Below are 57,671 nucleotides of genomic sequence, written 5' to 3'. Positions count from 1 at the left end.
TACGGATTTAACTTAAACGTAAAATTCTAACGCTTTATAGAATATGAAAAATTTAATCAGAATTATAGCCATCGCCATCTGGGTTACAGTAATTTCCAGTTGCAATAAAGGGTTTGATAAATTGAATATTAATCCAAATAATCCAACAGAACTCGACGCGGCATTCTTGTTTACCAGCGCACAATTTGGAACGCATGGAGCCACGATGGAAACTGAGCCAACCATTGTGCAGCAATTTGTAAATCCATTTTCGGGAGTCACTTCGGCATTTAATTTTAATCAGCTGAATCAAACCTATACTTCGCAAAATTGGAATGCTGAATATACGGGGACAAACAGTGGCGCAACAAGCTCTTCAGGCCCTGTTCAATTACTGGTTCAAATCTTAAGCCAACTCAAAGGCAATGCTACAAGAACAAATTTATATAACGAAGCCAGAATCTGGAAAGCCTATCAATTTATGATGCTGGTAGACACTTACGGGAACGTACCCTATAGTGAAGCCGGACAAGCCTATTTATCAAATGTGCTTACCCCTAAATACGACAATCAGGCAGCGATTTATACCGACCTGATTAAAGAAGTTACGGAGGCAACGGCAGCTTTAGATCCGGCAAAGGATATCGTAAAGGCTGATGTGTTTTACGGTGGCAATATCGCCCAATGGAAAAGATTGGGTTATTCTTTATTACTTCGATTAGGGATGAGGTATAGTAAAATTGACCCTACCAAAGCACAAGCTATTGTGCAAGCCGCCGTAGCTGGTGGTGTAATGACATCAAATGCCGACAACTGTTATCTGAAATACAATACCACTTACGTGAATCCCGTAAGCCAGACGATTACGGCGATAGCGAATACGTATTATTTAGCGGCTCCCTTTGTAGATCAACTAAAAAATAGTGGTGATCCGCGATTGAAGTTTATATCCGGCAAATACGCAAACCCCTTAGCGGCACCAACAAGCGTACCAGATACCACATCCGCCAATCAGTTCGGACTTCCGGTGGGATATAGTAACGCTACTTTACCAACTGCCCCGGGATTTAGAGGTGCTAACGGTTCGGGTTTTAATTATTCACAGGTTAATTATAGTATTTTTGGTAGTTTAACCGCACCGCAATTTTTCATCACCCATGCCCAAACACAATTGCTTTTGGCAGAGGCCGCTTTTAGAGGTTGGATAACTGGTGGCAGTACACCTGATGTTTATTATGCTAATGGTATACGGGCGGCGATGGACCAATGGACAACTTACAACCCGGCAGCCATCATTCCTTTAGCTACGCAAAATGCATTTATTAATCATCCTGTTAATGCTTATAATACGACAAATGCACTCAACCTGATTAATACGCAATACTGGGTGGCTTCCTGGGGCAATGGTACCGAGGCATTTGCTAACTTCAGGAGGAGCGGTTTTCCAGCTTTATCGCCCAATACCATCCCGGGACAAAATATAACTGGTGGTTTTGTTCGCCGGTTTGTTTATCCAACGCTTGAGCTTTCTGCCAATGCAGCAAATTACAAGGCAGCAGTTGCAGATAATGGCGGACCAGATAATATGGACACACGCATTTTTTGGGATAAATAGATAAATTCTCAATAGTCATCGATCGTTTAATCAAAAATTACCGGCGACTATTCAAAGTGCACTCAAATGTTGCCTATTTAAAGCTAACTCTTCAAATGGATCCTGTAAACTTGTTTTACAGGATCCATTTTTTTGAGGGTTTTTGGTGTCTAATAAGGAAGGCAGACCGTAAAATCCATCACTAAATTGTTTCCTGCCTGCTTTCCTAAGTATAAAAAGTTTACTTCGCTGTAACCAATCAGATAAAACTTCGTCTACTCTAATAATGACCATACTATACCTTCTCAAATGAAACTAATTTCTTTCGCCACCATTTTCCTTTTACTGCTAGGTTCGATCAATATATCCACCCAGGCACAGCAAATAACTGCTTCTGACAGTATCGATGTGTTTTTGAAAAATAAAATGCAGCAACGCCGCATTCCGGCATTACAGATAGCAGTTATCCGTGGTGGTAAAATCGTGAAAGACACCACCTTCGGAAAGGCCAATCTGGAATACAATATTAATGCAACCAACGAAACGGTATTTTCCATCAATTCTATTACAAAAGCTTTTGTCGGGATTGCCATTATGCAGCTTGCTGAAGAAGGAAAATTAAAAATTACCGATCCTCTTTCGCTCCATCTGGATAGCCTGCCCGATGCCTGGAGAAAGATTACGATACAACAGGTTTTGAGTCATATATCCGGACTGCCTGATATCATGGATGCCGATGAACAGGTGATGGGGCATAATGATGAGCAGGAAGCCATGCAAAAGGTAAAAGCCCTGCCCATTGAATTTCAACCCGGAGAAAAATTCAGTTATAACCAAACGGGTTATGTATTGCTCGGACAACTTATCACCAAACTGAGCGGGATGCATTTCACAAAATTCATTGAAGAACGACAATTTGAAGTATCCGGAATGAAATTAACCCGATTTGGTGATTCTTATGATGTGATTCCTAACTATGCAGGTGCTTATACCCTGACGAAACAAATGGGTAGTCGTTTCATCAGGAACAAAACACCAGGCCACGCTTATATGCAATTTCCAGTCTTTTTCAGAACTGCCGCCGGAATTCAGTCTACCGCAACTGACCTCGCCAACTGGATTATCGCTTTAAAAGGTGGAAAGCTTTTAAAGAAACCTGCTAGTGTGGATACGTTGTGGACACCTGCCAGACTTAATAATGGGAAAATTGGTGGATTCAATTTTTTAACGAATGGTTATGCGCTTGGTTGGCCAACGGTTACCCGTGAAGAACACCCTGCAGTCGGACCCGTAGGCGGAGGCAGATCTGCTTTATTTGTTTATTTAAAGGATGATCTTTCCATTGTGCTATTAACCAATTTAATGCAGGGCAACCCAGATCAGCTGATCGATGAAGTTGCGGGTTATTATATTCCGGATATGCATGAAGCCAATGGCTTTGGTTTACCTGCCAACCTGAAAAAATTAAGAGCCGAACTGTTAAAGCAGGGCTTTGATAAAAGCCTGGCTGTAGTAAAAAAATTAAAGAAAAAAGATTCAAACTTTCAGTTAAGTGAGGCTGAACTTAACGGCTGGGGATATCAGCTTATCAGCCAAAAGAATTTACCAGCCGCACTTTCTATCTTTAAATTGAATGTAGCCTTATATCCGGGAAGTGCAAATGCCTTCGACAGTTTGGCCGAAGCCGATGAAATAACGGATCACCAAGCAGAAGCACTGCTGAATTATAAGAAGTCGCTGGCTTTAAATCCTAAAAATAAAAATGCGGCAGAAAGGATCCTGGTGATTGAAAAAAGCATTCTGAAAAAAACGGCAGATAGAAGCTAATATTTAGCTTTTTTTGACAGGTTAACTTATAATTCATATAAAATGAAAAGCATTTTATATGAATCTAATGCATTTAAGCGATGATTAAACACCTAGTTCCAGTTGATTCCTGACCAGATTAAAATAGTCGCCCTGATTTAAAACCAACTGATGATGGTTACCGGAATCTACAATTCTGCCATTTTTCAACACAATAATATGGTCAGCATTTTTAACAGTTGATAAGCGATGCGCAATAATTACTACAGTTTTTCCCTGGAATACGTCCTGAAGATTTTGCATGATTATGCGCTCATTTTTTGCATCCAAACTACTGGTGGCCTCGTCAAACATAAGAAAGTGCGGATTGTTATATATGGCTCTGGCAATTAAAATTCTCTGTTTCTGACCTCCGCTTAAACTATTACCGATGTTGCCTATTTTGGTGTTGAAACCCATGGGAAGCTGCTGTACAAAATCATATATATTTGCAATTTTACATGCTCTGATCAATTTTTCTTCATCATCCGATTCTTCTTCCATAGATATATTATCTTTAATTGATCCACTAAAAATATATCCATCCTGCATTACTACGCCGCACTGATCACGCCACCAGTCATGGTTGAAAGAAAAAACATCCTTATCACCGATCGTAATACTCCCCATTGTTGCAGGGTAAAAACTCAATAAAAGCTTAAGTAAAGTTGTTTTACCACTGCCACTTTCACCAACAATTGCAGTAATCTTTCCGCTTGGAATAACAGCATTAATGTTTTGCAGCACAAAAGGCTGATTGCCACCGTAATATTTAAATGTTAAATCATCAATCACCATATCTTCACCAAGTACAGCACTGTTTCCATTCATGCATCCGGCATTTTCATCTCCGTTTTTATAAATTTCCTGTGTTCTGTTGTATACCAGCTGTGCATCCTGAAAAGACCTGATAAACATAATTATACTTTCAATCGGTCCAGAAAAAAGACCGATAATATAACCGATGCTGAGCATTTCACCTATGGAAATTTTACCATTTATTACCCAATATGAGCATAAAAAGGTAATAGAAAGAGTAAAAAGTTGCTTCAGAATGGTCATCGCATAATTCTGGTAGCTATCTAAAAACAAACTCCTTACTTTTAAGGAATAAATTTTGCCCTGTAAGGATTTCCATTTATTTACTTTAGCCTGCTGCGCATTTCTGATTTTTACGGAAACCATTCCAGTTACCATTTCGATCAGCTGGTTTCTGTTTTCTGATATTAACTTAAAGGAGTAATAATCAATTATTTTTCTTTTATTGTAAAATACAAACATCCAAAACACCGAAAAAGCAATCAGAAATATAAACCCAAAAGCCAGGTATGGATTGTAAATAAACAACCTCACCGTCAGGGCCAGAAACAGAAAAACTGAAAAAACAGTAGAAATCAGCTGCTTGGTTAGCAGTTGTTCTATTTTTGACTGTTCTTCTATTTTTTGAAGAATATCGGAGTATAATCTGTTTTCGAAAAAGTAAATGGGCAGCTTGATAATCTTTTCCAGAAGGTTTGTCAGCATTTTTATGCTTACCTGGGTACTAAAATGCACACCTATGAAGTTTTGAAGGAGATTTACAATGGTTTGTCCGAAAAACAAAAGCAGCTGGAAACCAAAAATAACCCAGATTACACCAGTATCCTTAGCACTGTAACCCTTATCAAAAAGATTTTTTATGGTTTGCGGAAAAATATAAGAAATAACCGTACTGGATGCGATAAGAAAGATTAACCAGAAAATTTTATGGTTTTGATGCTGAAGTGCGGACTTAATAAAAAGAAAAAGGTTTGAATAGCCACTTTTTTCCTGAGGAAGAACTAAAGTATCAAATGAAGTATTTGGTTTCAATTCAATTGCAATACCTCCATCTTTACTGGAATTGGCCCATAACTTATAAAATTCTTCTTCACTTAAGCTTAACTTTCCAAAACCAGGGTCAGAGAGGTAAAATTTATTATTTTTTATTTTGTAAAGAACAACGAAATGATCTTGTTCCCAGTGAAGAATACATGGAAGATGTACATGGTCTTTTAGCCCCTGAAGGTTTGCCTTCAGGGGGCGGGGCGAAAGCATTAACTTTTCTGAGGCGATGCTGATGTCCTGTAAAGAAACTCCTGAGCGCGTTACCTGGGTAAGCTCCCTTAAATAAACCAGGTTACAATTTTTACCATAGTATTTTAATATGATCTTTAAGCACGTTGCACCGCAATCAGTTTGTTCTACCTGGAAAAAATGTGGAAATCCTTTAAAGGCCATGCTGGATTTATATGATTGACAATCTTAATACCGACTTAATATCTTATTATTTACCTCACCGGATAAAGCTAGTCCCTGTACACTGCAAACCCTGATGAATTCATTAAATATAAACTGTTTGAGCGCCTTTGGACAAGTCTCAATATTGTTGAAATTTTGTACAAGCTGCTCCAGAAAATCTGCTTCTCCTTTGCTAACAGCGTTTATTACCTGGTAGGCATCTATAATCGGCTTTAGTTCCTGATGCACGGGTTCTGAGGTCGGAATTTCTTTAGATATGATGCTGTAGAAGTCTTCTTTCCCCTTAAATGATTTGCCCAACGCAGTATCAATACTGTTAATAACATGTGTAAGCATCAGCTTCCTATGCTCGGTTTCAACCGTTTCAATATTCGCAACTGCAGTCTGATCACTATGTTTTCCATAGAGGAGAAAATGATTTAGCAAAATGGTTTCTGATATCGTATCGCTTAAATTTCCTGTTTTAATGAGTACCCTTACTTTATTTAACCATTGTTCACCAATGGCAATTACAAAATATGGAAAGGTTTTGCTCTGCTCAATTGCCAGCAATTTGGCAGCATCGATTTCTGACATGGCTAACGGATAATTACTTTCAACATAATTTTTATAGGAGGAAAGCGAATAATGCAGACTCATCATACCACTCCGGATTTTATCAGAAAAAAAATCATCCAAAGGAAAAAGCTTTTTAAAACTTCCGTCTCCCTGATAAAATTCCCTGTTTCTGTAGTGGTTAAGTGCTTTTTCAGAATGACTCATATAATAATAAAGTGACATTTTCTCCTCCTTGCTCAGTTCTGATTTAAAATAACCGGACAAGTCATCAAAAATATGGCGGTTCTTAAATTTTGGCTGTGCAATAGAAATACGATCGTCTCCTTCGATCTTATTCAGTATATTATGGATTAATTCTTTCATAATGATCATGATTGATTGTTAATATATCTTTGTAACAATAGCCGATCTTCAATATTGAATTTAAAGGAAGGGCATGCCGGTGTTCCTTCATACCAATCTTTCGGACAGGCACCACCACACAGCGGTAAAAACTTACAGGATTTACACCAGGAATCATTGGTTGGGATTTCATTGAACCAATTCCTCATATGCGCATTATCTGTTGATATTTTTGCATCTTTCAGAAGATTGCCGGAGTAGTATTTGGTATCATCATAATAAGGAGTATATGGTACTTCCCAACAAGTGGAAATATTGCCAAAAGCATCAAATACTTCTGAAGTCTGGCTCACCACCATACATGGTTTTTTCACCCTTTCCGGAACAACGGTAGTGCTCTTTAACCGGTTGTGTTCCAAAAGCCTCATATACACTTCGATTTCAAAATCAGCAAATTCTTGTTTGGATACGCCTTTAATGGTGGCCTTATTATCTCCCCAATCGTGTATTGGGGCCACATAGAAACTAATATGTTGCAGAATACCCCTTTCCTGAAGGTAATCTATAAAATCCAATACTGTTTCTTTGTTTTCGGCATCTACGTTACACCTGAAATTGATATGTGCTTTTTCTTTGTATAGCGCTGAATGTACAACTGATTCAATGTTGTTCATTATCACATCAAAGCTTTCGGCTCCATTTTTCAACATTCGTCTTTTATCATGAAATTCTTTCATCCCATCAACAGTAATCTGGTATTGAGTAATTTGATTATCATTAACCAACTTTTCAAATAATGAATATTTCAGATTAAGCCCATTCGTAATAATGTCAGATGAATATTTGATTCCTTTTTCTTTTGCAAACTCAATCAGCCGGTAAGAAAGCTGAGCAAGGGCAGAAAGACCGGTTAATGGTTCACCGCCATACCATGTAATGTGCATTTCACGAATGGTATCACGCATTGCTGTATACTTTTCAATAATCCTCTGATAAGACAGGTCTAAAATTTCCTGACTCATCACCTTATTGGTATGAGATTGCCCGCAATAATGGCAACCCAGCTGACAATTTCCTGATGGTTGTATCACATAGGTTAGCAAGTATTTGTCGCTATCAGTTACACCAAGTTTATTGGATTCCAGAATTTCATGGAGTTCCTCCTGATTCTCGGGCACAAATACTTCCATCTGTATGATCTTAGCCATAATATCATCCGGAATCTGGTCAAAATTCATTGACATCACATGATCCAGTACCCGTTTAGACATCTCAATAGAAATACCTGTTCTGGTAGAGTAAATAATTGCGGTTGAATCCAGTATTTCAGGATCATCAATCACATGCATATATTTTGAAAGCTTAAATTTCATGATAAAGGGATTTGAATTTTTAAATAAGGCTATCCGATTGGATAGCCTTATGTAATTGTTGAAACTGGTTAGTAACTCCAGCATTCGTTTTTTGCACCGCATGTTGGGGAGCTAAATCCCCAGCAGCCGTTTTCACCTGGACATGTACTGATAGCTTCTTCAGAAATACCGGTACCGCCTGAGATTGTTTTAATTGCATCAAAGCTTAGTGAGGTAACTTGACCTTCTGAAACTTTTTTAGACAATCCTTTTAGTTTTTCATTTCTCATGGTTTGAATTATTAAGGTTAAACAATACTTGAACAGTTTTAATTCCACACAAGTCCCTACAGAATTTTGCTTTATTTTATATTTGAATTTCCATTTTCACTTCTCCCTTTATCCAACTTCTCCACATCTGCTTTTCTTGTTTTAGCGTTCCCAAAACTTCTGGTAAGTGAGAAACTAAGCCCCCTCTGGTTGTAGTCGGCATTTGTGATTAAAATACCCGTGGATGAACTCATCGTATATTGATTGATAATCAACTTAAAAGGATCAACCACACCAATTTTAAATTTATAGTCTTTAAAATTTTTAGATATATCAAAAGTATTGTACAGGAATGAATGCGTGTTTTTATTGACCAGGGTATATGATGAAGTATAACCCAGATATCCACTCAGGTTAATCCCTGCTTTAAAAAGATTGCTGGCATTAATCAATATTGCAGAACTGTTGTAAAGTGAATTTTTGCTATTGAGATATATTTCTGAGTTATCTACTTTATAAATTCCGGAAGAGATATTGGCTGTCATCCTATTTTTCAGTAACGATAAATTATAATTGATTCCAAAATAATACCGGCGTACTTTTCCGGCAAAATTTTCCGGTCTGGTTAAGCTTATTCCATTATTAATTTCGGTATTGTTTAAAATTGGATTATTAACCTGCTCCATACTTAGCATCATTACCAAACTGCTTCTGAATGAATAATTCAGTCGTAGCGCCTGAACCCTTGCGAGGTATAGATTGCTGTTTCCGGAAACCAGGTAATTTTCATTAAGTCTGAATATAAACGGGTTAAGTTCATTTGAATAAGGCCTCCATAGCATAGAACGATAGCCTAATGATAACCTGTGAGATTTATTAAAAACATAGTTTGCATTTAAAGAGGGAAGAAAGTCGTTAGCCTGGCTGCTGTTGTTCTCTTCACCTTCATTAAGTATGGTTTTTATGTCTGTATTTTCATATCTTATACCTATTAATACATCCATTTTTTTAAAAAATCTTCTCTGCAGTGTCAAATAAGCTGAATTAATGTTTTCTTTATAATCAAAATCATTGGAAAGAAGCGGATTATACGTAAATGCATTCCCATTCCATTCGCTAAATATGTACGGACTTTTCGTTCTAAGCAGATTAACCTTAAAACCTGTTTCCATTTTCATTCCTGATTTGCCCAACGCTTTTGAATAATCCACCTTGAAGGCATAGTTGTTTTTGTCGATATTATTATCGATATCTGTTAACTGACTAAAATTCATAGGATTACCGAAAGGAAAGGCAGAAAACTTATTGTTATTTTTTCTATTGTGACTGAAATAGTCTAGACTAAGATCAAAACTGCTTTTATCTTTCCCTTTTAAACTATAAAATATACTGCCACCCGCCATTTGTACATTTCCATCGTTTATATTCTCACTGCCATATGGATTTATTGCAGCATTAATAAAGCTGTTTATAGTGCTTTTAACATCATTTGGATTATAGTACTGAAACTCAAATACTGCCCCAATTATGCTATTTTCTGTTGCTTCATAATTAATTGCAGTTGTTGCACCTATTCGGAACTCATCTGCTTTATTAACAGAATTAATAAGTGCCTGTGATTGCTGCGCAAAATCTGTATTTTGCAAATCTTCTGTTGTTTTTGAATTGGTCTGACCCAGGTAAAACGAAGCATTTTGCGAATATTTGCGGTGATGGTAATTTAAATTGAAATTACCGCCGGGGCTGTTGCCACGCTTTTGTTCATCAGTTAGGGTTATAATACCTTTAAAACCATCAACATCTGTCTTTTTCAAAACAAGATTAATAATGGCACCATCGCTGGCATCATATTTTGCCGACGGACTGGTTATGATTTCAATACGTACAATGTTATCCGATGGCATAGATCTTAAATACTGATACAGATCCTTTCCGCGTAAAATTGATTTCCTATCATTAATATAAACTGTAGCATTCTGAGCACCAACAATGGAGAGCTTCTCTTGTTCAACCTGTAAAAGAGGGGTTTGCCTCAACACATCCCAGGTATTATTTCCTATGCTAAGTGAAGAATTTTCAATATTAAATACGAATCGATCAGCCCTTGATTCAAATAATGGTTTCTTTCCGGTAACAACTATTTCCTTAAGTGCCCGGGCATTTTCGATTGATATAGTGCCTAAATCAAGATGATCTGTTACCTGGAGCATTTGGCGATGCAGCATTTGGCCCAGTAATCTGATATTAAATAAATAATCGCCGTTTGCTACATTTAATTCAAACTTGCCATTTACATCTGACAGTTTGCTTACCAGTGCAACACTATCTTTTTTTAGCAATACCACCTCGGCCATTTCAACTGGCTGGCCATCACTTCCCATAATTTTCCCTTTAATCAAAAATTGTGCATCAACCTTTTGCGAGCAAAGCAAAATGAAAATGAACAGGCAGGAAAACGGTTTATAAAACCGCATGAGCGCGCAATGAGTTAGCATTAAGTTATTGTTAGTTTGGTTTATATAATAATCAGTTAATTATTATTTAACCTAATGTAGCAACTATGCGCATCAGCGTGAAAAACATTATACATAACCGCATTGTTGCAGGACGAAATCCGTATCCTGCTATAATAAAACAGATATATCCTGTTGATGCTGCACCTGACCTCCAGTCGTCATACTTACCAAATGCAGTGCAATAATAAGCCAATACAGGCACCTGTCTGCAAAAGCAGACAGCAGGTTCATCTTCTGCTGCCTAAAGAAAAGCTTGTTATGAGGACATTTCAGTTTGTTCCGGTTTCTGAAGATCGGTTTCCCGGATATAAGTATGAATATGGTGAAGTGGAATCACAATACTAACGATGTAATGCCCCTCCGGATTAAGCCCATAAGAAAAATCCACTGCATCACCATAGGCAGCAATGAGGCGTGAATGGATATTCTTAATACCATTGTGTGTACCATCTTTTTTACCTGAAGTATCTACCAGGTTATCACTATGAATATGCAGCTTATTTTCATCCATATATACCGCCAGTAAAGCCGGATGCTCTGCAACGGAAAGATGACCATGCTTAAAAATATTTTCCATAAGACTCAGCAATACCAGGGGAACAAATCTTACATCTACAGCATCTTCATCAATATAAATATCAATAAAATCTCTGAAATCCATTCTGGCCTGATGCAAATCACGCAGCTGCCTCACCTGATGCATCTCCTCCCCCAAGGCAATCAATTCATCCTCTCCTGAGTCAATTGCAAACCGCATAATATCTGATAAGGTTATCACCGCATCACGGGCTTGCTCAGGATTTCTGTTGATATTATTATAAACATAATTCAGGGTATTAAATAAGAAGTGAGGGTTAATCTGTGCCCGAAGAAAATCATTTTGAGCTTTAGCGAGCGTTTTTGCCATCTTTTCTTCTTTAATGAGGCCTAAAAGGCGTTGCTCTTCCAGAAAGCTGGTATGCTTCTTCTCATTAAAATAAGTTTTAAGGAAGTAATAGGCCGTGGCAAAGCCTGTAAAATATAAACTTCGGTATAGATCATCCAGGATAAAATTTCTATCCAGAACGACCTTCTTCAGGTGTTTAACGATTCCGTTTGCTACCAGAATGGTATCAACAGCATAGTTTAACAATACGTAAGCACAAAACAGCACCACCATGGCCAATGGCAACCTGATGATGATTAACCTCTTTGAAGCCAGCGACCATGGAAGTGCTTTATCTGATACCGCATAAAAATAGGCAATGATAATTCCATAATGAGCGGCATAGGTAAGCGGATGCCCAAATACCCCGTACCTCAATCCTATAAGTAGGACTTCATAAGTGATAAAAGCAGACCAGGCCAAAAGATGTATCCGGTATTTGCGCACTGATTTGATGATAAACTTTTTCATGTATTGTCAGGCTTTTAAATAGGATTGATATCGTTCTGTATAACAACTTTTTAAGGTCGGTTTCCAAGCCATAAGTTTCAAGAAAAAAACCATGAAACAGGCAATTAAACTATCTAAACGCAGAACAATTTTCATTTTTAAATCGGTAAAAGTTCAATCTTACAGTACAGATCCCACCACATTAACCTCCAGCATTACGGTAACTGGTATGTCAGGAATTTAAATTAATTATTCAGGTGTAGGCTTGTCTACCCTACGCCTGGGTTTAATTAAATACCGATTTATAAATTCGTTAAAATCTTTGCGGTAGTAATCTCCAACCGTTATCTTCTGCCCATTATCCATGATAATCGTATTTCCATCCACCGCATCTATTTTCTCCCGGTTTAAAATAAAACTTCTTTGAAACTGTATAAATCCTCTGGTCTCAACCAGCCATTTTGAAATTTCAGAGAGCGACATATAGGTGGTAACGTTTCTTCCGTTTTCTAAGCGCAGCTGAACATAATTCAGTTTACTTTCCACAGCGACCACTTCTTCAAACCTGATTTTCACAAGTTTCAGGCTATCCTCCTTACTTTTTACAAAAAAGAAATTTTCCAATACCTGCGGGGCAACAGGTTCTGCCTTTTTTATACTATCAGGAAAAACACGTTGCATGGTTTCAAGGAACTTTCCGAGTGAGTAAGGCTTGAGCAGATAGCCATCTGCCTTCACTTCAAATGCCTGATAACCATATTTGGTATGCGCCGTGGTTAAAATTAACTTGTTCGTTTTCTGCCTGATTATGGAGGCCAGTTCTATTCCGGATAAGTGTGGCATATCCACATCCATAAAGATCAATTCCACATCGCTTCCACAACTTAATTCTTTTAAGGCCAATACCGGATCAGTATAGGTAGCCATCAGATTAAAGTCCGGCAAATGTTCCATGTAAACTTTTAATCCTTCTATAGCGTGAGCTTCATCATCTACAATTACAAAACGGTACATATGCATATCAAAACTCCTAATATAGTTTAAATACTATATTTAACAAATGTATTTGTCATAATTATCAGAAGAATTTAGTAATTACCAGTTAAGTCAGAACATGTCAAATCTTAAATATAAACACTGCTCACTATATTTTTTAAGTGTGCTTGTCAGCTATTCAAATGATGAGACAATAGCACCATCATTAACCGGCTGATCTATAATCTTTAGCTTGTACTTAAATGCCATTTTACAAAAAAAGCTCCACGTGATGTGAAGCTTTTCATAACCCTTTAGGGATTTAAAATGAGTATTTAAATGAACTTTCAGGGATTTAAGTGAGTCAGAAGAAAGTATACTTTATAGAGATTAAAGCTTAAATGCGATACCTACATTCAGCAATGCCAGACTCTGATAACCAAGTTCTGTAAATACACTGGTTTTAGTAGAGAAATAGTATTTACCTCCTGCAAACAAACCAAAACCTATACCGCTGCCTGTAGTGCCGCCAAAACCCTGGTCATTGCTTGTGCTAACCACCACATAACCAAGACTGGCACCCCCATAAACATCAAACTTTGGATCCAGCTTAAACAGTTCATTAAAATGATATGAACCACGGGCACCGATATAAAAAGCATTTTGCTTAAAGCTATAATTTGAACCCGGAAAATCTGAATTATACTTAGAACTCGCATAAGCTACTTGTCCACCTACGCTGATTTCATCCGTAATACCTTTTTCGTAAGACACACTCGGATTAACCGGCAGTGATGAAGAGTAACCTGAGCCAAAAAACGGGCTCCCGATGCCAATACCTATATTTAACAGGTTATCTCCCTTGCCATAAGCCCTAAGAGAAGGGGTGTTGTTTCTGGAAGCCATCGTTTTGGTTTCAGTTTTCGCCTTCGGCGTAGCCTTACTTTTAGATTTAGACTGGGCTGATGCAATAACGCCAAGAGCCATAAAAAAGGACATCATTAATAATTGCTTTTTCATTGAGATCAATTGAATTACGGTTAAATAAAATGGATGTATGTGAATTATAATAGGCCTTTAAAAACCATTTAAAAGGTTGGTCAAAGATAAACCCGTGTCAATTACCCGTCCTATACCATTTTTTAGGTAATTTTTTATCATTAGAAATGGGATGCTTGGAGTCAGGCTGCTTATATTTAACAAACTTATCCAATAGGTCCGATTGTTCTTTTGCTACGGACTCACGCTTTAATGGTTAGTCCCTGCTTCTTATTAAAGGTTATGCCAACTTTTTGTAGTTCTGATATTATCAATCCGGAAGGGTTTTCTGGCTCAATGTCCAAGCTTATGGTAACAAACTTTTTTGCCTGGTTTATTCTTTGATTTATAAAATATCTCTTGCCAGCCGTGAATGAGATTGTTATTCGGCAATCCAGTGTCTGCGTCAATGGCCTCAAAATTGATTTAGAAAATCTTGTCCATAGGCGCCGCCTAAGTAGATTAAAAATAGAATGCTCAGAACAGGTCGTTTTTTATAAAATCACGAATTTAAATTCTTAAAAGCTAACAAACCATCAATTCATTGCAAATTATTCAGATAAAATTGAATAAATCCTAACTTTATCGCTTAAAGTTTGTTCTGTTGTTATCAGGCAAAAATAGTAGCGGTATTCTATTTATAAAATTTGAACCCTCCGTGAACAGCATTAAAAATCTTATATGAAAAAAGTTGTCATCATTGGCGGTGGCTTTGCAGGGCTTAACCTGGCTAAAAAGCTATCAAAAAGTACATCACATCAGGTTACCCTTGTAGATCAGCATAATTACCATTTCTTTCCACCACTATTATATCAGGTTGGGACTGCTTTTATTGAAGCATCCAACATTATTTATCCTTTCAGGAAAATGTTTCATAATCAAAACACCCGCTTTTTTATGGGGGTATTGAAAGAGCTAATTCCTGAACAGCATAAGGTGGTGACTGATAATGGTACACTTGATTATGATATTCTGGTACTGGCAATGGGGACGGAAACCAATTTTTTCGGAAATGATCGCATTAAGGAGCATGCTTTGCCCATGAAAAGTATTGACGATTCGCTCCGGATGCGCAATCATATCTTACTTCAGCTGGAAAAAGCAGTGCGGTCTGATCAGGATATTGACAAAAAGAGACTTTCCAGTATTGTCATTGCAGGTGGCGGACCAACAGGTGTTGAGCTTGCCGGCATGATGGCCGAAATGGGTAGTCATATCATTAAAAAAGATTATCCGGAAGCAAAATCCGGTTTGGGTAAAATCTATCTGGTTGACGGCTTGCAAACACTTCTGGCACCAATGAGTGATAAAAGCCAGGCAGAGGCCATTAAGGTGCTTAAAAACCTTGGTGTAGAAATTATGCTGGGTAAACTGGTGCAGAATTACGATGGACAGGTGGTATCACTTTCAGATGGTACGGAGATCGAAGCAGCAACCTTAATCTGGGCTTCAGGTGTAATCGCCCGCGAAGTTCCGGGGCTGCCAAAAGAGGCGATAGGAAAGGGGCGAAGGATTCTTGTGGATGCATTTAATCAGGTGGAAGGCTTGAAAGGCGTTTATGCCATTGGTGATCAGTGTATGCAGTTGAGTGATGCTGCCTTTACCAATGGACATCCTCAACTCGCGCAAGTGGCCATCCAGCAAGGTGATTTGCTGGGCGAAAATTTGTCGGCGGTTGATCATGGCAAACCAATGAAGGCCTTTAAATATAATGATAAGGGCTCAATGGCCATTATTGCCAAGTTTAAGGCAGTGGTCGATTTGCCAAAGGGATTTTTCCGGGGATTTTTTGCCTGGCTGGTTTGGTTATTTATCCACATTATTCCAATTGCTGGTTTCAGGAACAAAGCGAAGCTGGCTTTCAACTGGTTATGGAGTTTCATCACCAATGACCCAACTTTAAGGCTCATCATCCGGCCAGATGATGAGGTAGAGAAAAAATATTAATCATTAATGGCTATCGTGATGCACATCTCGCCCGGATGGTAGCTTTAGTGGGGCACGATAAAAACCACGCTGCAGTAATTTTCTGGTCTTTAGGAAATGAAGCCGGTAATGGAAAGGCATTTTTGATCTTTAAAACCGGGAAAAAACGAGATACAATTTGCCCGTACAATATGAAACAGGCTCACCAGAAAGATCAGAATACCGATCATTATTATTTATTTAACTTCCTTAATGCCTTAGATATCATGGTGCAAAAACGAGTCATAGCATTTCGCTACGACTCGTTTTCAGAAGTTTCTACCTTACCAAGGTTACCTGGTATCTGTATTTCTCATTAAAGCACTGCATTTTAGGTTTCTAACCGCAAATGTACCCATAATCAAGGTCCAGGTTAATAAAGGTAGAAGCCTGCTCCAGTTGTGAATCTTGGTTGGAATGAATTTTTTTAATCCAACGTTTTTAATATCTGTAGAGGCGATGTCTTTTTCCTGAAAGATACTGGGGTAGAAGTGCAGGCGAATTTTTTCATGATTATCTCTTACCTTTTGTTGAAATTCGAGGTGTGCACTCAAGTCAGATCCGGCCAGCTCATTTACCGCCAGCTGGGTTTGAATGGTCGGAAAAAAAAGTGCAGCTATGTTGGTGAAATGCTGACGGGATGCTAATTTACGAGCTACTGCCAACCGGCTTTTTATCGCCTGGTCATCACCCATTTGCTGCATGCCATAATACCAGAACCAGCTAAAAGTTTTATCGGCCGGAAAAGGATATTTCTTTAACTGCGGATAGTGTTCAAAAAAGGGTTTCATGGTAACTTCCTTTGGCATATCCCACTTTTCATGATAACCCTCGCGTTGGTTAATCACATTCTGTAGCGCTTCAGGCACGCCGTATTTTTTGGTTAGAAAAAGATTTAAAGATGCGGGGATTACAATGCAAATGGCTACCCAGATGGCTACCAGAGCGGATGCATTGTAGCTGGAAGAACGCCCTAATGAAACGATAAAGATTGAAACCGCAAACCAGAAAGCCAGGTATAGGATGATTAATCCCGTAACGGCTGCCAGGGTGGAGTCTACAGGTAAATGCAAGTAAATAACCGCTGCGGTAAGTAGTAAAAAGGCTACTGCAAAAACAGCTGCTATCCTAATCAGGAATTTTCGCCAGATCACTTTTGTCAGTGCATTGGTTTGCGATTTAAGTAAGGACCATATGCCACTTTCCTGCTGTTCTGAAATGAGGTTGTAAGTGAAAGCAATAATCACAAGGGGAAACAAAAACAGGTACACAAAGCTCAGGTCCATATTGCCTAAAAGCATGCTTACCGGATTGGTGATATCGGTATCATAAAGCTGTCCTTCTATGCCCAGCATCGTTACCGATATTAGATAAGGATTCACATCCCGCTGACCGTTTGCAAAGGCTGCCCATCGATCGGGTAAATTGGCAGTAGAGAATTTGTTATGGAAGAAAATTAACCCGATGTCCTTGTTAAAATGCCTGATATTTTCAAGCGTGTTTTTCTTTTGCAATACGGCTGCCTTTTCAATTACTGACTGCTGGTTGGCAATAAACGTTTTTCCAAAATATAATCCGGCAACGCCGGTTAGCAGCAATACCAAAATACCTATCCAGGCCGAACGATTTCTGAAGAAAAGTTTAAATTCTAAAATGGAGGTGCTTTTTTTCATAATGATGTTAGATGGTTTTAAGCCATTTAGATGAATATTGGAGAAAGAACAGAATGGCAATGAACCAAACGAACAAAGCCACCAGCGATAGCAGTTCATGGGTTAAAACATGACTCAAATGATCAAATTTATAATTGAAATCAGGTTGTTCTGCCCAGTTGGATTTACTGATAGACAATGGCTTTTCATGTTCACCAGGTGCATGGTTACTAATTTTATCGATTTGAAGTTTGTTCATTTTCTGCGCCAATCCATACCGGTAAGCCTCAGCCTGGTTCTGGAAATCAACATAAGTTTTAAAATCCGATGCCGTTAGGGCCATAGAAATTTGCTTCAGTGATAAATAAGGGTTGAACAAACCGGCAAATACGGTAAAGCTGTTTTGCTTATCGAAAGTATTATTCAGCTGCCGCTGATGATCGCTGTAAATGCCGGAAGTAATTCTTTCGCCTTCTGCCATAATATAACCGCCATAATTAAAGGGCAGTTTTTTCACATCATCAACCTGATACTTCTGCAATAACGAATCTTTAATGGCTGCAAAATGCGGATCATTCGGGTCATGGCTATCACCTTGTTTTTGAATATCCGAAGATATGGCATCCGCAAATTCAATTTTGGAAGGAGTGGGGTGAATTTTGGTACCAATGGCCTGAATGATTCTCGGCATTAAGATGACGAAAAATATCCAGCAGGATAGTAAGGTAATCAATGCGGTTTTAGAGCTTCGCTGAAAGGCAGAAACCAATATGGTCAGGGCAGAAACAATGAAAAAGTAAATGGAATAGCTTAAAATTAAAATCACCAGCCGAAGCGTTGCATCTAAACTGATTTGCCAGTTACTTAATGATGCCCAAAGCAAAATCGTCAACAGAATGAGCGGGATAAAAATGGTAAGGACTACGCCAATGATGCCCAGTGTTTTACCCCAAAGCAGTTTTTTCCAGCTGACGTTCTGACAAAGCAAAATTTTCAGGGTTCCCGATTCACGCTCGGCAGAAATACTATTGTAGCCCAGAAAAAAGATGAGTAGCGGAACCAGTAATTGCAATACCATCGCAATACTGATCTCTCCAAAGCGCAGCATTCCGTTCGAAAAACCGGCCTCACTGAAATTTACTGTATTTTGCTTATGTGCTTCCAGAAAAATAGAAACACCGGCAAAGCTTTCAATCCCAAAGTCGAAGAAACTCAGTTCATGTTTTTCACGAAAAGCAAGATAGCCATAATGTGCCATCCGGTGTGGATGTTTATCCGGTTTGGCCAGCCACTGTGCCCTGACCATATTTTTATAGTAGAGCCGTTGATTATTTTGTGTTTTAAAATTCTGCCAGCCTACATAGGTAGCCAGGCCAAGCGAAAGTCCCAGCAAAATGGTCAGCACTAATGTAGCTTTATTTCCAAAGGTTGATTTGTAGGTTTGTTTGGCAATGGTTAAAGTGATATTTGGCATTAGATTCTGTAGGTTACATTAAACATGACATTTCTTGGCGTACCAGGGAAAAGGCGCAGGTAATTCTGGGCACCCACCCAATAAGTTTTATTGAAGATGTTATTGATATTCATGGCCAACTGAACTCTTGATGCTGCCGGGCTGTAATAAATGGCGGCATCAGCTACGGTATAGGCGGGCAGCGTAAAATCTCTGATATACAGGGGAAGTTTATTACCGCTGTATTGTAATCCTGCGCCAATTCCTACTCCCTTTAAAAGTCTGTTTTCGAGGTTGTAACGCGTCCATAAGCTGGCACTGTGTTTAGGTGTATTTTGCACACGCTGGCCGATGATCAATGGATCAAGATCTTCGGTTACAATGGCATCAACATAACTATAGCCGATGTTAAATTGCCAGTTTGGCCTGATAAAGCCAGAAGATTCCACCTCAATTCCCCTGCTTCGCTGCGCACCCCGTTCAATTAAGCGATTTACATCAAAAGGATCATTGGCATTCATCAACAGGTTTTTCTGGTTAATTTCAAACAGGGAAACATTAACCATCAGATTGCCCCCAAGCCATTCAGATTTGGCACCCAATTCTTTCAGGTTACTTTCAAGGGGTTTAAAATTGGAACCAGCCGGCGGCGGAACAATAACCAGACTGGATGTGTTTCCTTGTGGCTGGTACCCCTGAAGATAGGTTCCGTAAATGTTGATGTGTGAATTTACCGCATAGGTAATGCCAAGCCTTGGCAACAACTTGTGCCGGCTGATTTTACTTTCATTTGAAAGCTGGTAATTGGCGTAATCTTCATACCATTCCTGTCTGAGTCCCAATGTTAAAGTTAACTGATCATATTTGATCTGATCCTGAAGATAAATGCCATTAATGAGGTAATAGGATGGGGCAATTTCTACTTTAGAGAAGACATAATCATTCAGGTTTTTCAGGGTATAAGATGGATTGGCGAGGTTAAAATGTTCCACATTAGGAACCGGTGCATTCACGCCATTTACCACCTTAAATTGATAAAGGTCTTTTTTAGTTACATCATACCGGGTTGCAATTGTACCGTCTTTCAAGCGATAGCCCTGAGCCGTATTGATCCCACCACCTCTTAATTTTTGATTCACAATGTGGTCGTAACCCCCTACAATCTTATGCGCTAACCCAAAAGTACGGGTATTGATAGCCAGATAAGTACTGAGATTATCGGTGGCAAATTTTTGCTGACGCTGAACGGCAATCATGCCGGCCAAACTGCGGATGGGCTGGTTATTTTCATCAACTGCAAAGGCATTGTTGGTACGGTGCTCCACTAAATCCTCGCTCCAGTTTTGTTTCATATAAGCCATGTTGAAAGAAATGTCTTTTGAAATTTTATGCGAGAAATTAGCCATCAGCATCAGGTCTTGCGTATTAAACTTATCATTACTGGCCCCCAGGTTAAAATGGATAGGAGTACTGTTCAGATCCGTTTTACCGGCTATTGCGCCAAAGATAGGCTGGCCGCGATCCAATCTCGAATTGCTGTTGTTCATCACTACTTCTACATTTAAACTGGTTTTATCGTTAGGAATGTAGGAGAAGGATGGTGCAATAATGTACCCCTTTCTAAATTGCAGGTCTCTAAAGCTTTTGCTATCTTCATAACCTAAATTCAGGCGGTAGAGCAAGGTTTTTTCAGCGTTTAAAGGACCGGTAAAATCCAGTGCGCCACGAACGGTACTGAAGCTTCCGCCAGAGATGCTGATTTCTTTCCGGTCTTCACTTAAAGGTTTTTTAGTAACCAGATTGATACTTCCACCCGGATCAACACTGGAGAATGTGGCACTTGCCGGGCCTTTAATGACCTCAATTCTTTCCAGGTTATTGGTTAGTGGCTGGTTAAAATAATTTTGGCGGGTGCGCATCCCGTTGATGATTGTTCCTTCTTCGTTCTGGTTAATACCACGAATAGAAAACTGATTGTAAAAACTACTTTGCGACACACTGGTTACATTTTTAACCGCATCAGAAAGCACGGCGGCCTGTCTGTCGGCAATCAATTCTTTTGATATGGATGAAATGGCCTGTGGAATATCCTTATTCAAGGTAGCCGTTTTAGTTGCCGAAAAGGAATAGTTACCGTAATACTTTTTGGCATTGGTACCTACCACTTCTACCGTTTGCAATTCTTCATTCGCTGGTGTTAAAACGATAGGGTCTAATTTTAAACCATCAGAACTATTGAGGAAATAATTCTGCGAAAAGCTACTGTAGCCTACTGCACTCACCGTAATCGTATAATTGGCTGGTTTTGGCAGGATAATGGAAAAAAATCCTGCTGAATCGCTGCTGAGATTTAACTGGTCTTTACCGCTTTTGAATCTGATGGTCGCTTTGTTGATTCCGTTACCTTGCAGGTCATTGACCTTCCCGATAACCTGAACCTGTGCGGTGGCAGCGAGGGTTATAATATTGAAAAATAAAAAAAAGGATATTAACCGCCATATCTGACGGGGTTTATTGATTTGATCCATTAAAACGTTGTTATTAAATGGTTTGTAAGTATAATTCCTGAAGATCTGAAGCTGAAATTTCACTGGCTTTTAAGGTGTGAATCAGTTCGCCTTGTTTCATAATGCCAATATGTGTGCCTAAGCTTACCGCATTGAAAATATCATGCGTGGCCATCAGGATGGATTTACCTTCCGATGCAAGTTTTTTAACCAGTTCGGTAAATTCTGCTGTAGCTTTAGGATCGAGTCCGCTGGTGGGTTCATCCATGAGAATGATCTTTGCATTTTTAGCCACGGCAATGGCAATGCCCACTTTCTGGCGCATGCCCTTGCTAAATCCTGCCAGGTGTTTGTGGTGGGCGGTAGATTGCAAACCACAATTGGTTAAAAACTGAATCAATTCCTGCTCACGATAATCGAAACCCGCCAGTTTAGAAAAGTAATCCAGGTTTTCTATGGCAGAGAGATTTCCGTAAAGCATCACTACTTCCGGGATATAGGCAAGGTGTTTTCGACGTTGATGATCATCCACAGAAACCTCTTCATTGTCAATTAAAATTTTTCCGTTACTCGGCGCTATAAAGCCCAGAAATAAGTTTATGGTGGTCGTTTTACCGGCACCATTCTGCCCCAGCAGGCAGTATACCTCACCCTGATTAACAGTAAGGTTTAATTGATTAAGGGCTTGATATGATCCGTAATTTTTGGATAATGCAATGGCTTGAAGCATAAAAATCAAATATAAATGAGTACTGTAGGCCCTTGCAGGCTTACAATGGATAGAAAATTAATGATATTAAAGTATACTCCTGAACAGGTGTATTAAGCGATAAAGCTGGGCGGACCCTTATTGGCCGCTGAAAGAATATAAGTAACAGGATGTCTCCTGGAATACCTAAAATGAAAATCTGAAGCCATTTCCTGCTTCACAACAGTAACATCAGGTTGTGTTAAAGTGCAGTCATGCCCCTGCTGCTTCAGTACCTCACAAAGTTTACAGTTGATTTTATAGGCTTTGAATTGAGTGGATGACTGTGTCTGTTCGTAAGCCGAATGGCGGTAATTAGCGGCATCCGGTTCATGATGGTGAAGTGCCTGGATCAGCAGGGCACTGGCAAATAATATCAATAACAGAAATGCCCTGATCTGGGTAAACTCTTTTTTACGATATAATTTTATTGCCTTTTCCAATTGCAACAAAGATACATTTATGCCAAAACTTTTAGTATGTTTTTTTATTTTTTTGTTAAAGCCTGAATGACAAGGTTTCAATCCGCATGTATGTGGGGGAAAAAACTTGAGCCTTGATTAATTCAATGACCTGAAATTGAATAAATGGCGTCACGTTTCTGGTGCATGAAATTTGGAAACTGACCAATTAACAACCTTAAATTTATGGTTATACCTGATTGAAAAACCTTTTCTGTTTCCGCACTGTTTTAAAGTTTTCTAATCACCATCCACTATTGCGGAATAGTGGGAACATTTATAAATACATGCCTCATGGGACTGAAACAATACGAAGCCAAGCGCAATTTCAATAAAACGGCAGAGCCTAAATCAGGGAAAAGCACAGATAAAAATAAATTACAGTTTGTGATTCAAAAACATGATGCTACCCGTTTACATTATGATTTCCGTTTAGAAATGGATGGGGTATTAAAAAGCTGGGCTGTGCCGAAAGGTCCGTCAACCGATCCTAAAAACAAGCGGTTAGCCATGATGGTTGAAGATCATCCTTTTGATTATAAAGATTTTGAAGGCATCATTCCGAAAGGCGAATATGGCGGCGGAACAGTAATTGTATGGGATGAAGGAACCTATGAACCGATAGAAACAATCAAAGGAAAAAAAGCGCAGGAAAAGCATCTTTTAGAACAACTGGAAGCGGGTTCCGTTAAAATCAAACTTAACGGACAAAAACTCAAAGGCGAATTTGCCTTGGTGAAAACAAAAGGCATGGGTGAAAACGGCTGGCTCCTGATTAAGCATAAAGACGGCTTTGCCAGTACCAAAGATATTACCAGGCAGGATAAATCGGTACTGTCCGGAAAAACCATCCATGCGATGGAAAAATCATCAGAAAAGGTTTGGAAGGACGGCAAAGAACAGGAGGTAAAGGTTAAGAAGAAAGCCCCGGCAGAACAAATCAGTGCTAAAGCAGAAACCATTGGTGATCAGGAAGTGGTTGACGTAAAGAAACTTTTGAAAAAAATACCAAAAACAGCCATTCCAACTGCTATAAAACCTATGCTGGCTACATTGGTTGATGAACCTTTTGATGATGAGGGTTGGCAATACGAAGTAAAGTGGGATGGATACAGGGCGCTGGCCGCTATAAATAAAGGGAAAGTGGAACTGTTTTCCAGAAACAACAAGTCTTTCAATGATAAATTTTATCCCATTTATGATTTACTCGGCAAATGGAAAATCAATGCCTTAATTGACGGAGAAATACTCGTGTTAAATGAAAAGGGCATCTCGAAGTTTGGATCTTTGCAAAACTGGCGTAGTGAAGCAGATGGTGAACTCATTTTTTATGTGTTTGATCTATTGTGGTATGATGGTAAGAACCTGATGGAGCTTCCCTTGTTTCAGCGGCAGGCCATTTTAAATGAAGTGCTGCCTGCTAACGATGATCGGGTACGTTTGGGCAAAGTGTTTAAGGCCAGTGGAATTGATTTTTTTGCAGCGGCAACAAAGATGGGACTGGAAGGTATCATCGCAAAAAAAACAAACAGTACCTATGTTTCTGACCGGAGATCGAAAGAATGGTTAAAGATTAAGGTCAGCAAAAGGCAGGAAGTGATTATTGCCGGATTTACCAAAAATGAAGATACTTCAAAAGCATTTAGTTCCCTGTTGCTCGGTGTGTATGACAAGGGGAAACTGCAATATGTTGGGAAGGTTGGAACGGGTTTTTCTGATCAGCAACAAAAAGACATGATCAGGCAGTTTGAACCCTTAATCATCACTAAAAGTCCTTTTGATGAATTGCCTGATGTAAATAAACCTTCACGTTTCAGGCCAAATCCGCCAAAGGCAAAGGCCACCTGGCTAAAACCAGAGCTGGTATGTGAGGTGGCTTTTACCGAAGTGACGGATGATGGCGTATTCAGGCATCCATCTTTCCGGGGTATGCGTGAAGATAAAAAAGCGAAAGATATTATTCGCGAAGAAGAGATCGCTACAGAAAAGATTATTGGCGGTAAAGCCCCTGAAATTGAAAAGCATAGCGCAGCCATCAAAGCACCTCAACACAGCGGGCGCAAAACATTACTCAATCCGAAAGAACAAACACAGGTTCGAAAAATAAAAGGTCATGAATTAAAGTTTACCAACCTGAGCAAAGTTTACTGGCCTGATGATCAGGTAACCAAAAGGGATATGTTCAACTATTATTATCAGGTAGCAGATTACATTTTACCTTATCTGAAAGACCGCCCACAATCCTTAAACCGTTTTCCAGGGGGCATAAACGGGAAGAGTTTTTACCAGAAGGATGTGAAAGGGAAGGCACCTGAATGGGCCAAAACTTTCCCATATGAAAATGGCGAAGGTGAGAAAAAGGAATATCTGGTGGGTACTGATGAAGCTTCCCTGCTGTGGATGGCAGGTTTAGGCTGTATTGAAATGAACCCCTGGTTCAGCAGGGTTCAGAAACCCGATCATCCTGATTACTGTGTGATTGATCTTGATCCGGATCAGCATTCATTTGATCAGGTGGTGGAAGCCGCGCAGGTAACGAAAGAAATCCTCGATGCCATAGATGTTCCTTCTTATTGTAAAACATCAGGGTCTACCGGAATGCACATTTACATTCCCCTAAATGCCAAATATAATTACGATCAAAGCCAGATGTTTGCGAAAATGGTAGTCAGCCTGGTTCAAAAGCAGATCCCAGACTATACTTCGCTGGAAAGAATGATTCCGGCCAGGAAGGGAAAAATGTACCTGGACTTTCTTCAGAATCGTCCGGGTGCCACCATTGCCGGACCATATTCCCTTCGGCCAAAACCCGGTGCCACTGTTTCAATGCCTTTACACTGGGAAGAAGTGAAAAAAGGTTTAAAAATGAAAGATTTCAATATTTTTAATGCGATGGATCGTTTAAAAGATGAAGGAGATTTGTTTAAAGGTGTTTTAGGAAAGGGAATTGATTTAAAAAAGGCTGTAAATAAAGCAAAGACTGTCTTCGGATAGAAAAGAATACCCATACATTTCTATATTTGAAAAAAAATTGAATAAATGATTGCACACCATGTTTTATTTTGGCTTAAAGCCGATATGACCGAAACGGAGAAAGCCGCTTTCCGTAAGAGTTTAGAAACCCTTGAACAAATTGAAGAAGTAAAAACTTTTCATTTGGGTACGCCGGCACCTATTGAACGTGCCGTAGTAGATAGCAGTTATACATTTAGTTTACTGCTGCTCTTTGAAGATCTGGCCGGCCATGATGTTTATCAGGTCCATCCGCTGCACAAAGCCTTTCTGGATGAATTTAAAGTTTATTTTGAAAAGGTGATCATTTACGATGCTAACTAAATCATATTAGAATTAAATGCCGGCACGATCCGGCATTTTTTATGAACAGGGATGAGTGGAATTTGACCTTAAATTTATGACATTTTATTTGGAATTATTCTAAATAGTGTGATATTTGCTTGCAATCATAATTTAATTTGAAAATTGATGTGTAAAACAACTATCCTCGCTCATAATGAAAATATCACGATTGCTCAATGCAATAATTGTAAGGTGCTTAATATCTGGCGTGCGGGTGTACTGATGAATTTTTCATTTGAACAGTTTAATGCCTTTTGCACGGCTACCAAAAAATTATGCTTCGATGATTATCTCGAAAGTCGCTCCGATGGCAAAGAAGTCGTCATTCTGTCAACACCTTTTCCTGATATCAGCCTGGTGTTTACCCGGGAAGAATGGCAGGAATTTTTTATTAAAATTGATGAAGCCTTGTATATGAAAAGGATTTATGAATTGGTATATTATTAAATCATTTTGCCAGAAAACGCACTGCTGGTATATTTTTTTCAGTTGAAATCCGGATGCATTTACTTTCCGTAAGTTAAAAAAAACGCGATCATGGAAAAATATGCTACACAAATTAAAAGGGCATCTGTCAGCAGGCATCAGCTGGAAAAGATAAAGGTAGGTGATTTTGTAGCGGATGAGTTCGGCAAATCAGGAAAGGTTTGTGAAATTGAAAAAATCCACTATAGTTACGAATTGCATTACTATTTTCATTTAGGCAAATCCGGAACCATCCTGGTGATCATTTAAATCATAAACATTTTTGGTTTAATTGCGCTACAAACATCTGCTTTAGCTATATTGTAGCATCATTATCAGTTTTTATGCCTTCAAAACAGGATCATTTCTATTCCAATCTGGTCATTAATAAGTTAAATTTAAGCAGGTTACTGCTGAGGAGAAAGTTGTTTAAGGATATTCCCGAGGATTGGTGTGTGATCATAACGGATATAAAAAGCTCTACACAAGCCGTAAATTCCGGTTTGCATGAAGAGGTGAACCTTGTGGCAACCGGCAGCATTGTAACCGTACTCAACATCGCATATAAAGCCGGTATTTTAATTCCATTCTTTTTTGGTGGTGACGGCGCTACCTTCATTGTGCCATCCAGTATTATAGAAAAGTGCATGAAAGCCTTATTAAAGTACCGTGCCAGTACAATGGATAATTTCAGACTGGAGTTAAGGGTGGGTATGATCAGGGTTAAGGAAATTTACCATCAGGGCCATTCGCTTAAAATCAGCAGGCTGAACAGTGGTGAAACATTTTCCATTCCGATTATCTTAGGTGATGGACTGGAGTATGCCGAGAAAATGATCAAAGGTGATGATTATTTGTTTTCAGATCACGACAGTAGCGATGAAGAAATTGATTTAACGGGTATGCAGTGCCGCTGGGACAAAATCCTTCCCCCGGAACATAGTGATGAAGTGGTCACACTGATTGCCGTTGCACGTGACATGAATAAACAAGCTGAAGTGTTTAGTAAGGTTATTCATCGCCTGGATCAGATTTACGGTTCTCCCGAAAAGCGCAAACCCATATCTATTCCCAAACTGGTATTCAAAACCTCTTTCAATAATCTGGGGAGGGAAATGCGGCATCGTTTAGGTAAAATAAAATGGCTGGAACTGGTTAAAAACTGGTTCGTAAATATGTATGCCTTTGTGTATTTCAGAACGGACAGCGGAAAAAAATACCTGCAGCAACTGGTTGAAATGTCTGATACACTGGTAATAGACGGCCGGATCAATACTGTAATTACCGGGACAGAAAAACAGCGTTTGGCCTTGCAGAAGGCCCTTCAGCATTTAGAAGATACCGGAGAAATATCTTTTGGTATCTATGTCAGCGGCGAATCTGTCATGTCTTGTTATGTGCGTGATTTTGAAGATGAGCATATTCATTTTGTGGATGGGGCAGACGGTGGTTATACCAAAGCCGCCGGAATCTTAAAGCAGAAATTAAGGGAAAAACAGGTTTAAGAATCCCTGTTCTGTAATTTAAGATTCATGAAATCAAATTACAGCACACAAAATTCAGAGATGAAGTGTTCATTTACCATGAGTATTTCATCCATCAACCCCGTTAATGGGCAGGTCATAAAAACATATCAGGAAGATACTCCTGAAATCATCAATAAAAAAATTGAACAGGTTCATGAATCCTGGACTGCTTATCGGCAGACGGATTTTGAATACAGGGCAAATTTTTTGCTTAAAATAGCCGGCCTGTTAAAAGAACGGCAGGATGAACTCGCCACGCTGATGGCTTTGGAAATGGGTAAACCATTAAAGGCTGGTTTGGCTGAAGTGCTTAAGTGTGCATCAGTTTGTGAATACTATGCAACAAATGGTGCCAGCTTTCTGGCCGATCGGCACGTTGAAACCAGTGCCAGTAAAAGCTTCATTAGTTTTCAACCTATTGGAATCGTTTTGGCTGTCATGCCCTGGAATTTTCCTTTCTGGCAGGTTTTCAGGTTTCTGTCTCCGGCCTTGATGGCCGGCAATTGTGGCGTTTTAAAGCATGCTTCAAGTGTAACGGGCTGCGCGTTAGCCATTGAAAAACTGGTGGAAGATGCCGGCTTTCATACCCATGTATTTAAAACTTTAATATGTGGAAGTAAAGCTGTTTCAGGGGTGATTGCCCATCCGCTGGTTAAGGCCGTTACCTTAACCGGAAGTACAGAAGCTGGTCAAAAGGTGGCAGAACAGGCTGGAAGCTTAATCAAAAAAACAGTTCTGGAACTTGGCGGAAGCGATCCTTACCTCATTCTGGCTGATGCCGATTTAAAAGAAGCCGCAAAAGTTTGTGCCGAGGCCCGTTTAATTAATAATGGCCAAAGCTGTATTGCGGCTAAGCGCTTTATTGTGGTAAAGGAAGTGGAAACTGAATTTATAGCACATTTAAAAGCAGCTATGGCGGCTAAAAAAACTGGTGATCCCCTTCATGAAACAACTGAACTTGGTCCGATGGCAAAAGTGTCGCTCCGGGATGAGCTGCATGAGCAGGTGTTAAAAACCATTGCCCAGGGGGCAACTTGTATCCTGGGTGGTGAAATTCCTGCATCTAAAGGTGATCACGCCTTCTATCAACCTACCATTTTAACCGGTGTAAAAAAAGGAATGCTGGCTTATGATGAGGAAATCTTCGGTCCCGTTGCGGCAATAATTTCTGCGGAAGATGTGGCCGATGCCGTTCGCATTGCCAATGATACACCCTTTGGCTTAGGGGCTGCTGTTTTTACATCGGATCTTGTGTTGGCTGAAGATATTGCTAAAAACCAGCTACAGGCGGGATCTTGTTTTGTAAATGAAGGTGTAAAATCAGACCCTGCATTGCCTTTCGGAGGGATCAATCAATCCGGGTATGGCCGCGAACTGGGCCTGTTCGGAATTCATGAATTTGTAAATGTTAAAACCGTATATATTAAATAATTGCCTATGAAAGCGATCAGAATCCACGAATTCGGTGGTCCGGATGTATTGTCAATTGATGAAATTCCGGTACCACAGCCGGAAAAAGATGAAGTGTTAATCAGGGTACACGCCACCAGTGTAAATCCTGTCGACTGGAAAATAAGAGAAGGATACCGTAAGGAAAAATTTCCTTCAAAACTACCTTTAACCCTGGGTTGGGATGTTTCAGGTGTAATTGAAGCTCTTGGAGACAAAGTGGGCCATTTCAGAAAGGGAGATGAGGTTTATGGCCGGCCGGATCCAACAAAAAATGGGGCTTATGCCGAATATATTGTGGTAAAAGCAAATCTGCTGAGTATTAAGCCGATCAGTATTGGCCATACCGAAGCGGCAGCTGTTCCTCTGGCAGGTTTAACGGCCTGGCAGGGTTTATTTGACCACGGACTTTTAAAAGAAGGACAAAAGGTTTTGATTCATGCAGCTGCTGGAGGCGTTGGAACTTATGCCGTGCAGTTTGCGAAGAATAAAGGTGCTTATGTAATTGGAACAGCTTCTGATCAGAACATCGATTTTCTGAAAAGGCTGGGTGCAGATGAAGTGATCGACTATAACATGGAAAGCTTTGAAAATATCCTTCATGATATAGATTTGGTATTGGATACCATCGGTGGTGATACACAACTTAAATCTATTGATGTCTTAAAGCCTGGTGGCCGGCTCATAACTACACTAGCCCCCGAATTTGTAAATGAAGCAAAAGCAAAGAATATTCATTTGAGCAGTTATATGGCCCAATCCATTCCGAAACAACTGGAAGAAATTGCGCAATTAATTGATGCCGGTAAGGTTAAGCCTGTTATTGACCAGGTACTGCCATTTACGGAGGCACGAAAAGCACACCTCAGCAATGAACAGGGGCATACCCGCGGTAAAATCGTACTGCAGGTGATTTAATGTTGAACAGGCCGCATTTATAAATTGCCGATTAAGCAATTTCTTCAGTGGTGATGTTTACCGATTGAGGCTGAATAATGACGAATTTAACAAGTTCATATTCAGCCTTAATTCTTTCCCTTATTCTATCTATTGCCCCGGTTAAATCTTCAGTATCCAGTTCAGGCCTGAAAGTTAAAACCAATACCAGTAAAACTTCTTTTGGAGACTGATAAGTAGACAAAATACTTTTTACTGCCATAACATCAGGATCACTTTCTGTTAAATCTTTTAGTTTTTGCTGAGTTTCCGGACTTAATCCTTCACCCATTAATAAACTTCTGTTTTCCCTGGCTAAAATAAAGGAGACAAAGATCAGTAGAAGGCCAACTAAAACAGATGCCAGGCCATCTAAAAAAGGCATGTTGAGGTGATGGCTTAATACCATCATCACAAAAACAATCAACAGTCCCAATACAGCTGCACCATCTTCAAAAAGTACCAGAAATCCGGAAGGATCTTTACTTTTGATGATAGCTTTCCACCAGGGCAAACCTTTACGGGTTTGGTTAAATTCTTTAATGGCAACGAGGAGTGAGGCACCCTCAAATACAAATGATAGGGCCAGGACAGCATAATTCCAGCCGGGATTCACAAGCGTTTCCGGATAGCGGATATGGGTAATGCCCTGCGAAACTGATAATACACCTCCCAGGCCAAAAATCATGATGGAGACGATAAAGGACCAGAAATAAAGTTCTTTTCCGTAGCCAAAGGGCCGGTACTGATCTGCTGGTTTTATACTGCGCTTTAAACCGTAGAGCAGCAGCAGCTGATTGCTGGTATCAACCGTGGAGTGAATGCCTTCCGCAATCATAGAAGAACTATTGGTAAATGCGCCTGCAATAAATTTGGTAACGGCAATTAATAAGTTGGCTGCAAGTGCACTGTATATCGATTTATTGGCTTTGGCCATAGTCAGAATTTGTAAATGATATACCTTTAACCAAATCCGCCGTTTTTAGTTTGCTCAGGCAATAATAAACACCAGGATCATCATAAACTGACATGAACCTGGTTTATTTTTGAAATCTTAAGCCAGCAGTTGATCAATAAGATTAAGCTCTTCAGCACTGAAACGCGTAAAGTCTAAAGCCGGGAGTGCATCTGTAATCTGTTCAGGCTTGCTGGCGCCGATTAAAACAGTGGTAATCCGCTGGTCTTTTAAAATCCACGAAAGTGCCATTTGCGATAATTTTTGTCCGCGTGAGCGGGCAACTTCATTCAGCTGGCTGATCACTTCAATTTTTTCTGGCGTGATCTGACTTTCTTTTAAAAATATACCACTGGTCGCCACCCTTGAGTCTGCAGGGATTCCATGCAGGTATTTATCCGTGAGTAAACCCTGTGCCAGGGGAGAAAATGGAATGCAACCTACACCGTTTTCTTCCAGCACATCCAGTAAACCACCTTCTACCCACCGTTCAAACATCGAATATTTTGGCTGATGGATTAAGCAGGGCGTACCATTTTCTTTCAGTATTTTGATGGCTTTCTCTGCTTCATGTGCCTTGTAATTGGAAATCCCTACATATAATGCTTTTCCCTGCTGCACCATTAAGCTCAGGGTATCCATCGTTTCTTCAAGTGGTGTCTCCGGATCAGGTCGATGGTGGTAAAAGATATCTACATAATCCAGTTTCATGCGTTTCAAACTTTGATCCAGGCTGGAAACCAGATACTTTTTTGAGCCCCAATCGCCGTAAGGACCATCCCACATGGTGTAACCAGCCTTGCTCGAGATGATCATTTCATCGCGGTAACCCTGAAAGTTTTCCTGCAGTATTTTTCCGAAAACTTCTTCGGCAGAGCCAGGGGGCGGACCATAATTGTTGGCAAGGTCGAAATGGGTGATGCCATGATTGAAAGCTGTAAAGATCAGGTTCCGGCTGTTTTCAAAATCGTTAACATGGCCGAAATTATGCCAGAGCCCAAGTGATATGGCCGGTAATTTTAAACCGCTATGGCCACAGCGGTTATATTTCATTTTGTTATACCGGTCGGGAGAGATGCTATGGTTCATGTAATAGAGTGGTTGATGTATTTAAGTATGGATTGATAAACCACCGGGATTAAAATAACTGATTTAATGCAGGATCATGATAATCCTCAATAAATGCAATGATATTCTGGTAGGCCGAAAACTCTTCTGCACCATGCATGGTGGTTAAGGCGATGCACTTCATTCCTGCATGTTGTGCCGCTTCAACACCTTTCGGAGCATCCTCAAAAACAATACAGTTTTCGGGCAGAATGCCCAGTATGTTTGCGCCCTTGCTAAAGGTTTCAGGATCTGGTTTGCTGTTTTTTACATCTTCTGCACTTACGATGGCATCAAAGTAAGTGCGAACATTTAAGTTATCCAGTACGAAATTGATGTTAAATGGAATAGCTGCCGAACCAATCGCCATGGCAATGCCCGATTGTTTTGCACGATCCAGAAAAGCATTTAAGCCGGGAATTAAGGTCAGGTGTTCTTTATATGCCGCCTGATAACGGCGCTCTTTTTCAATGGAGATCTGGTCTATCTGTTCCTGAGAAAAATGTCCGACTCCAAAAACCCGTTCCAGTAGGTCCTGGTTTTTTCCGTACATCTGTTTTTTTACGGCTGCAAAACTAATGTTTGCACCTAAATCATTGGTCAGAATATCGTGCCAGGCATGGTTATGATAGGCCATGTCGTCAATCATTGTCCCATTTAAATCAAATAGAAATGCTTTAGGTTTTGTATCCATCATAAACACAAAAATATCAGATTTTTTTACAATAGGTTATCTTCTTTATCTGTTTTTCTTAAACCTTCTCCACAGGTTTATTCCGGAAATAGAAATAACATAAAGGGAATAAGCAGATGATTCCCAGTAAAAAGCCGCCGATGGTATCAGTGAACCAATGTGCACCAAGATAAATTCTGGAAGGTGCAATCATCAGTACCAGAAACGCAGAAATACCTGTAATGAAGTTTCTGGTAACTTGAGGGATTTGCTTTAATGTTCGCATTAAAATAATCAGAAATCCAAAAAATAGTACATAAGAAAGTACATGGCCACTGGGATAACTCTGAAACCGGTTCACTTCAACCAGCCTGACATAAAAAGTTGTTGGACGTGGGCGGTTAACTAAATTTTTCACCCCGAGAATAATCAGGCCGGAAAATAACACCATGGCAATGTAAAAGGCCTCACGCCTGAACTTCTGCCAGTAAAATATCCCGGCAACCAGCAGTACAGAGAGCAGGGAATAGGGAAGTTCGCCGAAGAAACTAATGGCCAGCATCAGCTGATCCATCCAGCCCGACTGCAATTTTTGAATAAGTAAAGAAACTTTAATATCAAAAGGAAGAATGGGATGCTCCGCAATAAATACGCTTAATGTTGAAAACATCAGGATCAGGAGAACGAGTATGGATAAAAGAATGGTAGGTTTAAACCTCATTTGCTGCTGTTGTTGAATTTTCAAAACTATCAAATTATCACATAGGTCTGTAATTTTTCATCAATAATTTATTGTACCATTTTCTTTAAATGGATACACCCGAGTAATGAGGAGGATTAATCCTGTCATTATTGCTTTATATCCTGCAATAAGGTGTGTTCATATAATATGTATGAGAATCATCATTGGATTTTTAATCTTTACAGTTCAAAGCGCAAATTTTTCATTATATCATTTCGTCTTTTCTTTTAGCTAATGCATCAGGCATCAGTGCTAATCAAATTTATATATTAAGTTCGCTCTGCCGAATAGTTCTTCCTTTTCAATGGGAAGGTACTATTCGGCTATTTTAGCAGGAAAAGAAAATTTATAAATAAGTGATAGTCTGGTTGATAATTATCTTATAAATAATGCCGCGTTAAACAGAAGTACAGATAAATAGGCATGCTGCCCTCTGATTTTAGGCAGATTATTTGATGACAATTTGTTTAGGATCTGTTACTACAATTTGTGGTTTACCTTTAAATTCGCTAACGATGCCGGTAATGCAAACATTATTCCCTAAATACATGCTGGCTGGTTCGGAGGTAAATTTACTTTCGTCGGCTTTGTTAATCACCACCGTAATGAATTCTTTTGGAAAGGCACCACCAAGATTAATCAGGGTTAATTTATCCAGTGTTTTGGTGGTATAAACAGAATCGCAAATGGTAACGGTTTTTCCGATATACTGGCCCACATCTTTAGCCAGAATTAAAGTCTGACTTTTTGCAAAATAAAATAAGAACATCATTGCCGTTAAAAGCATGTACTTTTCATAGGATGTGATTTACAAAACCAATCGGGATGATTAGGGTTGAGCAGCCACAAATATAGTCAACAGGGTTTGCAAAAAACGAGTTTACTTTGTAACGCTTCAGATATAATGTTGCCTTAAACTAAAATGATATAAATCAGTGATGTAGCATTATTTATGTAAACAATTCATACATTCATTTGTATCTTTTAAAAATCTATTCAAACCCATATCAAATAATAACAGATGAACAAATTATTTCTAAGCATTTTTCTGCTATCTGCCGGAATCGCAAATGCACAATTAAAAACAGTTGAATATGCTGATGGCAGTCAGAAACTCCATGGAATGGTTACCGCCAATACCGGTAAAAAATTGCCTGGTGTATTAATCCTCCCTGCCTGGAAAGGAATAGACGAAGAAGCAAAAACAGCAGCTTTGGAATTACAGCAGCAAGGTTATATGGCCTTTATAGCCGATATTTATGGCGAAGGTAATATACCTAAAGACAATGCCGCTGCCGCACAACTTTCCGGCAAGTATAAGCAGGATTATCAGGCGTATCAGAAACGTATTTCCCTGGCGCTGGAAGAATTAAAAAAAGCCGGTGCACAGGCAGATAAACTGGCCGTAATCGGGTATTGCTTTGGTGGAGCAGGTGCGCTGGAAACTGCCCGCGCTGGTTTCCCGGTATTGGGAGTGGTATCCATTCATGGAAGTTTGGGCAAAGCAGCCGATCGAAAAAATGGGGCTTTAACTGCAAAAATGTTAATTGAAAACCCGGCTGATGACCAAAGTGTAACGCCAGAAAATATGAGTAATTTGATAAAAGAAATGAATGATGGCAAAGCCGATTGGCAGATAATTACCTATGCCAATAGCAAACATACCTTTACCGATCCGAAATCTGCAGATTATAATACAGTTATGGCTAAAAGGGCATGGAACCATACCCTGATGTTTTTAGGTGAATTACTTAAATAAATACTCCTTTGCTGTTTATGTCTTTGAAATGTCATCAGAAAGTTTTAGCTTGGATTTCCTAAACTTTTAAACCTATGGATGACAGAACCAATTTAATCATGGGAGTATTTTTGATACTCAGCTCACTGGGCGTATTTATTGAGATTTTCAGAGCAAAAAAAGCCGATAGGCGTTATTGAAAAAATAAAAAACGGCTGAATCATAAACTGAAATGTCATCCTGAGCCTGTCGAAGGACTTGTAAAATCTATTTAAAGGTTTTTCGACAAGCTCAACATGAAAATCTTAATTATTCATGATGAAGCCCTCTTTTTATGCAGCTGTATTTTAAAGATTGATCTTATATCAAGGTATTAAATTTCGATTCAATGTGTGCCCTTGCTTTTTTCTGAAATTCATCAGGTGTTTCACCAGTCTGCTTTTTAAAGAAACGACTAAAATAAGGGCGGTCGGAAAAACCTAAATCATAGGCTATTTCCTTGATGGTTACTTCACTATGGATCATTCTTCTTTTGGCTTCCAGAATAATCCTGTCGTGAATGATTTGGGTACCGGTTTTATCTAACTTGTCTTTCAAAATCTGGTTTAACCGCTTGGAGCTGATGCCCAGTTTTCCGGCATAAAAATCTATATTGGTAACCGTTAAGAAATTACTTTCCAGCAGCATTAAAAACTCATAAACCCTTTTCTGATGAACGTCATGGCTGGTAAATTCATGCTCTTTTACACTGATCAGTTTAAGCAGGAAAACTTTAAGTAAAGCTTTAAGCATCATGAAATGATTTCCTTCACGGTTATATTCTTCTTCCATAATTTGATAGATGGCACCCAATTCCTTTGAAGATGCAGCATCTAACCTTAAACAGGAAAACTCCCCCTGAACATTAAAAATTCTGAAAAGATCCAATAGAAAATCTTTGTCTTCTTCTTCCAGCATGGATCTTTTAAATGAAATCAGTTCACCATTTTTTCCGGCCTTGTTCAATTGGTGTACCCTGTAAGGTGGAATCAGGTAAATCCAATCGCCTTTAATGTTAAAGGTGGTATCAGACATGCTGTGCAGCGGATCTTCATTTTTTAACCAGACCACTTCGAAAAAATCTTTCCGGCCCGGATCGTTCAGGTAACTGGGTGGACAATTATTCAGGTTTCGGATATACAGCAATGATTTTTCGAGCGGAGTTGGTGCAGCAACATTCATGTGTGCAAAGATAAGTGCTTACGATTTATGGCCTTGGATAATCGACGCATAAAGGTGGACTATTCGGAAACACAGTCTTTTTTATGTGAAAAGCATGACTATTCAAGCCTGATCTTAGCTGATTGTCCTACATTATGTGCCAATTGTATAACAGGCTGGCGCAGCACTTCGTCTACCTTTGATGCATTGAACAGGATCAAAGAGACATGCAAAACGAAACAGAAGAATTAGCAGACAATCAGCAACTGGTTTGGGATCTACAAATGAATTTAGAACTGGTATTGAATGAAAATTTAAAGCTGGTTAAAGATATAGACCTGGAAAGCCTGGTTCCGCTGATCGGTTATATCCAGCAATCGCCGCGTATTTTTATAGTGTCAGCCGGAAGGTCAGGGTTTGCCATGCGCGCAGCTGCTATGCGACTAATGCATTTAGGCTTGCAGGTGTATATAGTAGGTGATACCACTACCCCAGCGATTAATCAGGAAGATCTGCTCATTGCAGCTTCCGGATCAGGCACCACAAGCGGCATTGTCAGGGCAGCAGAGAAAGCTGTTTCGATAGGGGCAAAGCTGGTTACTTTAACTGCAGATCCGAATGCCGCACTTGCTAAACTGGCTGATCATGTCGTTTATATTCCTGCTGCAGGAAAGGAAGAACATGGCAGCACGAAGTCAGCTCAATATGCAGGCAGTTTATTTGAACAGTTTTTAATGCTTTTAATGGATGCAGTATTCCAGTCTTTATGGAAACTCGACGGTACGCCGGCAGCAGCATTATATCAAAGGCATGCCAATCTCGAATAACAATTAAATTATATAAATACAAAACATCATGGCAAAATTACAAGTAGCAATAGATTTGTTAACAACTGAAGAGGCGTTGGCTTTGGCCGCAAAAGTGGCTCCTTATGTAGATATTATTGAGTTAGGTACACCATTAATCAAAAATGTGGGATCATCGGTTATTACCGCAATGAAAAACGCACATCCTGATAAATTGGTTTTTGCAGATTTAAAAACGGCTGATGCAGGAGAACTGGAAGCAGATATCGCATTTAAAGCAGGCGCGGATTTGGTTACTGTAATGGGGGCTGCCGGAAACGCGACCATTATCGGTGCCGTTAAAGCGGCTAAAGCGCATGGTAAAGGCGTAGTGGTTGATACCATTGGTTATCCTGACCGTGTGAAAAGGGCACAGGAAGTGACAGAACTGGGCGTTAAATTCGTAGAGTTACATGCTGGCTTAGATGAGCAATGGACAGCTGGTTATTCTATTCAGGTGTTGATTGATGAGGCTGCCAGAGTGGGTGTGCCGGTATCAATTGCTGGAGGTGTAAATATCGATAATGTGGCGGCGGTTGTTAAATCGGGTGTAGAAGTTGTTGTAGCTGGTGCAGCCATTTATGGTGCTGAAGACCCTGCCGCTGCAGCGAAAGCTTTGCGTGAAGCTATGGAAGCAGCAGTTTAACCTTCCCTTATTTAGAAAAAAGTGGAGCCTTTGTAAGATGGTTCCACTTTTTTATTTCCACTATCCCATAAAATTATACCACAGCGGGCCGGCCTAATTTCTTTAAAAGACGGAAATGTGAGCGCATTGCTGAAGAAAAAGTATGGTTCTCATGATAAGGAATACCATATTCTAATGCCGTTTGTTTCACAATCACCGCGATCCGGCCATAATGCACATGACAGATTTTAGGGAAAAGATGGTGTTCAATCTGCCTGTTTAATCCACCAAGAAAAAATGCAGCCATTGGAGATTGGGTGGCAAAGTTTGCCGTGGTCCGCATTTGGTGTTCTGCCCAGGCTTCTTCCATATCACCGTTTGCATTCGGTTGCGGAAAGGCCGTTCCTTCCACTACATGTGCCAGCTGAAACACCAGTCCCATGGTAATGCCTTGCGCCAGATGCAATAAAACAAAACCCATCAACACCTGCCACCAGTGCAGATTCATAACCAGTATTGGCACAATTATGAAAAGCGCATAGTATAAGAATTTGAAGAAAAACAGGTTAAAGTATTCTATCCTGGGATGAATGTTCTGCCTTGCACCAATGTTTTTTTGAAAAAATTTCTTGTAATCTTTCCGCAATACCCATGAAAGAGATGCCAATCCATAGAGTGGAAAGGCATACCATTGCTGATAACGCTGATGTGGTTCCAGCTTATCCTCATGGCTGATTCGAATCAGTCCTGGTGCAATTTCAATATCTTCATCATGTCCCGGAATATTGGTATAGGTATGGTGAACAATATTATGGGTGATGTTCCAGACATACGGACTGGCACCAACCAGATGAAATAGCAGGCTTAATATTTTATTGGTTTGTTTACTGGCTGAAAATGAACCATGAATGGCATCATGACAAATATTAAAACCGATAAATGCACAAATTACACCAAGTGCTAAGGTGAATAAGGTGAGCATTATTCCGTTTAGATGGGCAAAAACGATGGTGAGGTAAAGAATGGTAAATAAGCTCAGAAAAACAAATGTTTTAAACCACATGAGTCCATTGGCATGTATACTTAAATTTTTGGAAGCAAAATCGAGATTTACTCTCTGCCTTAATGTTGCATAAAAATGGGCGCCTGTTGCCGCCGGGAACTTTGTTTTTGTCTTCATGTCTCTTCTTAATCCACCCGCTGTACAGGGTCGATATTTCCGAGTTCATCAAGCTATTTAACTGCAAATCATTTAAGCAGTCATGGTATGAACGTAATATGTGATGATAAGTTTTATAATATGATTTTATTTTATCAAATAATCCGTTTGCCCGTCATTTTTAAAATGAGAAAGCCCCATATTTCTATGAGGCTGAATTATTTTGCTTTAAAGACATCCATCGTGTAAAGCATAAACCAAACAAACTACATAATAGACAACTCAGAATTAAAATTGTTTTTAACTTTTTAAAAAAAAAATAAAAAAACTTTTATTCATGTTTTTGATGCGTAAATTCGTCCAGTAATTTCATGGTTTTAAGTGCTTCTTCGCCGCTGCAAGGGTTTTCTGCTTCATTCAGGAAATAGGCCACCACCTTTTCAATCATGGGTTGCTCCACATGCTTCAGTGGGAGAAAATCCAATTTTTCATCATCGCCATTTATGGTTACCTTAATTTGATGGCCAAACATAGGGAAACTAATTTTCCCCCTGGTCCCAAAAATCACACAACTATCCGCTTGTTGTGCTTCAGCTACCGTAAAGCACCAGGTGCCGTTAAATACCACACCGTTTTCAAATAAAATATGCCCGGTAACCAGATCATCCACCTGTTGATTGCCAGATTGATTGACAGCAATCCCGTGATAGCTTTTTATACTTCCGAAGTAATACAACATTAAATCCAGCTGATGCGGAGCCAGATCATGAAAAAGTCCACCACCTGATATTTCCGGATTTGTTCTCCAATTTGATTCTACAGTGGCAATGAGATCATTTTTTTGTGGTTGCAGCATTTTTAAATCAACGAAGCGGATGTCGCCAATTATCTTTTCCTCAATCAAAGATTTTATTTTCAGGAATAAGGGTTGGGCCCTCCGGTAATGCGCGACAGAAAGTTTAACATTATATTGATGCGCAGCGGAAACCATTCTTTTTGCCGCTTCACTGTTTAAGGCCATTGGTTTTTCTACATACACCGGTTTTCCTGCAGCGAGGGCTTTGATGGTCAATTCTTCATGCTGCAGGGGAGGAGTGGCAATATAAACGGCATTTACTTCCGGGTCATGAATTAACTCGTTCACGTCGCTATACCATTTCGGTACTTGATGCCGCCTGGCATAATCTTCAGCTTTAGCCGCGTCTCTCCGCATGACCGCTACCAGCGAAGAATTGGGTGCTTTGTTGAAAGCCGGTCCGCTTTTTACCTCTGTTACATCTCCACAACCAATAATTCCCCCTTTAATCTCCGTCATATACCCTCAATTTAATTTGGCGGGTAAGTTAAGGATAGTGATTTAAGATGGAAAGACTGATGTAGATTTTATTTTAGAGAAATAGTAAGCTTTTTGTTGTTTTAACTTAATGTATTTCTAAAAGCAAGCGGAGAAAGATTTGTTTTCTTCTTAAATAAGGTGCTGAAAGATTGTGCGTGCTCAAAACCGAGCGCGTAAGCAATTTCATTAACAGACAAGGTTGTTGTAGAAAGTTTTTCTTTCGCTTTCGCAATTAATTTTTCATGAATATGTTGCTGCGTATTTTGCCCGGTATGAACCCGCAATAAATCGCTCAAATAATTAGGCGATAAATTCAGCTTGTCGGCCAGGTAGTGTACTGTAAGCAAGCCCAAGCTTGCCGTATGGTTGGCATTAAAATACTCATCAATAACCTGTTCAAATTTAATCAGTAATTGATGGTTATTGTTTTTTCGGGTGATAAACTGTCTTTCGTAGAAGCGGTTGGAATAATTCAGCAGCAATTCAATTTGCGATAAAATAATTTCCTGCGTATGCCTGTCAATATGCAGGCACTCTTTATTGATTTTGTTCAGGATAGTAATCAGGTCATCTTCCTCTTCTGCGGAAAGGTGTAATGCTTCATTCACAGCATAAGAAAAAAAGCCATAATTATTAATTGCATTCGCCAGGTCGTGTTTCAGTAGAAAATCCGGATGAAAGATGAGTAGGTAGCCAGAACCACATTCCATGTTTTGCAAATCAAGAGACTGCACCTGATTGGGTGCGGTAAAGCTCAGTACGCCTTTATCATAATCGTAATGCTGCTGGCCGTATTTGATTTTCCCTGTAGCCTCACGTTTCAGTGCAACGCAATAAAAGCGGTTCACAAATCCTTTCCATACCTCATCTGCTATAAAAATGCTTTCTGCCAGATTGATCACACTTACTAAAGGATGATGTGGCTCAGGGAGAGATAATAAGCGATGAAATGCTGATATGGATGAAATAGTGTTCATGATGATGCTAATTTATAGATAATAAAATTGAAAAAGCACAACTCCGGTTTATTCTGAAGTTGTGCCTGTAGGTTAGTCGATTAGCCCCATGCTAAATTCATCATAGGCAATGCCTGTATCGGTACCCAGCGGAATGATGCTTTCCAGTTTTGAGACATCACTTTCGCTAAGCTGAATAGCTGCCGCTGCAATATTTTGTGCTAAATATTTTCTCCTTTTAGTACCCGGAATAGGGATAATCCCTTTATTCATCATCCACGCCAGTCCGAGTTGTGTTGCCGTAATATTTTTATCTGCGGCCATGGCTTCAATGGCATCAACCAGTTCGATATTTTTGTGAAAATATGCTTCCTGAAAACGTGGAATCGATCTTCTGAAATCATTGGCAGGTAAATCATTAATGGTACGAATCTGACCGGATAGAAATCCCCGCCCGAGCGGTGAATAGGCTACAAAACTGATTCCGAGTTCTTCCAGTGTTTGCAAAATCCCTCTTTTTTCTACAGTGCGTTCAAACAGGGAGTATTCACTTTGTACTGCGGCAATTGGATGTACGGTGTGTGCCCTTTTAATGGTTTCCGAAGAAACTTCTGACAAACCAATATGGCCAATTTTCCCTTCTTTTACCAATTCACTCATGGCTTCAACTGTTTCTTCGATAGGGGTATTTTTATCTAAACGATGCAGGTAGTATAAGTCGATATAATCGGTTTTAAGGTTTTTAAGCGACCGCTCTAATGCTTTTTTTACATATTTCTTCTGACCATTAATTGCCCATGTCACTTTATCATTATCATCTATTTCCCATCCAAACTTAGTGGCAATGATGTAATCATTTCGATGCCCTTCTATGGCTCTTGCAATGAGCTGTTCATTTTTTAACGGGCCATATAAATCTGCAGTATCCAGAAAGTTAACGCCTAATTCTTTTGATTGATGTATGGTAGCAATAGCCTCCTTTTCATCTGCCTTGCCATACATGTCAGCTTCTTCAAATCCTGTCATTCCCATACAGCCTAATCCCATTACGGGAACAATCAGGCCTTGATTTCCTAGGTTTATTTTTTTGATTTCCATAGTTACTTATTTTATGGTTCAAAGTTCGGGAAGATGGAACGCGCAGCTGTATGCAAAACCCTGAAAGTTGTGTGCAAATCAATGAAAGTGATTGCAGTGGAGATGAATTTGATGATGCTTATTTAAAAAGGAAAAATTTAAATCACCTAGTTTTTAATTCTTTCCTGTTCGCTGTTTGTACTATTATTATCATGCTTACGCTGACCGGAAATTGATTTGCCAAAGCGATAACTTAAAGTAAGTATTGCTGTTCTGGTATCTAATACATTGCGGTAGTTTGCCTGTGTTTGAAGAAGATTATTAATGGTTCCGCTATTTACATAAGAATGAAAGACATCATTCATTACCAGTTTTACACTTGTACTTGCTGATATTTTTTTAGAGATGGCTGCATTTACTCTTTTTTGATCACCGGCTACAAACTGTGCATTGGTTACCTTACTTTGGTAATAACCATCAATCTGAAAAATCCAATCGCCTTTTATTTTAAACTGAAACTGTGGTTTAATATAATAAAAGGTACCTTTTGTATCAATATAGCCGGTATAGAATGAACCTGTGGTGTGAATATTTGAAACCTGTCCATACAGATTAACATTAAACCAGGGCAGGAGGTCGAAATTGCCATTAACAGAAAGAGATTTGAACACAGATTGCCCAATATTGCCTGGCCGACTGTAATAGATTCCATCCAGAATTTCAATGGTTTCATTTACCTGGTCTAAGGTTTTACTGTAACTTAGGGTAGTAGTCAGTTTGCTTTTATACGTATGAGAAAGTTCCAGGCTATTTGAATAGGATGGATTTAAAAAAGGATTGCCTGTATAATAGGTGAATTTATCAATTGGAGAAATAAAAGGATTTAAGTCCTGGTAGTAAGGCCGGTCAATTCTTCTCCCATAATTCATTCCAATGAGGTTGTTACCCATGGTATCCAATTTATATTGTAGGTATAAAGTTGGAAATAGCCCGGTATAATTTCTATTGAAAGTGGAGTCGCTTTTTTGAATATTACCCAGTTGATGACCTTTGGAAAATGTACTTTCCATTCTTAACCCGGCTTGTACCGTTAACCGTTTAAATTCTTTATTGGCGCTGATATAAACAGCGTTAATATTTTCCCGGTAATTGAAGTGATTTGTTTTGCTATAATCAGGTATTTTCACACCCGTAACGGTATAAAAATAGTTTGCCTCGTTATCTGTTAAGGTAATATTTGATTTTGCTCCTACAGAAAGTTTAATGCCATTTTTAAAAGGATGGCTATAATCTGCCTTAGCCGCATAAATTTTAATATTCGTTGGTAAATCGCCAGTTAATAATTCATGATTTGTCAGCATTCCATCTCTTAAATAACTATTATTCAGGAACGATTGCTGACTTCCCATATCATAGTTGAGATAATCTACATCTATGGTTAATTCGCGGCCTGATTGATTATACTGATGGCGGTAATTCAGGTTTATATTGTTGTTTTTAAAAGATTCATCCTGATGGTTGTTGGCCACAATGGTTGAATCCAATTGATTTGCTTCATTTAAGAACCTGCTGTTCACCATCGATTTTTGATTAGCAGGGTGTGATATTGCAGTCCAGCCGATACCGATCGTGGTCTTGTCAGATACATAATAGTCCAGGCCCAGCCTTGAAGTAAAACTGTTTCCGGTATAACGTGTAAAAGAATTCTGCAAAAAATTAGCCGTTGTTTCGCCCATCGCATTTTGAAAATGCCGGTTAATATCCAGATCGCTGTAGCTATTGGTTGTAATGTAACTCAGATTTTCTGAAATATTAATTTTATTATTCCTGTAATTCACATTTAAGCTATTATTGGTTCTGGCATAATTCCCCTGGATATACCCTAAATTTATGCCCCCGTTAATGCCAATAATTTTAGTTTTCTTGGTGCGTATATTAATCACACCACCATTACCGGCTGCATCATATCTGGAAGAGGGATTTGTCATCAGTTCTATCTGATTTAAAGAAGCAGAAGGCAATGACCTGAGGTAATTCTCAAGGTCCTGACCCGAAAGATAGGTCGGTTTGTCATCAATGAAGATTGTTGTTGCCTTACCTTTGAGTGTAATACTACCATTTTGGCCAATTATAACCCCTGGCGATTTTTCCAATACTTCAAGTGCAGTGCCACCGCTTGCAGTAAGCATGGCATCAACATTAACAACGGTTTTATCAATCTTTTGCTCAACCAAAGGTTTGCTTGCCGTAATCTTTACTTCGTTTAATGCTAAAACAGATGGTTGTAATACGATATTTGCTGCTTTTGTTGTGCTATCCACATTAAAATTCCTATAAACACTTTCGTATCCGATTGAAGTAGCCACAACCTTATACATGCCTCTTTTTATAGTATTAAAAGCATAATTCCCATTGATATCCGTTACGGCCGATAAAATAAGGGAAGTATCTGCAACACTCGTCATTGATACATTGGCGCCGTTTATAGGCAGATTCATCTGATTTAATACCTTGCCACTAACAGAAAGTTCATTTTGGGCATATGTTGAAACTGTAATTAACATCAGTAAAACGATCAGCGTGTTTGCCGTTCTCGATTTCATATCAGGAGCATTTAAGTGAAATAGATAGGTTAATTCTTAATTATGATTTCGTTAAGGTTTGCTGGATATCCTGTCCTAACTGTCTGATCAATTTATAAAGCGACCCTGTGGCCTTTTCTTTATCCAGTTTAATCGTTAACTGATCCTTTTCTAATTTAATGGAATACGTATCCTTTAATTTCCAAATTGTTTCATCCGCTTCATTTTCTCCCGACTGTGCCAGGGCTTTAATAATTAAAGTCTTAACAGCTTCTGCTTTAACCGGATTAAAGCTGGCATTTAAACGATACTCATTATCACTGTTGTTGATGCTAATAGATGTGGATTGAGTAGAAGTTTTAGACTGATTTGGTTTTTGCTGACCGAAGGCTGCCCCGGTAATGAATAGCGCTATGGCTATCAAAAAGATTTTTTTCATATGATGTTGTTTTAATATCTGGAACAAATCTGAAATAAAACAACCTGTATAATGGTTAATGATGAGTTAACGAAGTGTTAATGGTATTAAATAATCACTTTAATTATGAGGATAAAACTATTTTTGTTAAACAATGGAAAAGAAATTTACAATCAGGATGCTGATGATACTATCATTATTAATCATTGGCACGTTGTCATCAATACAATATTACCTGATCCATAATACTTATGAGCTTACGAAGGAGAAATATTATACAGAAGTAAAGAAAAAGACCACTCAGCTAATGAATGCTGCTGTGGTTGATTCACTTGAGGATAAATTACAGGAGAATTTAAAACAGGTTATCATACATGCATATGAGCAAGATAAACTAAACAAAAAGGTTGTTTTTCAATCATTGAAAGACAGTAATCATGTATGGTATCAACAACTAAACGGCTACATCTATCAAAATCTTCAACATCGTAAAGATCTGAGAAACATTCAATATAAGTCGCAGTATGAAGAGATCATCATCGAAAAGGGCGGTGTTCTGGATACCTTACTTTCCTCAACGGATGTACCGGTTATGCTTTTCGGAAATAAATTTAATGATGCCAATACCTTATTGTTAAACCATAATGAAACAGTTAGTGTGGTTAACAAAAACATGCGCGAGAAGCAAATAAACTATAGTCAAAATTTAAAACTGATTGTCAGAACCTCAAATTACATTAATGTGTCAGACTGGAAAAAAGCCGTTTTTAGCCGGATGCTAGGCACCTTTACTTTGGGGGCAACCTTAATTATTGCTGTCATTTCACTTTTGTATATGGTGTTTAGTGCGATGATCAGGCAAAAGAAAATTGCCGATATCAAAACTGATTTTGCCAATAATATTACGCATGAACTTAAAACGCCGCTCAGTTCTGTGAGTTTGATTTTAAAAAGCATGGGCCGCGATGATGTAAAAGCAAATAAGGTATTGCAGGATGATCTGTTACAATCTTTAAACCGGCAATACCTGAAAATTCAGCACATTGTAGACAGTGTGCTGGAAGGAGCCATGTTATCTGAAATCCCTGTTCAGCTTGAACCATTAGACATGCATACCTTTTTGGAAAATTATGTGCATGACCTCAGGTTAAAATCTCATCAACTGGCTGTTGATATTGATCCGGCGTCATGCCTCCTTCATAGCAGTCCGCTTTTTATAGAGAAAATTCTCAATGTGCTGGTGGAGAATGCTCAAAAATATAGTGCCCCACAAACTGTTATCAAGCTTGAATCCGCTATCAATGGTAAATATTATACCATTGCCGTAACAGATGAGGGCCCGGGCATTACAGCGGACCACCAGGCGTATATATTTGATAAATTTTATCGGGTTCCGGAAGAAAACCGGCATTCGGTTAAAGGCTTAGGATTAGGTTTGTTTTTAGCCAGGCAGGCTGCAGACCGGATACAGGCCAAACTCGAATTAAAAAGTAAAGCGGGCAAGGGGAGTTCATTTTTAATTCATTTACCCATATGAATGCGCACATTTTGATTGTTGAAGACGATATTGACCTTGGCCACCTACTGAAGCAGTATCTGAATTTAAATCATTTCCAGGCCGATCAGGTATTTAACGGCATTGAAGCAAGGGCCGCATTGCGCGAAAAACATTATGATATTCTGATCATTGATGTCATGATGCCAGGGGAGGATGGATTTCAGCTGGTGGAAAAAATCAGTAAGAACTACCCTGATCTGCCCTTTCTGTTTGTAACTGCCAGGAAAATGAAGGAAGATATTGTGAGGGGCCTGGAGTTGGGCGCTGACGATTATATTTTAAAACCCTTTGATGCCGATGAACTTATTCTAAGAATCAGAAATATATTAAAGAGAACAAACAAATTACCAAAAGATACGGATACCATGATTCAACTGGGAGTTTACCAGTTCGATTTGCCGAATATGCGTTTAACCTCCGCTTTTTCTGAAACGTTGCTTACTGAAAAAGAAAGCCAGTTGCTGCATTATCTGAGTAAACATCAAAACGAATTGATTAAGAGGAATGATATCCTGAACTATTTATGGAAGGAATCTGATTTCTTCAACGGGCGCAGTATGGATGTGTTCATCAGCAGGCTACGTAAATATCTGGCTGATGATCCAAACATCCAGATTGAAAGTGTACGCGGTATTGGTTTCAGGTTTTACATTAAAACCCCATAATGAATCGCCATTTTTATGCCACAGGCATCTTTAAATGGTTTTTCAGGAAAGGTATGCAGTTGTCCTGACTTTTCATTTTGCTGAATCACGGATTGCATGGCTGATAAGCACAAAGCATCCAGGATGTCATCCGGGGCAAGGGCTTTTTTTGTAAACAGCTGAATGGCCGATTGATAAAGGTTCTCTGTGCGGGAGTCCCATTGCTGCAGGATAGCCAGCCTTTCCGCTATGCCTGCTGTGGTTTTCTTGCCGGCCCTTAAAGGTTTACCCTGATTCAGCAACTGAAAGGAAACTTCCGGGTGTGCTTCTTTAAAACGTACTCTCGCTGCATGATTGCCAGTCAGCAAGTCATCCACTTCTTTCATCTTCGGCATAATGAACCAGCTTTGCTTTGATAGTCCCTTGCCTAAAATATTTTTATTGATTTCATTCGCTTCACTGTAGCTTTCTGCTGCAAATGCTTCGCGACAGGGCACCGGAAACAGACTGGATTTTCTTTCTTTTGGTAAGATTGCTCTGGCTTCCTGCTCACAGGTACGGTGTGGGTTTTTCGCACTGGGCAAACCTAATGGCATGTCGATCAGAAAATCACCATACTTTCCAAAGTATGACCACACTTCGGTAATGTTACTAAAGCACTTTATGGTTTCTTCAGCATAGCTGGCTGCCGCCCAACCAAATTTGCATCCATCTACACCCACGGCATGATTACTCATATTGAAATTATGATTTCTATTAATATTTAATTGACAATGTTAGCCATTCCCTTTAAAACTTAAAACAATCGTTTTGCATAGAATTTCTTAAGCACATCATCAAATTCCTTTTTATAGCTTCGTCCAACCGGTATTTTAAATCCGGATAATAAAATTGCATCATTATTGACGGCGATTATCCAACTGGTATTAATGAGGAATGAACGGTGAATTCTTAAAAATCCTTTATGGCGCAAACGGGTGGAGAGTTCATTGATCGTCATCTTTGGAACAGCAATCAACTATTCATTAAAATATTTTTTTAAATATATTTTGAAAGGAGGTGATATGAAAGAAAAATTTTAAAATATTAAAATTGAAAACAATGAGGTAATTGCCAGTATACAATTTGATTATTCCTTTTGAAAGGCAAACGAAATGACCAACTGCTAAACCAGCTCATTAGCCTGTAAAATCAAGTGCTTTTAAATAGGGTATACTGAATGGTTTTAACTTTGAAATAGGAAAAAACAGCATACCAAAGGGAATTCTACATGTTGTCATTTTCTTTTATATTTACGGATATTTTAGCAGTTAGCGCATGTGGCATCTCATAGGGATCATTATTTCTTTTTTTCTTTCCATCCTTCTTTTTACCAAAAGGGGCAAATCTACAGCAGATTTGGTGCTGGCCTGTTGGTTATTTCTCATTTCATTTCACCTGCTCACTTATTACTTGCTTGCTACAGGAAAGTTTCTTGAATTTCCATATTTATTAGGTCTTGAAATTGCGGTTCCATTTGTTCACGGTCCTTTTTTATATCTGTATACTGTATTATTAACCGGAAAAAAAATCGCTACACTACCGGGTGTTTTTCATTTTATTCCAACTGTTTTAATCTATGGGATTTTATCACCATTTTTTCTGCTGCCTGTCTCAGAAAAAATTCTGGTTTATGAAAACAATGGTGCCGGTTATACCACTATACTCAAAATCATCCATTTTGCAGTTATACCTTCAGGGGTGGTATATATCGTGCTTTCCTTATTTTTATTAAAAGAACATCGACAAACCATTTCCAATCAGCTGTCGGATATAGAAAAAATCAATTTAAACTGGTTGAATAAACTAATGGTTGGCATGGGCGTAATCTGGTTGTCTGTTCTTTTTGGCAACGACATCACTACTTTTACCTGTGTTGATCTTTTTATTCTGTATATTGGCTATTTTGGTATAAAACAAGCGGGCATCTTTAACGATCAAATTGAGATTCATTCCCCGTACAATGAAGCGATCATATTTCCGGTTAAATATCAGAAATCTGCAATAGGGGAAGGGCACTTATCAGAGATACACTTGGAGCTTTTAACACTCATGGATCAAAAAAAACTTTTTAAAGATCCGGCACTATCTTTAAGCGAGCTGGCCAGGCAGTTGAACGTTCATTCCAATAGCTTATCTCAGGTCATCAATAGATTAGAGCATAAAAATTTTTATGATTATGTCAACGCGTTAAGGATTGATGAATTTAAAACAATTGTCGCTTTTCCTGAAAACCAAAAGTTCACCTTGCTGTCGCTGGCTTATGAGGTGGGCTTTAATTCTAAAACATCCTTTAACAGGAATTTCAAAAAAATAACGGGATTATCACCCACAACCTATTTAAAACAACATAAAATTGAACTTCAGGCACAGTTTGATCAGCAAATGAGTGCCACCTTACAAAGTGGAACCATTTAAAGGCCACTATCATGCATTTTTGTGCATCATACCGGGCAGATGATGGATGGCCCGTTTGGTTTTCAATGATGAATTAAAATGAAAAAAAAGTTTTTCCAGTTGCTGTTCGCTGTATTCGCTGTTCTGATCGGATTATATCCGCTTAAATATTTATTAAATCATGGGAAAACAGGAATATTAAGTGGCAAGCCAGATTGGTTGCTGCATAGTGAGGTCTGGCAATTTTCTTTTTATAGCCATATTGTTTTTGGTGGAGTAGCTTTATTAATTGGATGGATTCAGTTTAATGCAAAGCTCAGGCACAATAAACCTCGTATTCATCAGTTTATTGGCAAAATTTATGTGGTATCCGCTTTAATGAGTTCTTTTTCGGGCTTTTATATTGCGTTGTTTGCAGACCAGGGACTTTGGGCTTCGCTTGGTTTTTGCTGCCTAGCCATCATTTGGTTTTGTGTTACTTTGATCGCTTACCTGACTATCAGGAAAAAACAAATTTTAAAACATCAACATATGATGATCTATAGCTATGCCGCCTGTTTTGCTGCTGTAACACTGAGAATATGGTTGCCTGTTCTCAGTGTGATTATCGGCCATTATGGTACCGCTTATCTTATGGTAGCCTGGTTATCGTGGATTCCTAATTTGTTGGTTGCACACTTCATCATCATAAAAGGTGAAGCCCTACATGAAGGAGAGGCAAGCAGGTGCCGGTAAGCTGAATTTTAAAGGAGTAATAGGTTACATTTATTAAAAGGGAGACAGAAGTGAAGTGACAGCATCATTCGAACACTATTCATCCTGGAAATATTTATGGTGATTTATTTTCCTTTGTGAAACATAGAAATTCATCGGCATCTGTTTTGAAATGCCGATGAGAAAAGGTTTTGACTTTTCAACTATTGCTATTGGCCCTTTATCCGTGCTTTCTCAATATCGGCACTGCCGACGGCTCTCTTTTTATTTGTAGTGGTACCGCCAAAGTTATAGTTAAAGCCAATGGAAAAGGTTCGCTGATAAAATCTATTTTTAAAGGTTGAATTGGCGTTAGGTATAAAATTGGTCATTCCATCTGCTGTATAAGTATTTAATATATCTCTGGCACTGAGTTTTATAGCTCCTTTATTGGCCCATATTTTTTTCTGCAAACCGGCATTCAGTTGTCCGGTAGCGTAGTTTATGAATTGTCCTCCAGCTCTTCTGGTAATTCCCCAGCCGCTTATCTCTGCGCTCCATCCGCGGCCAAGTGTAAATTGATTGGTCATATTCATTTCTCCAAATGTAGAAGACTGATCAAGTGCATTTCCAAACAAATCACCCTGAAACCTATTGTTAAATACCTGAAGGTAGGTAGAAAAAAACCACCATTTGGCTGGTGAAAGGTTTGCGTTCACTGAAGCACCAAAATAGGTTGCTTTTCCAATATTGCCTGTTCCATCTATAAAAATATCTTCCTGCTGACGGATTACCTCATTCTGGAGGTCGTTCACGTAGAAATAATAGAGTGAGGCACTGAATGCACTTTTGTAATGGTAAGACAATTTATAGTTATTGGAAAATTGCGGCCTGAGATAGGGATTTCCGGAAGAATAGGTAAAAGGGTCTGAAATCGTAATAAAGGGATTGAGATCCTGATAATATGGACGACCAATTCTTTTACTATATGAAAGAATTAGCAGGCTATTTCCAGCGCTATCCAGCTTATAGGACATATATGCCGTAGGAAACAGGTTGGTGTAATGATTCCTGAAAGCTGAATCGGGCACTACCGCGTTGCCCAGCTGATGCCCGCTCGCATTGGTGTTTTCCAGGCGAAGGCCAGCCTGAAAAGCAAATCTATTCAGGCTTTTGTTTAAATTGAGATATATGGCATTGATGTTTTCCCGATAAAGAAACTGGTTGGACAATGTGTTGTCCACTGTTATAATACCTTTATTAACATTGAAATAATTGGCAGCATTATCGGTATTGACATAACTGGTTTTAAATCCGGCTTCTATCTTTGCCTTACCTGTAAGCGGGTGTGAATAATCCGTTTTAAGGGAATAAATATGGATGTCGGTTGGCAGATGGCTGATCATATTTCCGGATCCGGTTAAATTTCCTGTTGAAGAAAAAGATTGATTAAAAAAGGATTGATTTGTTTTAGAATCGTATTTCAGATAATCGATGTCAACACTGATTGATCTTCCAATACTATCAAACTGATGCATATAATTCAGGTTTATGCCATGATTTCTAAAATTTCCCGTACTATAGTTGTCTGCAATAACGGTATTTGTTAATGCTGCCTGACCATCAAAAAGACTGTTCACAGAAGGGTTTCCGGTTTGGTTTGCCGTATTAAGGCCGGTAAGAACGATTCCCCAGGTGGTCCTGGCTGAACTAAAATAGTCCATCCCCAATTTAATATTAAAGGCATTGGCTACCGGCTTTATATACTGAACCTGTGAGAATATGGATTTTAATGAACCATCAGTTTCAAAGTAATGTCTATCCAGATCGAGTTTTCTAAACCCCTGATTCAGGCTATAGGACAGGTTGCTGAATAGGTTTACTTTTCCTGTTCTGTAGTTGAGATTTGCACTCTCACTGGTTTGCGCTTTATGTGCCTGTGCAAAACTGGCCGCAATTGAGCCGTTGAGGCCTATAGCTTTTGATTTCTTTGTTTTGATGTTGATCACTCCGGAATTACCGCCGGCATCGTATCTGGCCGGAGGATTATCCATGAGCTCAATCTGGTAAAGCGTGGAAGAAGGAAGTGATTTGAGGTATCCGGCAAGGTTGTTTCCGGAAAGATAAGTCTGTTTACCATCAATTAAAACCATTACACCAGATTTTCCTTTGAAAGTGATGTTGCCATTGGCATCTACCACTACGCCAGGTGATTTTTCCAATACCTCCAAAGCGTTGGCACCTTCATTTGAAATCAGGGCACCAACATTAATAACTGTGCGGTCAATTTTTTGTTCGATATATGCTTTTTTGCCTACAATAACCACCTCAGCAAGATGATTGGCATGGGTACTCAATACGATATCTTCCAGTGAGACCCTTATTTGATCAGAAAGCGTGAGGCTTATCGTCAGGCTATCCATACCAAGGGCAGAAACTGCAATGATATATTTGCCTTTTTCCGGAACCCGGAGCATGAAATAGCCGATACTATCGGACTTGGCTTCCTGCACAATATTTGTGGCATCTGCCAAGCGGATACGCACTGTAGCATGGTCAATGGGTACCCTATCCATTCCGATAACACGCCCCTTTATCTGATAATGGCTTTGATTTTTTTTCTCAATAAGGATACTGCCTTCAATTTGTCGAAAGGTGAGTTCCGTTTCCTTCAGCAATGCTGTAAGTACCTGTTCAATAGTTCTGGTCTGTAAACTCAGGTTCAAACCGGTCATGGATTTGATATCTGCATTCCTGTAGAAAAATCTAAATGTAGTTTTAGATTCTATTTTTTTGATCGCCTGATGCAGGCTTTCATGCTGAAGTCCGATCGTAATTTTTTCAGTGACTATAGACTGGGCATTTCCACTCGTAGCATGAAGCATCTGGAGAAAGCAAAGTAAAATAGAAAATGAAGGCAAGCTTACGCGCATGAATGGAATAGATAAGAGGTGTGTAATATAGAGCTTCTTGCTAAAATTTATACATAGCTGTTTCAGCCACTGCATTGATGCAGAAAAATTCATACTTTTAAACGTTTAATTGATTGTCAGATTGATTATACAGCCCGGATGATCCAGGCACCCTGCAGACCGGTTGCACCCGGTTTGCAGCTTTTTCGCTATCCCCATCCGCCTTGCAGACGGGTAGCCATTCACTTTTGATTAGCTCATGTTTATTGCCAATGTTTTTTTATTTGCAGCCATTTCCAGTAATGATGAACTGACCGTTTGAGTTTTTGCTGTAGCCCGCCTGATTAATGGCACATATCATGGTTAAAATTTCATCTAGACTTTTATCTCCTAAAGCCGTTCCGGAGAAACGGCATCCTTTTATGTTCTCATTGGCAAAAGCAATCCTGACATTAAACCGTTGTTCTAAACGTTTTGCAGCCTCTTCGAAGGTTGTATCATCGAAATATAAATCGTCCCGCCAGCTAATCGTCTTTTGGGCATCTACCGTTAATTTTTCATTATCAGCTTTTGAGATGTGATAAATTAACTGCTGATTAGGAGTAACATAAGCCAGAAGATGATTCTGGTCAGCAACTCCCACCTTTCCGCGGGTAACGGTTACGATGATCCGGTTGGCAGCTTTCAGGGCTTTAATGTTAAATGCAGTTCCAAGTACGGTGGTTGTAATATTTCCTGTCCGCACAATGAAGGGCTTATTCTGTTGATGCTGAATATCAAAATAGGCTTCTCCGGTCAGGCGTACTTCCCGCGTTTTTCCATCAAATGATTTCGGATACTGCAGTTCTGATGATGCATTGATCCACACGGTACTGCCATCTGGCAATAGTATTCTTTTAGTCTGGTGTTCGGAAACGATTAAGGTGGAGAAATTTCTGGCTTCAATCTTATCATTTATGGAAGTCCAGTTGATGGCTACATAAAAAATGATGGCGATTAAAGCGGCGGCGGCGGTAAGTTTTCTCCACTGTATGATTCTCACTGACGGCGAAGGGACTACGGTTTTTGACCTTATACTTTTCTGGATATCATTTCTTAGCTCCGTGATCCATAATTCACGACCAGTATTATCCAGGTGGTTCCATTGGGTATCCTCGGGCTTCATTTTGGCGAGCCAAATTTCTACCTGTTCATTTTCCGTAACGCTGGTTTCACCACGTTGATAGCGGTTTAGCAATTCATCAAAATTTGGATGATCCATAATAGCTCGATTTCTCAGTTGTCGTATAACTGCGGAGATGGTACTATAAAAAAAATAAATAAATTTTAAATGGCAAGCCTAAAGGTTTTCATTGCCTAATGAAACCATAGGTATACCATGGCACCCGCAAGTAGATTGTTGTTAATGGATGTCCGCAAGTGCTTAAGTGCCGAACTTAATTGGTTTTTTACAGTCTGCTCTGATAGGTTAAGTATTTTGGCAATTTCAGAAATGCTTCGGTGCTCAGTTCTGCTTAGCAAAAAGATTTGCCTGGTGCGGCGGGGTAGTGCTTCTAAAGACTTATCAATGGATTTTTGCAGTTCCTCCGCCTCCAGCTGATCCTGTGCGGTGTATTGTTGTGTTGTTTTATTAACCTGCTCTTTGGCTGCATGTTTTTCCCTGATCAGGTTCTCTCTGATTTTATCAATTACCTTATACCTGACAGCTGAATATAAATAGGTCTTTAGGTTTGTGTTAATTTCAATGGAATGCCTATCCTCCCAAAGTTTGACAAACAAATCATGTAGCAGATCCCTGGCCACCTCCAGATGATACAATCTGGAGCCTGCAAATGCTGCAAGCGTGACCGCATATCGATCATAAATTTCGGTAAACGCGTGGTGATCATCTTGTTTTAACAAAATAAACAGTTCATTGTCGCTTAGGAGTTTTATATCAATCATTTTATCCGTGACGAATATACTAATACCAATGATATAGTTTTGGACTGAAGTTTTAGATTGAATTTACTGCATCTGATTCACATGACGAAATTTTACAAACAACATGAAGCCAGAGATGCCATCTCTTATTGTTTCCTGTTCATAGATAAAAATTAAAAATTTAGCTTGCTGCAACATTGTCATTGGTTTTAAGCAACAGGCCGGTTTTTATCAGCTTGTTAAGACTTAAATACGCCCATGGTTTTTTGCATGAATACAAATTCGGATATATTTGCACTATGTTTAATAGCGGCATCTTGATGCCTATCATCATTGTATTCGGTATGGCCTACAGTATTCTGGCCAGAAAGCTGACTGTTTCAGCCGCTTTTACCGGCGCCTTACTGGCCATTATTATTTTTAGTGCTGCCGGTTATACCGGACTAGCCATGATGACCACATTTTTTATCTTGGGTTCTGCCGCCACATCCTGGCAAAAGCATCAGAAAATGGTTTTTGACAGCGGTGAGGGAACCGAAAAAGGCCGCAGTATGCTACAGGTGCTGGCCAATGCTGGTACGGCTGGGCTTGCAGGTCTGGTGGTTATTTTGTGTCCCCGGTTAGCCCATCTGTTATTGCCTGCGGTGGCTGCGGCTTTTGCCTCCGCAACAGCAGATACGCTCTCCTCTGAGCTGGGGATGGTTTACGGAAGAAAATTTTTTAATATTATTTCTTTTAAGCCTGACACTTGCGGTAAGGATGGTGTGATCAGTCTGGAAGGTACCCTGATCGGTATTTTGGGAAGTTGCATAATAGCCGGCATTTATGCGCTTGGATGGGGCTGGGGCATCAGCGTTTTGTTTATCGTGCTTTCAGGAACAATAGGTAACATGACCGATTCTGTATTAGGGGCTTTGCTGGAGCGGAAAGGGTTGATCGGAAATAATGCGGTTAATTTTTTGAATACGTTGTTTGCAGCAGGCGTCATGTGGGCACTCGAATGGATTTTTTGATTATTATCTATGTTTTGGTATAATGTTGCCTATCTGTACTGCATAACCAAAAGACGGATTGAAGTGTTAAGTTGAACTTTTGTGCTTCTATCAAAAATTTTTATATTTACTAAACTGAGGGGTCCAAATCCCGTCTTTTGGCAATAACTGCCCCGTTAAGGCAATTCTAAAGAAGATACTATGAGAAGAACATTTTTACTGATTACAATTGGGCTGTTGGTATTTAATTTCACATTTGGTCAATCAGTGAAATATAAGCAACTTGACAGCTTATTTAATGCTCTTTTTAAGCAGAAAATGTTCAATGGAAATGTGCTGATTGCAGACCAAGGGAAAATCATATTTGAAAAAAGTTATGGCTTTGCCAATGAGAAAACCGAGCAAAAAAATAATAACCAAACCATATTTGAGTTGGCATCTGTTTCCAAACAATTTAC

51 protein-coding genes (2 of these 51 running past the window's edge) are annotated in these 57,671 nt (G+C 39.2%); 21 read left to right on the top strand and 30 right to left on the bottom strand.

Annotation, left to right across the window (positions count from 1 at the left end; translation table 11 throughout):
- The 3 genes from CBW18_RS11710 to CBW18_RS11695 all read left to right on the top strand — a co-directional run.
- On the top strand, positions 1 to 30 hold the 3' end of the coding sequence (locus tag CBW18_RS11710; protein WP_088301520.1) for a SusC/RagA family TonB-linked outer membrane protein. It extends 3,141 nt beyond the left edge of the window; the window shows 30 of its 3,171 coding nt (coding positions 3,142-3,171); its start codon lies off the left edge, out of view; it ends in the stop codon at positions 28 to 30.
- A 13-nt stretch (positions 31 to 43) separates the two neighbouring features.
- The gene (locus CBW18_RS11705) at positions 44 to 1,594 is read left to right on the top strand and encodes a SusD/RagB family nutrient-binding outer membrane lipoprotein (RefSeq protein ID WP_088301519.1); all 1,551 of its coding nucleotides are present in this window, start codon (positions 44 to 46) and stop codon (positions 1,592 to 1,594) included.
- Between the two features lie 288 nt (positions 1,595 to 1,882).
- Entirely contained in the window at positions 1,883 to 3,400 is a 1,518-nt protein-coding gene (locus CBW18_RS11695; protein WP_088301517.1) for a serine hydrolase domain-containing protein, read from the top strand.
- An 84-nt stretch (positions 3,401 to 3,484) separates the two neighbouring features.
- Here CBW18_RS11695 and CBW18_RS11690 read toward each other — a convergent pair whose 3' ends face one another.
- The 8 genes from CBW18_RS11690 to CBW18_RS11655 form a co-directional block, all read right to left on the bottom strand.
- On the bottom strand, positions 3,485 to 5,677 hold the full coding sequence (locus tag CBW18_RS11690) for a peptidase domain-containing ABC transporter (protein ID WP_088301516.1): 2,193 nt from the start codon (positions 5,675 to 5,677) through the stop codon (positions 3,485 to 3,487).
- Positions 5,678 to 5,701: 24 nt separating this feature from the next.
- A complete protein-coding gene (locus tag CBW18_RS11685) occupies positions 5,702 to 6,619 on the bottom strand; it encodes a hypothetical protein (RefSeq protein ID WP_140418671.1) in 918 nt (305 codons plus the stop codon).
- Positions 6,620 to 6,624: 5 nt separating this feature from the next.
- The gene (locus CBW18_RS11680; RefSeq protein ID WP_172406507.1) at positions 6,625 to 7,971 is read right to left on the bottom strand and encodes a radical SAM/SPASM domain-containing protein; all 1,347 of its coding nucleotides are present in this window, start codon (positions 7,969 to 7,971) and stop codon (positions 6,625 to 6,627) included.
- Positions 7,972 to 8,039: 68 nt separating this feature from the next.
- A complete protein-coding gene (locus CBW18_RS11675) occupies positions 8,040 to 8,240 on the bottom strand; it encodes an ecotin (protein WP_088301513.1) in 201 nt (66 codons plus the stop codon).
- A gap of 71 nt (positions 8,241 to 8,311) precedes the next feature.
- A complete protein-coding gene (locus CBW18_RS11670; RefSeq protein ID WP_172406506.1) occupies positions 8,312 to 10,693 on the bottom strand; it encodes an outer membrane beta-barrel family protein in 2,382 nt (793 codons plus the stop codon).
- 298 nt (positions 10,694 to 10,991) lie between these two features.
- On the bottom strand, positions 10,992 to 12,131 hold the full coding sequence (locus CBW18_RS11665; protein ID WP_088301511.1) for a sensor histidine kinase: 1,140 nt from the start codon (positions 12,129 to 12,131) through the stop codon (positions 10,992 to 10,994).
- 228 nt (positions 12,132 to 12,359) lie between these two features.
- On the bottom strand, positions 12,360 to 13,124 hold the full coding sequence (locus CBW18_RS11660) for a LytTR family DNA-binding domain-containing protein (RefSeq protein ID WP_253249019.1): 765 nt from the start codon (positions 13,122 to 13,124) through the stop codon (positions 12,360 to 12,362).
- A gap of 351 nt (positions 13,125 to 13,475) precedes the next feature.
- On the bottom strand, positions 13,476 to 14,105 hold the full coding sequence (locus tag CBW18_RS11655; protein WP_088301509.1) for an outer membrane beta-barrel protein: 630 nt from the start codon (positions 14,103 to 14,105) through the stop codon (positions 13,476 to 13,478).
- Between the two features lie 699 nt (positions 14,106 to 14,804).
- On the opposite strand from CBW18_RS11655, the gene CBW18_RS11645 reads away from it, so the two are divergent.
- Positions 14,805 to 16,070 carry an NAD(P)/FAD-dependent oxidoreductase gene (locus CBW18_RS11645; protein WP_088301507.1) on the top strand — a complete coding sequence of 422 codons (1,266 nt, stop codon included), beginning with the start codon at positions 14,805 to 14,807 and terminating at the stop codon, positions 16,068 to 16,070.
- Positions 16,064 to 16,408 (top strand): glycoside hydrolase family 2 TIM barrel-domain containing protein, encoded by a 345-nt coding sequence (locus CBW18_RS21875; protein WP_371566795.1) that lies wholly within the window; start codon positions 16,064 to 16,066, stop codon positions 16,406 to 16,408. The genes CBW18_RS11645 and CBW18_RS21875 overlap by 7 nt, the downstream gene beginning before the upstream one ends.
- Here the strand turns inward: CBW18_RS21875 and CBW18_RS11635 are convergent.
- The 5 genes from CBW18_RS11635 to CBW18_RS11615 all read right to left on the bottom strand — a co-directional run bounded on the left by CBW18_RS11635 (position 16,382) and on the right by CBW18_RS11615 (position 22,891).
- On the bottom strand, positions 16,382 to 17,761 hold the full coding sequence (locus CBW18_RS11635; protein WP_172406505.1) for a DUF3526 domain-containing protein: 1,380 nt from the start codon (positions 17,759 to 17,761) through the stop codon (positions 16,382 to 16,384). The two genes, CBW18_RS21875 and CBW18_RS11635, sit on opposite strands and share 27 nt — an antisense overlap.
- A gap of 7 nt (positions 17,762 to 17,768) precedes the next feature.
- Positions 17,769 to 19,214, bottom strand: a complete 1,446-nt coding sequence (locus CBW18_RS11630; protein ID WP_088301504.1) for a DUF3526 domain-containing protein — start codon at positions 19,212 to 19,214, stop codon at positions 17,769 to 17,771.
- A complete protein-coding gene (locus CBW18_RS11625) occupies positions 19,214 to 21,721 on the bottom strand; it encodes a TonB-dependent receptor (RefSeq protein WP_088301503.1) in 2,508 nt (835 codons plus the stop codon). The genes CBW18_RS11630 and CBW18_RS11625 overlap by 1 nt, the downstream gene beginning before the upstream one ends.
- A gap of 13 nt (positions 21,722 to 21,734) precedes the next feature.
- Positions 21,735 to 22,430 (bottom strand): ABC transporter ATP-binding protein, encoded by a 696-nt coding sequence (locus CBW18_RS11620; RefSeq protein WP_088301502.1) that lies wholly within the window; start codon positions 22,428 to 22,430, stop codon positions 21,735 to 21,737.
- Between the two features lie 92 nt (positions 22,431 to 22,522).
- Positions 22,523 to 22,891 (bottom strand): hypothetical protein, encoded by a 369-nt coding sequence (locus tag CBW18_RS11615; protein ID WP_140418670.1) that lies wholly within the window; start codon positions 22,889 to 22,891, stop codon positions 22,523 to 22,525.
- A 312-nt stretch (positions 22,892 to 23,203) separates the two neighbouring features.
- Between CBW18_RS11615 and ligD the strand changes: the two genes are divergently transcribed.
- From ligD to CBW18_RS11580, 7 genes are all read left to right on the top strand, one after another.
- A complete protein-coding gene (gene ligD / locus CBW18_RS11610; RefSeq protein ID WP_088301500.1) occupies positions 23,204 to 25,903 on the top strand; it encodes a DNA ligase D in 2,700 nt (899 codons plus the stop codon).
- A 45-nt stretch (positions 25,904 to 25,948) separates the two neighbouring features.
- Positions 25,949 to 26,245, top strand: a complete 297-nt coding sequence (locus CBW18_RS11605) for a Dabb family protein (RefSeq protein WP_088301499.1) — start codon at positions 25,949 to 25,951, stop codon at positions 26,243 to 26,245.
- A gap of 147 nt (positions 26,246 to 26,392) precedes the next feature.
- Positions 26,393 to 26,713 carry a hypothetical protein gene (locus tag CBW18_RS11600; RefSeq protein WP_088301498.1) on the top strand — a complete coding sequence of 107 codons (321 nt, stop codon included), beginning with the start codon at positions 26,393 to 26,395 and terminating at the stop codon, positions 26,711 to 26,713.
- A 90-nt stretch (positions 26,714 to 26,803) separates the two neighbouring features.
- The gene (locus tag CBW18_RS11595; protein ID WP_088301497.1) at positions 26,804 to 27,001 is read left to right on the top strand and encodes a hypothetical protein; all 198 of its coding nucleotides are present in this window, start codon (positions 26,804 to 26,806) and stop codon (positions 26,999 to 27,001) included.
- Between the two features lie 74 nt (positions 27,002 to 27,075).
- Positions 27,076 to 28,236, top strand: a complete 1,161-nt coding sequence (locus tag CBW18_RS11590; RefSeq protein ID WP_088301496.1) for a DUF3095 family protein — start codon at positions 27,076 to 27,078, stop codon at positions 28,234 to 28,236.
- 27 nt (positions 28,237 to 28,263) lie between these two features.
- Positions 28,264 to 29,688, top strand: a complete 1,425-nt coding sequence (locus CBW18_RS11585) for an NAD-dependent succinate-semialdehyde dehydrogenase (protein WP_253249018.1) — start codon at positions 28,264 to 28,266, stop codon at positions 29,686 to 29,688.
- A 6-nt stretch (positions 29,689 to 29,694) separates the two neighbouring features.
- Positions 29,695 to 30,624: an NADP-dependent oxidoreductase gene (locus CBW18_RS11580; protein WP_088301495.1), complete on the top strand. Its 930-nt coding sequence runs from the start codon at positions 29,695 to 29,697 to the stop codon at positions 30,622 to 30,624.
- Positions 30,625 to 30,655: 31 nt separating this feature from the next.
- Here the strand turns inward: CBW18_RS11580 and CBW18_RS11575 are convergent, their stop codons facing one another.
- The 5 genes from CBW18_RS11575 to CBW18_RS11555 form a co-directional block, all read right to left on the bottom strand.
- A complete protein-coding gene (locus CBW18_RS11575) occupies positions 30,656 to 31,579 on the bottom strand; it encodes a cation diffusion facilitator family transporter (protein ID WP_088301494.1) in 924 nt (307 codons plus the stop codon).
- A 117-nt stretch (positions 31,580 to 31,696) separates the two neighbouring features.
- Entirely contained in the window at positions 31,697 to 32,686 is a 990-nt protein-coding gene (mgrA, locus tag CBW18_RS11570) for an L-glyceraldehyde 3-phosphate reductase (protein ID WP_088301493.1), read from the bottom strand.
- Between the two features lie 49 nt (positions 32,687 to 32,735).
- The gene (locus CBW18_RS11565) at positions 32,736 to 33,398 is read right to left on the bottom strand and encodes an HAD family phosphatase (protein ID WP_088301562.1); all 663 of its coding nucleotides are present in this window, start codon (positions 33,396 to 33,398) and stop codon (positions 32,736 to 32,738) included.
- 58 nt (positions 33,399 to 33,456) lie between these two features.
- Entirely contained in the window at positions 33,457 to 34,122 is a 666-nt protein-coding gene (locus tag CBW18_RS11560) for a phosphatase PAP2 family protein (RefSeq protein WP_140418669.1), read from the bottom strand.
- Between the two features lie 445 nt (positions 34,123 to 34,567).
- Complete coding sequence (locus CBW18_RS11555; protein WP_140418668.1) at positions 34,568 to 34,891, bottom strand: hypothetical protein; 324 nt, start codon at positions 34,889 to 34,891, stop codon at positions 34,568 to 34,570.
- 249 nt (positions 34,892 to 35,140) lie between these two features.
- Between CBW18_RS11555 and CBW18_RS11550 the strand changes: the two genes are divergently transcribed.
- Complete coding sequence (locus CBW18_RS11550) at positions 35,141 to 35,878, top strand: dienelactone hydrolase family protein (RefSeq protein WP_088301490.1); 738 nt, start codon at positions 35,141 to 35,143, stop codon at positions 35,876 to 35,878.
- Positions 35,879 to 36,217: 339 nt separating this feature from the next.
- Here the strand turns inward: CBW18_RS11550 and CBW18_RS11545 are convergent, their stop codons facing one another.
- Positions 36,218 to 37,078, bottom strand: a complete 861-nt coding sequence (locus tag CBW18_RS11545) for an AraC family transcriptional regulator (protein ID WP_088301489.1) — start codon at positions 37,076 to 37,078, stop codon at positions 36,218 to 36,220.
- Positions 37,079 to 37,284: 206 nt separating this feature from the next.
- Between CBW18_RS11545 and hxlB the strand changes: the two genes are divergently transcribed.
- Together hxlB and hxlA are read left to right on the top strand one after the other, a co-directional pair.
- Positions 37,285 to 37,884 carry a 6-phospho-3-hexuloisomerase gene (hxlB, locus tag CBW18_RS11540; RefSeq protein WP_088301488.1) on the top strand — a complete coding sequence of 200 codons (600 nt, stop codon included), beginning with the start codon at positions 37,285 to 37,287 and terminating at the stop codon, positions 37,882 to 37,884.
- Between the two features lie 28 nt (positions 37,885 to 37,912).
- The gene (gene hxlA / locus CBW18_RS11535; RefSeq protein ID WP_088301487.1) at positions 37,913 to 38,548 is read left to right on the top strand and encodes a 3-hexulose-6-phosphate synthase; all 636 of its coding nucleotides are present in this window, start codon (positions 37,913 to 37,915) and stop codon (positions 38,546 to 38,548) included.
- Positions 38,549 to 38,621: 73 nt separating this feature from the next.
- On the opposite strand, the gene CBW18_RS11530 is transcribed toward hxlA, so the two are convergent.
- From CBW18_RS11530 to CBW18_RS11505, 6 genes are all read right to left on the bottom strand, one after another.
- Positions 38,622 to 39,707, bottom strand: coding sequence for an acyl-CoA desaturase (locus CBW18_RS11530; RefSeq protein ID WP_088301486.1), 1,086 nt, complete (start codon positions 39,705 to 39,707; stop codon positions 38,622 to 38,624).
- 310 nt (positions 39,708 to 40,017) lie between these two features.
- Entirely contained in the window at positions 40,018 to 41,001 is a 984-nt protein-coding gene (locus CBW18_RS11525; protein ID WP_088301485.1) for a Gfo/Idh/MocA family protein, read from the bottom strand.
- 101 nt (positions 41,002 to 41,102) lie between these two features.
- Positions 41,103 to 41,999: an AraC family transcriptional regulator gene (locus CBW18_RS11520; protein WP_088301484.1), complete on the bottom strand. Its 897-nt coding sequence runs from the start codon at positions 41,997 to 41,999 to the stop codon at positions 41,103 to 41,105.
- A 72-nt stretch (positions 42,000 to 42,071) separates the two neighbouring features.
- Positions 42,072 to 43,076, bottom strand: coding sequence for an aldo/keto reductase (locus CBW18_RS11515; protein WP_088301483.1), 1,005 nt, complete (start codon positions 43,074 to 43,076; stop codon positions 42,072 to 42,074).
- Between the two features lie 146 nt (positions 43,077 to 43,222).
- Positions 43,223 to 45,658 carry an outer membrane beta-barrel family protein gene (locus CBW18_RS11510; RefSeq protein ID WP_088301482.1) on the bottom strand — a complete coding sequence of 812 codons (2,436 nt, stop codon included), beginning with the start codon at positions 45,656 to 45,658 and terminating at the stop codon, positions 43,223 to 43,225.
- 40 nt (positions 45,659 to 45,698) lie between these two features.
- Positions 45,699 to 46,076 (bottom strand): hypothetical protein, encoded by a 378-nt coding sequence (locus tag CBW18_RS11505; RefSeq protein WP_088301481.1) that lies wholly within the window; start codon positions 46,074 to 46,076, stop codon positions 45,699 to 45,701.
- A 133-nt stretch (positions 46,077 to 46,209) separates the two neighbouring features.
- Between CBW18_RS11505 and CBW18_RS11500 the strand changes: the two genes are divergently transcribed.
- Both CBW18_RS11500 and CBW18_RS11495 read left to right on the top strand, forming a co-directional pair.
- Positions 46,210 to 47,592 (top strand): sensor histidine kinase KdpD, encoded by a 1,383-nt coding sequence (locus CBW18_RS11500; RefSeq protein ID WP_088301480.1) that lies wholly within the window; start codon positions 46,210 to 46,212, stop codon positions 47,590 to 47,592.
- The gene (locus tag CBW18_RS11495) at positions 47,589 to 48,278 is read left to right on the top strand and encodes a response regulator transcription factor (RefSeq protein WP_088301479.1); all 690 of its coding nucleotides are present in this window, start codon (positions 47,589 to 47,591) and stop codon (positions 48,276 to 48,278) included. The genes CBW18_RS11500 and CBW18_RS11495 overlap by 4 nt, the downstream gene beginning before the upstream one ends.
- Here the strand turns inward: CBW18_RS11495 and CBW18_RS11490 are convergent.
- Positions 48,260 to 48,994, bottom strand: coding sequence for a DUF429 domain-containing protein (locus CBW18_RS11490; RefSeq protein WP_088301478.1), 735 nt, complete (start codon positions 48,992 to 48,994; stop codon positions 48,260 to 48,262). The two genes, CBW18_RS11495 and CBW18_RS11490, sit on opposite strands and share 19 nt — an antisense overlap.
- A gap of 59 nt (positions 48,995 to 49,053) precedes the next feature.
- Positions 49,054 to 49,257, bottom strand: a complete 204-nt coding sequence (locus tag CBW18_RS21870; RefSeq protein ID WP_088301477.1) for a LytTR family DNA-binding domain-containing protein — start codon at positions 49,255 to 49,257, stop codon at positions 49,054 to 49,056.
- Positions 49,258 to 49,574: 317 nt separating this feature from the next.
- On the opposite strand from CBW18_RS21870, the gene CBW18_RS11480 reads away from it, so the two are divergent.
- Together CBW18_RS11480 and CBW18_RS11475 are read left to right on the top strand one after the other, a co-directional pair.
- On the top strand, positions 49,575 to 50,714 hold the full coding sequence (locus CBW18_RS11480) for an AraC family transcriptional regulator (protein ID WP_088301476.1): 1,140 nt from the start codon (positions 49,575 to 49,577) through the stop codon (positions 50,712 to 50,714).
- A 78-nt stretch (positions 50,715 to 50,792) separates the two neighbouring features.
- Positions 50,793 to 51,428 carry a DUF2306 domain-containing protein gene (locus CBW18_RS11475; protein ID WP_088301475.1) on the top strand — a complete coding sequence of 212 codons (636 nt, stop codon included), beginning with the start codon at positions 50,793 to 50,795 and terminating at the stop codon, positions 51,426 to 51,428.
- A 188-nt stretch (positions 51,429 to 51,616) separates the two neighbouring features.
- Here CBW18_RS11475 and CBW18_RS11470 read toward each other — a convergent pair whose 3' ends face one another.
- The 3 genes from CBW18_RS11470 to CBW18_RS11460 all read right to left on the bottom strand — a co-directional run bounded on the left by CBW18_RS11470 (position 51,617) and on the right by CBW18_RS11460 (position 56,242).
- A complete protein-coding gene (locus CBW18_RS11470) occupies positions 51,617 to 54,319 on the bottom strand; it encodes an outer membrane beta-barrel protein (protein ID WP_172406504.1) in 2,703 nt (900 codons plus the stop codon).
- Between the two features lie 259 nt (positions 54,320 to 54,578).
- Positions 54,579 to 55,559, bottom strand: a complete 981-nt coding sequence (locus CBW18_RS11465; RefSeq protein WP_088301473.1) for a FecR family protein — start codon at positions 55,557 to 55,559, stop codon at positions 54,579 to 54,581.
- Between the two features lie 95 nt (positions 55,560 to 55,654).
- Positions 55,655 to 56,242, bottom strand: coding sequence for an RNA polymerase sigma factor (locus CBW18_RS11460; RefSeq protein WP_088301472.1), 588 nt, complete (start codon positions 56,240 to 56,242; stop codon positions 55,655 to 55,657).
- A gap of 299 nt (positions 56,243 to 56,541) precedes the next feature.
- Here CBW18_RS11460 and CBW18_RS11455 point away from each other — a divergent pair, with 299 nt between their 5' ends.
- Together CBW18_RS11455 and CBW18_RS11450 are read left to right on the top strand one after the other, a co-directional pair.
- Entirely contained in the window at positions 56,542 to 57,234 is a 693-nt protein-coding gene (locus CBW18_RS11455) for a DUF92 domain-containing protein (RefSeq protein ID WP_216359228.1), read from the top strand.
- A gap of 180 nt (positions 57,235 to 57,414) precedes the next feature.
- Positions 57,415 to 57,671, top strand: partial view of a serine hydrolase gene (locus tag CBW18_RS11450; RefSeq protein WP_088301470.1) — the 5' portion only. Its footprint extends 844 nt past the window's final position; 257 of the gene's 1,101 nt are visible here — the first part of the coding sequence; the start codon lies at positions 57,415 to 57,417; its stop codon lies off the right edge, out of view.

The sequence above is a fragment of the Pedobacter sp. AJM genome (assembly GCF_002197755.1).
Taxonomy (GTDB): domain Bacteria; phylum Bacteroidota; class Bacteroidia; order Sphingobacteriales; family Sphingobacteriaceae; genus Pedobacter.
The sequence above is the reverse complement of the archived record's forward strand: the minus strand, read 5'-3'. Positions and strand labels throughout refer to the sequence as shown.

Excerpts from the sequence above, each read along its gene's own strand:
- ligD (WP_088301500.1), top strand. The coding sequence starts at position 23,204 with ATGGGACTGAAACAATACGAAGCCAAGCGCAATTTCAATAAAACGGCA.
- CBW18_RS11465 (WP_088301473.1), bottom strand. The coding sequence starts at position 55,559 with ATGGATCATCCAAATTTTGATGAATTGCTAAACCGCTATCAACGTGGT.
- CBW18_RS11575 (WP_088301494.1), bottom strand. The coding sequence starts at position 31,579 with ATGGCCAAAGCCAATAAATCGATATACAGTGCACTTGCAGCCAACTTA.
- CBW18_RS21870 (WP_088301477.1), bottom strand. The coding sequence starts at position 49,257 with ATGACGATCAATGAACTCTCCACCCGTTTGCGCCATAAAGGATTTTTA.
- mgrA (WP_088301493.1), bottom strand. The coding sequence starts at position 32,686 with ATGAACCATAGCATCTCTCCCGACCGGTATAACAAAATGAAATATAAC.
- CBW18_RS11480 (WP_088301476.1), top strand. The coding sequence starts at position 49,575 with ATGTGGCATCTCATAGGGATCATTATTTCTTTTTTTCTTTCCATCCTT.
- CBW18_RS11595 (WP_088301497.1), top strand. The coding sequence starts at position 26,804 with ATGGAAAAATATGCTACACAAATTAAAAGGGCATCTGTCAGCAGGCAT.
- CBW18_RS11590 (WP_088301496.1), top strand. The coding sequence starts at position 27,076 with ATGCCTTCAAAACAGGATCATTTCTATTCCAATCTGGTCATTAATAAG.
- CBW18_RS11670 (WP_172406506.1), bottom strand. The coding sequence starts at position 10,693 with ATGCGGTTTTATAAACCGTTTTCCTGCCTGTTCATTTTCATTTTGCTT.
- CBW18_RS11475 (WP_088301475.1), top strand. The coding sequence starts at position 50,793 with ATGAAAAAAAAGTTTTTCCAGTTGCTGTTCGCTGTATTCGCTGTTCTG.
- CBW18_RS11645 (WP_088301507.1), top strand. The coding sequence starts at position 14,805 with ATGAAAAAAGTTGTCATCATTGGCGGTGGCTTTGCAGGGCTTAACCTG.
- CBW18_RS11505 (WP_088301481.1), bottom strand. The coding sequence starts at position 46,076 with ATGAAAAAAATCTTTTTGATAGCCATAGCGCTATTCATTACCGGGGCA.
- CBW18_RS11545 (WP_088301489.1), bottom strand. The coding sequence starts at position 37,078 with ATGAATGTTGCTGCACCAACTCCGCTCGAAAAATCATTGCTGTATATC.
- CBW18_RS11510 (WP_088301482.1), bottom strand. The coding sequence starts at position 45,658 with ATGAAATCGAGAACGGCAAACACGCTGATCGTTTTACTGATGTTAATT.
- CBW18_RS11655 (WP_088301509.1), bottom strand. The coding sequence starts at position 14,105 with ATGAAAAAGCAATTATTAATGATGTCCTTTTTTATGGCTCTTGGCGTT.
- hxlA (WP_088301487.1), top strand. The coding sequence starts at position 37,913 with ATGGCAAAATTACAAGTAGCAATAGATTTGTTAACAACTGAAGAGGCG.
- CBW18_RS11605 (WP_088301499.1), top strand. The coding sequence starts at position 25,949 with ATGATTGCACACCATGTTTTATTTTGGCTTAAAGCCGATATGACCGAA.
- CBW18_RS11695 (WP_088301517.1), top strand. The coding sequence starts at position 1,883 with ATGAAACTAATTTCTTTCGCCACCATTTTCCTTTTACTGCTAGGTTCG.
- CBW18_RS11705 (WP_088301519.1), top strand. The coding sequence starts at position 44 with ATGAAAAATTTAATCAGAATTATAGCCATCGCCATCTGGGTTACAGTA.
- CBW18_RS11530 (WP_088301486.1), bottom strand. The coding sequence starts at position 39,707 with ATGAAGACAAAAACAAAGTTCCCGGCGGCAACAGGCGCCCATTTTTAT.
- CBW18_RS11520 (WP_088301484.1), bottom strand. The coding sequence starts at position 41,999 with ATGAACACTATTTCATCCATATCAGCATTTCATCGCTTATTATCTCTC.
- CBW18_RS11660 (WP_253249019.1), bottom strand. The coding sequence starts at position 13,124 with ATGTACCGTTTTGTAATTGTAGATGATGAAGCTCACGCTATAGAAGGA.
- CBW18_RS11675 (WP_088301513.1), bottom strand. The coding sequence starts at position 8,240 with ATGAGAAATGAAAAACTAAAAGGATTGTCTAAAAAAGTTTCAGAAGGT.
- CBW18_RS11630 (WP_088301504.1), bottom strand. The coding sequence starts at position 19,214 with ATGCCAAATATCACTTTAACCATTGCCAAACAAACCTACAAATCAACC.
- CBW18_RS11565 (WP_088301562.1), bottom strand. The coding sequence starts at position 33,398 with ATGGATACAAAACCTAAAGCATTTCTATTTGATTTAAATGGGACAATG.
- CBW18_RS11550 (WP_088301490.1), top strand. The coding sequence starts at position 35,141 with ATGAACAAATTATTTCTAAGCATTTTTCTGCTATCTGCCGGAATCGCA.
- CBW18_RS11460 (WP_088301472.1), bottom strand. The coding sequence starts at position 56,242 with ATGATTGATATAAAACTCCTAAGCGACAATGAACTGTTTATTTTGTTA.
- CBW18_RS11685 (WP_140418671.1), bottom strand. The coding sequence starts at position 6,619 with ATGAAAGAATTAATCCATAATATACTGAATAAGATCGAAGGAGACGAT.
- CBW18_RS11635 (WP_172406505.1), bottom strand. The coding sequence starts at position 17,761 with ATGAAAAAAAGCACCTCCATTTTAGAATTTAAACTTTTCTTCAGAAAT.
- CBW18_RS11665 (WP_088301511.1), bottom strand. The coding sequence starts at position 12,131 with ATGAAAAAGTTTATCATCAAATCAGTGCGCAAATACCGGATACATCTT.
- CBW18_RS11690 (WP_088301516.1), bottom strand. The coding sequence starts at position 5,677 with ATGGCCTTTAAAGGATTTCCACATTTTTTCCAGGTAGAACAAACTGAT.
- CBW18_RS11470 (WP_172406504.1), bottom strand. The coding sequence starts at position 54,319 with ATGCGCGTAAGCTTGCCTTCATTTTCTATTTTACTTTGCTTTCTCCAG.
- CBW18_RS11600 (WP_088301498.1), top strand. The coding sequence starts at position 26,393 with ATGTGTAAAACAACTATCCTCGCTCATAATGAAAATATCACGATTGCT.
- CBW18_RS11580 (WP_088301495.1), top strand. The coding sequence starts at position 29,695 with ATGAAAGCGATCAGAATCCACGAATTCGGTGGTCCGGATGTATTGTCA.
- CBW18_RS11585 (WP_253249018.1), top strand. The coding sequence starts at position 28,264 with ATGAAATCAAATTACAGCACACAAAATTCAGAGATGAAGTGTTCATTT.
- CBW18_RS11680 (WP_172406507.1), bottom strand. The coding sequence starts at position 7,971 with ATGAAATTTAAGCTTTCAAAATATATGCATGTGATTGATGATCCTGAA.
- CBW18_RS11495 (WP_088301479.1), top strand. The coding sequence starts at position 47,589 with ATGAATGCGCACATTTTGATTGTTGAAGACGATATTGACCTTGGCCAC.
- CBW18_RS11515 (WP_088301483.1), bottom strand. The coding sequence starts at position 43,076 with ATGGAAATCAAAAAAATAAACCTAGGAAATCAAGGCCTGATTGTTCCC.
- hxlB (WP_088301488.1), top strand. The coding sequence starts at position 37,285 with ATGCAAAACGAAACAGAAGAATTAGCAGACAATCAGCAACTGGTTTGG.
- CBW18_RS11620 (WP_088301502.1), bottom strand. The coding sequence starts at position 22,430 with ATGCTTCAAGCCATTGCATTATCCAAAAATTACGGATCATATCAAGCC.
- CBW18_RS11490 (WP_088301478.1), bottom strand. The coding sequence starts at position 48,994 with ATGAGTAATCATGCCGTGGGTGTAGATGGATGCAAATTTGGTTGGGCG.
- CBW18_RS11555 (WP_140418668.1), bottom strand. The coding sequence starts at position 34,891 with ATGATGTTCTTATTTTATTTTGCAAAAAGTCAGACTTTAATTCTGGCT.
- CBW18_RS11525 (WP_088301485.1), bottom strand. The coding sequence starts at position 41,001 with ATGACGGAGATTAAAGGGGGAATTATTGGTTGTGGAGATGTAACAGAG.
- CBW18_RS11455 (WP_216359228.1), top strand. The coding sequence starts at position 56,542 with ATGCCTATCATCATTGTATTCGGTATGGCCTACAGTATTCTGGCCAGA.
- CBW18_RS11500 (WP_088301480.1), top strand. The coding sequence starts at position 46,210 with ATGGAAAAGAAATTTACAATCAGGATGCTGATGATACTATCATTATTA.
- CBW18_RS11625 (WP_088301503.1), bottom strand. The coding sequence starts at position 21,721 with ATGGATCAAATCAATAAACCCCGTCAGATATGGCGGTTAATATCCTTT.